General features: G+C 71.7%; 48 protein-coding genes and 1 tRNA gene (2 of these 49 running past the window's edge). 17 read left to right on the forward strand and 32 right to left on the reverse strand.

Annotated elements, in window-relative coordinates; translation table 11 throughout:
• From ACFVS9_RS01030 to ACFVS9_RS01040, 3 genes are all read left to right on the forward strand, one after another.
• Positions 1–550: the 3' portion of a GH1 family beta-glucosidase gene (locus tag ACFVS9_RS01030; RefSeq protein WP_383114546.1), read on the forward strand. It extends 908 nt beyond the left edge of the window; the window shows 550 of its 1,458 coding nt (coding positions 909–1,458); its start codon lies off the left edge, out of view; the stop codon is at positions 548–550.
• Positions 551–801: 251 nt separating this feature from the next.
• A complete protein-coding gene (locus ACFVS9_RS01035; protein WP_383114545.1) occupies positions 802–1,848 on the forward strand; it encodes a LacI family DNA-binding transcriptional regulator in 1,047 nt (348 codons plus the stop codon).
• A gap of 190 nt (positions 1,849–2,038) precedes the next feature.
• Complete coding sequence (locus tag ACFVS9_RS01040) at positions 2,039–4,039, forward strand: TerD family protein (protein WP_389929275.1); 2,001 nt, start codon at positions 2,039–2,041, stop codon at positions 4,037–4,039.
• Positions 4,040–4,539: 500 nt separating this feature from the next.
• Here ACFVS9_RS01040 and ACFVS9_RS01045 read toward each other — a convergent pair.
• The 3 genes from ACFVS9_RS01045 to ACFVS9_RS01055 all read right to left on the reverse strand — a co-directional run bounded on the left by ACFVS9_RS01045 (position 4,540) and on the right by ACFVS9_RS01055 (position 6,587).
• Positions 4,540–4,612, reverse strand: a tRNA-His gene (locus ACFVS9_RS01045).
• 126 nt (positions 4,613–4,738) lie between these two features.
• Positions 4,739–5,344: an oligoribonuclease gene (orn, locus tag ACFVS9_RS01050; RefSeq protein ID WP_383114543.1), complete on the reverse strand. Its 606-nt coding sequence runs from the start codon at positions 5,342–5,344 to the stop codon at positions 4,739–4,741.
• 10 nt (positions 5,345–5,354) lie between these two features.
• Positions 5,355–6,587, reverse strand: coding sequence for a helix-turn-helix domain-containing protein (locus tag ACFVS9_RS01055; RefSeq protein ID WP_389929277.1), 1,233 nt, complete (start codon positions 6,585–6,587; stop codon positions 5,355–5,357).
• Positions 6,588–7,419: 832 nt separating this feature from the next.
• Between ACFVS9_RS01055 and ACFVS9_RS01060 the strand changes: the two genes are divergently transcribed.
• Entirely contained in the window at positions 7,420–7,941 is a 522-nt protein-coding gene (locus tag ACFVS9_RS01060) for a universal stress protein (RefSeq protein WP_383114559.1), read from the forward strand.
• A 96-nt stretch (positions 7,942–8,037) separates the two neighbouring features.
• Here the strand turns inward: ACFVS9_RS01060 and glmS are convergent, their stop codons facing one another.
• The 12 genes from glmS to ACFVS9_RS01120 form a co-directional block, all read right to left on the reverse strand.
• Complete coding sequence (gene glmS / locus ACFVS9_RS01065) at positions 8,038–9,867, reverse strand: glutamine--fructose-6-phosphate transaminase (isomerizing) (RefSeq protein ID WP_383114541.1); 1,830 nt, start codon at positions 9,865–9,867, stop codon at positions 8,038–8,040.
• Between the two features lie 55 nt (positions 9,868–9,922).
• A complete protein-coding gene (locus ACFVS9_RS01070) occupies positions 9,923–10,198 on the reverse strand; it encodes a hypothetical protein (protein WP_383114540.1) in 276 nt (91 codons plus the stop codon).
• 146 nt (positions 10,199–10,344) lie between these two features.
• Positions 10,345–12,129, reverse strand: a complete 1,785-nt coding sequence (locus ACFVS9_RS01075; RefSeq protein ID WP_389929280.1) for an IucA/IucC family protein — start codon at positions 12,127–12,129, stop codon at positions 10,345–10,347.
• Positions 12,126–12,701: a GNAT family N-acetyltransferase gene (locus ACFVS9_RS01080; RefSeq protein WP_389929282.1), complete on the reverse strand. Its 576-nt coding sequence runs from the start codon at positions 12,699–12,701 to the stop codon at positions 12,126–12,128. The genes ACFVS9_RS01075 and ACFVS9_RS01080 overlap by 4 nt, the downstream gene beginning before the upstream one ends.
• Entirely contained in the window at positions 12,698–13,981 is a 1,284-nt protein-coding gene (locus ACFVS9_RS01085; RefSeq protein WP_383114537.1) for a lysine N(6)-hydroxylase/L-ornithine N(5)-oxygenase family protein, read from the reverse strand. Before ACFVS9_RS01085 ends, ACFVS9_RS01080 begins: the two co-directional genes overlap by 4 nt.
• A complete protein-coding gene (locus tag ACFVS9_RS01090; RefSeq protein WP_389929284.1) occupies positions 13,965–15,413 on the reverse strand; it encodes a pyridoxal phosphate-dependent decarboxylase family protein in 1,449 nt (482 codons plus the stop codon). Before ACFVS9_RS01090 ends, ACFVS9_RS01085 begins: the two co-directional genes overlap by 17 nt.
• 160 nt (positions 15,414–15,573) lie before the next feature.
• Positions 15,574–15,870, reverse strand: coding sequence for an SIP domain-containing protein (locus ACFVS9_RS01095; RefSeq protein ID WP_389929285.1), 297 nt, complete (start codon positions 15,868–15,870; stop codon positions 15,574–15,576).
• Positions 15,871–15,904: 34 nt separating this feature from the next.
• Positions 15,905–16,930, reverse strand: coding sequence for an ABC transporter substrate-binding protein (locus ACFVS9_RS01100; RefSeq protein ID WP_389929287.1), 1,026 nt, complete (start codon positions 16,928–16,930; stop codon positions 15,905–15,907).
• Positions 16,931–17,175: 245 nt separating this feature from the next.
• Positions 17,176–18,342: an acyl-CoA dehydrogenase family protein gene (locus ACFVS9_RS01105; protein WP_389929289.1), complete on the reverse strand. Its 1,167-nt coding sequence runs from the start codon at positions 18,340–18,342 to the stop codon at positions 17,176–17,178.
• Positions 18,343–18,349: 7 nt separating this feature from the next.
• Complete coding sequence (locus tag ACFVS9_RS01110) at positions 18,350–19,300, reverse strand: hydroxymethylglutaryl-CoA lyase (RefSeq protein WP_389929291.1); 951 nt, start codon at positions 19,298–19,300, stop codon at positions 18,350–18,352.
• Positions 19,297–21,345, reverse strand: coding sequence for a biotin carboxylase N-terminal domain-containing protein (locus ACFVS9_RS01115; RefSeq protein ID WP_383114531.1), 2,049 nt, complete (start codon positions 21,343–21,345; stop codon positions 19,297–19,299). The genes ACFVS9_RS01110 and ACFVS9_RS01115 overlap by 4 nt, the downstream gene beginning before the upstream one ends.
• Positions 21,346–21,358: 13 nt before the next feature.
• Positions 21,359–22,975 (reverse strand): carboxyl transferase domain-containing protein, encoded by a 1,617-nt coding sequence (locus ACFVS9_RS01120; protein WP_383114530.1) that lies wholly within the window; start codon positions 22,973–22,975, stop codon positions 21,359–21,361.
• Between the two features lie 99 nt (positions 22,976–23,074).
• On the opposite strand from ACFVS9_RS01120, the gene ACFVS9_RS01125 reads away from it, so the two are divergent.
• Together ACFVS9_RS01125 and ACFVS9_RS01130 are read left to right on the forward strand one after the other, a co-directional pair.
• Positions 23,075–23,692, forward strand: a complete 618-nt coding sequence (locus ACFVS9_RS01125) for a TetR/AcrR family transcriptional regulator (RefSeq protein WP_383114529.1) — start codon at positions 23,075–23,077, stop codon at positions 23,690–23,692.
• Between the two features lie 132 nt (positions 23,693–23,824).
• Positions 23,825–24,622, forward strand: a complete 798-nt coding sequence (locus ACFVS9_RS01130) for a phosphatase (protein WP_383114528.1) — start codon at positions 23,825–23,827, stop codon at positions 24,620–24,622.
• A 142-nt stretch (positions 24,623–24,764) separates the two neighbouring features.
• Here ACFVS9_RS01130 and ACFVS9_RS01135 read toward each other — a convergent pair whose 3' ends face one another.
• From ACFVS9_RS01135 to ACFVS9_RS01145, 3 genes are all read right to left on the reverse strand, one after another.
• Positions 24,765–25,733: a helix-turn-helix domain-containing protein gene (locus ACFVS9_RS01135; protein ID WP_383114527.1), complete on the reverse strand. Its 969-nt coding sequence runs from the start codon at positions 25,731–25,733 to the stop codon at positions 24,765–24,767.
• A 555-nt stretch (positions 25,734–26,288) separates the two neighbouring features.
• Complete coding sequence (locus tag ACFVS9_RS01140; RefSeq protein WP_383114526.1) at positions 26,289–27,164, reverse strand: acyl-CoA thioesterase; 876 nt, start codon at positions 27,162–27,164, stop codon at positions 26,289–26,291.
• A 22-nt stretch (positions 27,165–27,186) separates the two neighbouring features.
• A complete protein-coding gene (locus ACFVS9_RS01145; protein ID WP_383114525.1) occupies positions 27,187–28,344 on the reverse strand; it encodes an acyl-CoA dehydrogenase family protein in 1,158 nt (385 codons plus the stop codon).
• A 282-nt stretch (positions 28,345–28,626) separates the two neighbouring features.
• Between ACFVS9_RS01145 and ACFVS9_RS01150 the strand changes: the two genes are divergently transcribed.
• Both ACFVS9_RS01150 and ACFVS9_RS01155 read left to right on the forward strand, forming a co-directional pair.
• Positions 28,627–29,067, forward strand: a complete 441-nt coding sequence (locus tag ACFVS9_RS01150; protein WP_383114524.1) for an Asp23/Gls24 family envelope stress response protein — start codon at positions 28,627–28,629, stop codon at positions 29,065–29,067.
• Positions 29,068–29,165: 98 nt separating this feature from the next.
• The gene (locus tag ACFVS9_RS01155) at positions 29,166–29,507 is read left to right on the forward strand and encodes a DUF5713 family protein (protein WP_389929296.1); all 342 of its coding nucleotides are present in this window, start codon (positions 29,166–29,168) and stop codon (positions 29,505–29,507) included.
• An 88-nt stretch (positions 29,508–29,595) separates the two neighbouring features.
• Here the strand turns inward: ACFVS9_RS01155 and ACFVS9_RS01160 are convergent, their stop codons facing one another.
• From ACFVS9_RS01160 to ACFVS9_RS01195, 8 genes are all read right to left on the reverse strand, one after another.
• The gene (locus tag ACFVS9_RS01160) at positions 29,596–31,944 is read right to left on the reverse strand and encodes a glycoside hydrolase family 3 N-terminal domain-containing protein (protein ID WP_389929298.1); all 2,349 of its coding nucleotides are present in this window, start codon (positions 31,942–31,944) and stop codon (positions 29,596–29,598) included.
• A 39-nt stretch (positions 31,945–31,983) separates the two neighbouring features.
• Positions 31,984–33,918, reverse strand: a complete 1,935-nt coding sequence (locus ACFVS9_RS01165; protein ID WP_383114521.1) for a cellulase family glycosylhydrolase — start codon at positions 33,916–33,918, stop codon at positions 31,984–31,986.
• 52 nt (positions 33,919–33,970) lie between these two features.
• On the reverse strand, positions 33,971–35,023 hold the full coding sequence (locus ACFVS9_RS01170) for a LacI family DNA-binding transcriptional regulator (protein WP_389929300.1): 1,053 nt from the start codon (positions 35,021–35,023) through the stop codon (positions 33,971–33,973).
• Entirely contained in the window at positions 35,020–35,847 is an 828-nt protein-coding gene (locus ACFVS9_RS01175; protein WP_389929302.1) for a carbohydrate ABC transporter permease, read from the reverse strand. Before ACFVS9_RS01175 ends, ACFVS9_RS01170 begins: the two co-directional genes overlap by 4 nt.
• Positions 35,848–35,860: 13 nt before the next feature.
• Positions 35,861–36,802 (reverse strand): carbohydrate ABC transporter permease, encoded by a 942-nt coding sequence (locus tag ACFVS9_RS01180; RefSeq protein ID WP_383114518.1) that lies wholly within the window; start codon positions 36,800–36,802, stop codon positions 35,861–35,863.
• A gap of 31 nt (positions 36,803–36,833) precedes the next feature.
• Positions 36,834–38,126 carry an ABC transporter substrate-binding protein gene (locus ACFVS9_RS01185; protein ID WP_389929304.1) on the reverse strand — a complete coding sequence of 431 codons (1,293 nt, stop codon included), beginning with the start codon at positions 38,124–38,126 and terminating at the stop codon, positions 36,834–36,836.
• Positions 38,127–38,498: 372 nt separating this feature from the next.
• A complete protein-coding gene (locus ACFVS9_RS01190; RefSeq protein WP_383114516.1) occupies positions 38,499–38,720 on the reverse strand; it encodes a DUF397 domain-containing protein in 222 nt (73 codons plus the stop codon).
• Positions 38,713–39,507, reverse strand: a complete 795-nt coding sequence (locus ACFVS9_RS01195) for a helix-turn-helix domain-containing protein (protein WP_383114515.1) — start codon at positions 39,505–39,507, stop codon at positions 38,713–38,715. Before ACFVS9_RS01195 ends, ACFVS9_RS01190 begins: the two co-directional genes overlap by 8 nt.
• A 99-nt stretch (positions 39,508–39,606) precedes the next feature.
• Here ACFVS9_RS01195 and ACFVS9_RS01200 point away from each other — a divergent pair, with 99 nt between their 5' ends.
• Together ACFVS9_RS01200 and ACFVS9_RS01205 are read left to right on the forward strand one after the other, a co-directional pair.
• Positions 39,607–39,864 (forward strand): hypothetical protein, encoded by a 258-nt coding sequence (locus ACFVS9_RS01200; protein WP_389929306.1) that lies wholly within the window; start codon positions 39,607–39,609, stop codon positions 39,862–39,864.
• A complete protein-coding gene (locus ACFVS9_RS01205; protein ID WP_389929308.1) occupies positions 39,861–40,169 on the forward strand; it encodes a hypothetical protein in 309 nt (102 codons plus the stop codon). Before ACFVS9_RS01200 ends, ACFVS9_RS01205 begins: the two co-directional genes overlap by 4 nt.
• Before the next feature lie 14 nt (positions 40,170–40,183).
• Here the strand turns inward: ACFVS9_RS01205 and ACFVS9_RS01210 are convergent, their stop codons facing one another.
• Positions 40,184–40,594 carry a RidA family protein gene (locus ACFVS9_RS01210; protein WP_389929310.1) on the reverse strand — a complete coding sequence of 137 codons (411 nt, stop codon included), beginning with the start codon at positions 40,592–40,594 and terminating at the stop codon, positions 40,184–40,186.
• Positions 40,595–40,840: 246 nt separating this feature from the next.
• Between ACFVS9_RS01210 and ACFVS9_RS01215 the strand changes: the two genes are divergently transcribed.
• Both ACFVS9_RS01215 and ACFVS9_RS01220 read left to right on the forward strand, forming a co-directional pair.
• A complete protein-coding gene (locus ACFVS9_RS01215) occupies positions 40,841–42,094 on the forward strand; it encodes an ATP-binding protein (RefSeq protein ID WP_389929312.1) in 1,254 nt (417 codons plus the stop codon).
• Positions 42,091–43,215 (forward strand): tetratricopeptide repeat protein, encoded by a 1,125-nt coding sequence (locus ACFVS9_RS01220; protein WP_383114510.1) that lies wholly within the window; start codon positions 42,091–42,093, stop codon positions 43,213–43,215. Before ACFVS9_RS01215 ends, ACFVS9_RS01220 begins: the two co-directional genes overlap by 4 nt.
• A gap of 224 nt (positions 43,216–43,439) precedes the next feature.
• Here the strand turns inward: ACFVS9_RS01220 and ACFVS9_RS01225 are convergent, their stop codons facing one another.
• The 5 genes from ACFVS9_RS01225 to ACFVS9_RS01245 all read right to left on the reverse strand — a co-directional run bounded on the left by ACFVS9_RS01225 (position 43,440) and on the right by ACFVS9_RS01245 (position 49,919).
• A complete protein-coding gene (locus ACFVS9_RS01225; protein ID WP_389929314.1) occupies positions 43,440–44,357 on the reverse strand; it encodes a hypothetical protein in 918 nt (305 codons plus the stop codon).
• 428 nt (positions 44,358–44,785) lie between these two features.
• Entirely contained in the window at positions 44,786–45,646 is an 861-nt protein-coding gene (locus tag ACFVS9_RS01230; protein ID WP_389929316.1) for an immunity 49 family protein, read from the reverse strand.
• A gap of 521 nt (positions 45,647–46,167) precedes the next feature.
• Positions 46,168–47,208: a hypothetical protein gene (locus tag ACFVS9_RS01235; RefSeq protein ID WP_389929318.1), complete on the reverse strand. Its 1,041-nt coding sequence runs from the start codon at positions 47,206–47,208 to the stop codon at positions 46,168–46,170.
• A gap of 157 nt (positions 47,209–47,365) precedes the next feature.
• Positions 47,366–48,133 carry a hypothetical protein gene (locus ACFVS9_RS01240; RefSeq protein WP_389929320.1) on the reverse strand — a complete coding sequence of 256 codons (768 nt, stop codon included), beginning with the start codon at positions 48,131–48,133 and terminating at the stop codon, positions 47,366–47,368.
• A gap of 301 nt (positions 48,134–48,434) precedes the next feature.
• Positions 48,435–49,919: a PucR family transcriptional regulator ligand-binding domain-containing protein gene (locus tag ACFVS9_RS01245; protein ID WP_389929322.1), complete on the reverse strand. Its 1,485-nt coding sequence runs from the start codon at positions 49,917–49,919 to the stop codon at positions 48,435–48,437.
• A gap of 357 nt (positions 49,920–50,276) precedes the next feature.
• Here ACFVS9_RS01245 and ACFVS9_RS01250 point away from each other — a divergent pair, with 357 nt between their 5' ends.
• From ACFVS9_RS01250 to ACFVS9_RS01270, 5 genes are all read left to right on the forward strand, one after another.
• Complete coding sequence (locus ACFVS9_RS01250) at positions 50,277–51,746, forward strand: sodium:solute symporter (protein ID WP_383114505.1); 1,470 nt, start codon at positions 50,277–50,279, stop codon at positions 51,744–51,746.
• Positions 51,747–51,928: 182 nt separating this feature from the next.
• Complete coding sequence (speB, locus tag ACFVS9_RS01255) at positions 51,929–52,897, forward strand: agmatinase (protein ID WP_389929324.1); 969 nt, start codon at positions 51,929–51,931, stop codon at positions 52,895–52,897.
• Positions 52,894–54,576: a thiamine pyrophosphate-binding protein gene (locus ACFVS9_RS01260; RefSeq protein ID WP_383114503.1), complete on the forward strand. Its 1,683-nt coding sequence runs from the start codon at positions 52,894–52,896 to the stop codon at positions 54,574–54,576. Before speB ends, ACFVS9_RS01260 begins: the two co-directional genes overlap by 4 nt.
• Before the next feature lie 322 nt (positions 54,577–54,898).
• Positions 54,899–55,750, forward strand: a complete 852-nt coding sequence (locus ACFVS9_RS01265; RefSeq protein WP_389929326.1) for a serine hydrolase — start codon at positions 54,899–54,901, stop codon at positions 55,748–55,750.
• 128 nt (positions 55,751–55,878) lie between these two features.
• Positions 55,879–57,377, forward strand: partial view of an ABC transporter ATP-binding protein gene (locus tag ACFVS9_RS01270; protein ID WP_389929328.1) — the 5' portion only. Its footprint extends 2,227 nt past the window's final position; 1,499 of the gene's 3,726 nt are visible here — the first part of the coding sequence; it begins with the start codon at positions 55,879–55,881; its stop codon lies beyond the right edge, outside the window.

Consider the following 57,377-nt stretch of genomic DNA (forward strand, 5'->3'; position numbering starts at 1 on the left):
CGCCCTCGGCATCAACTACTACACCCCGACGCTGGTCTCCAGCCCGGCGGAAGGGGCCGTCTACGCGCGCAGCGACGCCCACGGCGCCAGCGACCACTCGCCGTGGCCCGGCTCCGAGCACGTCGCCTTCCACCTCCCCGAGGGGAAGGAACGCACCGCGATGGACTGGTCGATCGACCCCGACGGGCTCTACAACCTCCTCATGGACACCCACCGGGACCACCCCGGCCTCCCGCTCATGGTCACCGAGAACGGCGCGGCCTTCGACGACTACGTCTCGCCCGAGGGCAAGGTGGAGGACCCCGAGCGCGTCGCCTACCTCCACGGCCACCTCGACGCCGTCCAGCGCGCCGTGGCCGACGGCGCGGACGTCCGCGGCTACTTCCTCTGGTCGCTGATGGACAACTTCGAGTGGGCGTACGGCTATTCGAAGCGCTTCGGCGCGGTGTACGTCGACTACGCCTCCCAGCGCCGCATCCCCAAGGCGAGCGCCCACTGGTACTCCGACGTGATCCGCCGCCACGCCCTGCCCCCGGTCGGCACCGTCTGACACCGGCCAGGACGGACAGCGGGACCCGGCGCACCGCCGGGTCCCGCTTCCGTGTGTCCGGCCCCCGCCGCGACCCCGCCCACCGGCCCGCCTTACGTGTTCGTCATCCGGACCCCGTACGCTTGGGAGCGCTCCCAAGAGTTGTGGCGCCGTAAAGGACCGCTGGGTCCGCACGAGTGTCAAGGGATCGGACGGCGGGACTTGGTTTGGCCAACCCGCTGTGAGAAATTGACCGCGAACGGGAGGCAGCCATGGCGGCAGCGCGAGTACGGAGTGGCGGGCGGCCCACGCTCGAAGAGGTAGCGGCCCGGGCCGGAGTGGGGCGGGGCACGGCCTCGCGCGTCATCAACGGCTCGCCGCGGGTCAGCGCGCAGACCAGGGAGGCCGTCGAGGCGGCCGTCGCCGAGCTGGGATACGTGCCCAACCGCGCGGCCCGGGCGCTCGCGGGCAACCGCACCGACGCCATCGCCCTCGTCGTGCCCGAGTCCGAGACCCGGTTCTTCGCCGAGCCGTACTTCTCCGACATCGTGCGCGGTGTCGGGGCGGCCCTCGCCGACACCGAGATGCAGCTGCTGCTGACCCTGGCGGGTAACGACCGGGAGCGCCGCCGGCTGGCCCAGTACCTGACCGCGCACCGCGTGGACGGGGTGCTCCTGGTCTCGGTCCACGCCGACGACCCGCTGCCGGACCTCCTCGAACAGCTCGGCATGCCCGCCGTGATCAGCGGCCGCAGGCACGCGGCGGAGACGCTGCCCTCCGTCGACTCCGACAACTTCGAGGGTGCCCGCGCGGCCGTCGACCACTTCATATCGCGAGGCCGCCGCTCCATCGCGACGATCACCGGCCGCCTCGACGTCTACGGCGCCCAGCGCCGCCTCGACGGCTACCGCAAGGCCATCGCGGCCGCCGGCCTCGACCCCGACGAACGGCTCATCGCACCCGCCGACTTCAGCGAGGAGGGCGGTGCCCGCGCGATGCGCGAGCTGCTGGAGCGCCGTCCCGACGTGGACGCCGTCTTCGCCGCGTCCGACGTGATGGCGGCCGGCGCCCGCCAGGTCCTGCGCGAGTCCGGCCGCCGCATCCCGGACGACGTGGCCCTGATCGGCTTCGACGACTCCGCGGTGGCGCGGCACATGGACCCGCCCCTGACGAGCGTGCGCCAGCCGATCGAGGAGATGGGCCGCACCATGACCCGTGTCCTGATCCAGGAGATCGCGAACCGTTCGGCGGGCGACACCACGCGGGAGCGCCCCAGGATCGTGCTGCCCACCGAACTGGTGGTGCGGGAGTCGTCCTGAGAGATCCGGACGCGTCCGGATTTCACGCGTCGAGCAAAGGCTTTCACAACTCCTCCACGATTGGAGCCGGCGGCGGTTACAGTTCCCCCGAGTACGACGCACGCGTGATGTGCCTCACAGCCACGCCTGCGTCACGCGACGAGCTGCCGTGGCCGTGATCTGGCCCGGCAGCGTTTTTTCCGGGGGCCGCATGCAGAAGATGACCAAGGGCGCCAACGTCGGGCTGGCCGCGCTCAGCGAGAACGTCAGCTCGGTGGTGATGAGCCTGGGCTGGAGCAGTCCGACCGGGGAGGGTGACGCGGACGTCTCGGTGCTCCTGCTCGACGAGAACGGCAAGGTGGGCTCCGACGCCGACTTCTGCTTCTACAACAACCCGATCGCGGGCGACGGCAGCGTGCAGCTGCTCGGGAAGACACCGACCGCCGACGGCGACGAGGACCGCATCAGCTTCGACCTGGACGCCGTGCCGGCGCGGGTCCAGCAGATCATCGTCGCGGCGAGCCGGTACGGAGGGGCCCGGTTCGGGGAGCTGGACGACCTCCACCTGACGCTCGCCGACAGTTCGGGCGACAGCCTCGTCCAGTTCTCCGTCGAGGACGCCGGCGCGGTGAGCGCCTTCATCTTCGGGGAGCTCTACCGGCGCGGTGGCGCGTGGAAGTTCCGGGCCGTCGGACAGGGGTACGAGTCCGGACTGGCGGGCCTGGCGACGGACTTCGGGGTCGACATCGACGACGACGCCGAGGACGAGGACGCGGCGGGGGACCCGGAGACCGGGGCCGGGGCGCCGGGGGCGGCGGAGCCGTCCGCGACTCCCGGGACGATCCCGGCCCCACGGTCGCCGCAGCCCGTGCGGGCAGCGCCCGCCGGGGCGGGGGAGCGGCCCGTGGAGGAGGGGCCACCGCGCAGCCGGCCCCGTACGGCCAGGAAGAAGGTCACTCTTCCCAGGACCGTGAAGAAGGCCCTTGCCGAGAACGACTCCTGGCGGACCGCCAGGCTGTTCCCGCTCTCCGCGCTCAGGAACGACCGCGAGCGGGAGACGCGGGCCACCTCGGTGCTGCTGTCCGTGATGGCCCAGGTGCCGGAGTTCGGCCGGCGGCTCACCGCCGGGTTCGGCGCGCCCGCGGGCCGGATGGAGACGTTCACCGAGGTGTCCCTGCCGCACGGCGAGTCCCCCCGGCGCCCCGACGGCGTCATCAGGGTCGAGCGGGCGGGCAAGCTGTGGACCGCGCTGGTCGAGACGAAGACGAACGGCAACGCGCTCCGGCAGGAGCAGGTGCAGGCCTACATGGGCATCGCCGCCCGGCGCGGTTACGAGGCCGTCATCACCCTGTCCAACGACGTCGCGCTCGAAGGCAGTCCCCTCGTCGACGTCAGGATCGACGGCCGCCGCAAGCACAAGGTCGCGCTCTGGCACCTGTCCTGGGCCGAAGTCGCCCACCAGGCCCAGATGCTGATCCGGCACGAGGGGGTGGGCACGGCCGCGCACGCGTGGCTGCTCCAGGAGCTGCTGTACTACCTCCAGCACGAGCACTCGGGCTGTCACGGCTTCCAGAACATGGGCTCGGCGTGGGTGCCGGTGCGGAAGGGGATCGACGACGAAACCCTCTGCCAGGGCGATCCGCGGGCCATGGAGGTCATCGAGAACTGGGAACGGCTGGTCCGCCAGGTCTGCCTGCGGCTCGGCGGCGAGCTGGGCCGCAAGGTGCTCCCCGTCCAGCGCGCCAGGAGGGGGTCCGACCCCCGGGCCCGCCGTGCCGACCTCGCCGACCAGCTCTGCTCCGACGGCAGGCTGCACGCGGAACTCCGCATCGAGGGCACCCCGGGAATCCTGGCGATGACCGCGGACCTGCGGACGGGCAGACTCCGCACCTCGATCGAGGTCCCCACGCCCGAGCAGGGCTACCCGCTCAGCAGGGCGAAGCGGCTCATCCGCCGGCTGGAGACCGCCCCCGCGGATCTGCACATCGAGACCCTGGTCGACGGGGACGGCGCCGGCCCCCGGGGAACACTGGAACGCCTGCGCCCCGAGCCCGCGGACCTGCTCCCCAAGGACGGCGCGGAGATGGTGGGCTTCCGGCTCTCCCTGTTCAAGAGCATGGGCAACGGCCGCGGCAGCGCCGAGTCGGGGTTCATCCGCAGCGTCGACGACGCCGTGGACCGCTTCCACGCCGGTGTGATCGCGCAGCTGTAGGCCGGGGGCCCGCCCGGTGAGGGGGCGGCCCTGCCGCGTCGGGGGAATGCGCGGCAGGGCCGTCAGGTCGCCTGCCCGGCGCGGGCCGCCCCATGCCGCGTGAACCGCTCTGTGGCACGGCTCACGCGAGGCGCCGGACGGACCGCACCCGGGGGCCCGGCCCGCCGCCGCGCCGCCGGTGCGCCCCGCCTCCGTGCCGGCCGCGTCCCCGGCGGGCAGCGGGCCTCGCACGGGCACCGCGCGGCGGGCCCGATGACCGCGCCCGGGCCCCGGAGCCACCCCCCGCGGGCCGCGCCACCGATCGCGTACGCGTGGAACGGGACCCCGCCCGCTGCCGCACCGCGGGGGAGGCCGGGGCGCGCTCCCAGGAGCGCCGCCCGGGACCGCACCGAACGAGCGCCCGGCACTCCTCGGCCCTGTTCCCGCCGGGTTCCCGGGGTACGGGACGGGACACGACGAAGGCCCGACCTGTTCTCACAGGTCGGGCCTTCATCACTGAGGGTGAGTAACGGGACTTGAACCCGCGACATCCTGGACCACAACCAGGTGCTCTGCCAGCTGAGCTATACCCACCATGTCGCCCGGTCGTTTTCCTGACCGGCCGAGAAAAAGTGTACAGGGTCCGAGCGGGTGCTCGCGCCAGAGTTGTCCGGGCCCGGTGCACGGGCCCCGGAGGGCCCGTGACCAGCGGTGGTACGTCTACTGTCCGGCGGCCGGCGCGTGACGTGCCGCGATCTCCTTGGCACGGGCCGAGTCCGGACCGGGCTGCGGCACGAAGACCGCGTCCCGGTAGTACCGCAGCTCCGTGATGGAGTCGCGGATGTCGGCCAGCGCACGGTGGTTGCCGTTCTTGTCCGGACTGTTGAAGTACGCCCTCGGGTACCAGCGGCGCGCCAGCTCCTTGACCGAGGACACATCGACGATCCGGTAGTGGAGGTAGCCCTCCAGCGACGGCATGTCCCGCGCCAGGAAGCCCCGGTCCGTGCCGACCGAGTTCCCGCAGAGCGGGGCCTTGCCCGGCTCCTTCACGTGCTCGCGGATGTACGCCAGGACGCGCTCCTCCGCGTCGGCCAGGGTCGTGCCCCCGGCCAGCTCGTCGAGGAGGCCCGAGGCGGTGTGCATCTGCCGCACCACCTCGGGCATCGTCTCCAGGGCCGCGTCCGGAGGGCGGATCACGATGTCCACCCCTTCACCGAGCACGTTCAGTTCCGAGTCGGTGACCAGTGCGGCCACCTCGATGAGTGCGTCGTCCGTCAGCGAGAGCCCGGTCATCTCGCAGTCGATCCACACCATGCGGTCGTTCATGGACTCCACCCTACGGGGCGCTGCGCTGCCCCGGCAGGGTCGGGCGGCCGGGAACATACGCGTCCCCGCCCGGTCCGATCCGGTCCGCCGCCGCGCCCGGAGCGGCCCCGGCGGTGACCGGGGACGGGCCGGGTGCGGACGCCGGCGCGGGCCGCCGGCTCGACGCCGTGCCCTGGACGGGCACCGACGTCTCGATCGCCGGGGCGACGCTCTCCAGCCCCCCGCCCTGCGGACGGCGGGCCCGGTAGGCGGCCCGGTACGCGGCGGGCGAGGACCCCAGCTGGCGGCGGAAGTGCCCGCGCAGCGCCACCGGCGAGCGGAAGCCGCAGCGGCCCGCGACCTCGTCCACCGAGTAGTCGGAGGTCTCCAGCAGCCGCTGCGCCTGGAGGACGCGCTGGGTGATGAGCCACTGGAGCGGTGCGCTGCCCGTCAGCGAACGGAACCTGCGGTCGAAGGTCCGCCTGCTCATGTAGGCGCGCGCCGCCAGCGTCTCCACGTCGAACTGCTCGTGGAGGTGCTCCAGCGCCCAGGCCACGACCTCGGCGAGCGGGTCGGAGCCGATCTCCTCAGGTAAAGACCTGTCGAGGTAGCGCTCCTGGCCGCCACTGCGCCGCGGCGGCACGACGAGCCGGCGGGCCAGGGCCCCGGCCGCCTCGGTGCCGTGGTCGGTACGGACTATGTGGAGGCACAGATCGATTCCGGCCGCAGTCCCGGCCGAGGTGAGCACGTCGCCGTCGTCGACGAACAGCTCACGCGGATCGACGTGCACCGACGGATAGCGCTTGGCCAGCGTCGGTGCGTACATCCAGTGGGTGGTGGCCGGGCGGCCGTCCAGCAGGCCGGCCGCGGCGAGGACGAAGGCCCCCGTGCAGAGGCCGACGATGCGGGCACCCTCCTCGTGGGCGCGGCGCAGCGCGTCCAGTGCCTCTGCGGGCGGCGGGGAGGTGATGGACCGCCAGGCGGGCACCACGACGGTGCCGGCCCTGCTGATCGCCTCCAGGCCGTACGGCGCGCTGAGTTCGAGTCCGCCGGTGGTGCGCAGCGGTCCTTCCTCGCCCCCGCAGACCAGCAGGCGGTAGCGCGGAACGCCCGCGTCCTGCCGGTCGATTCCGAAAACTGAGAGCGGAATGGAGCTCTCGAAGATAGGGCCGCCACTGAACAGCAGTACGGCTACGACTTCCCTGCGTCGCCGTCCGCTCAGCTTCCGTGCGGCCTCCGTCGCGGTGGCGGAGTCCTGGCTCATGACGCTAAGCCCCCCTCGGTGTTCGCGTCTTTCTGGTCCCTACGGGCCTGTCGCTCCTGCACGTTTCCCCTCGGTCTGCACGCGTCCCCAGTCCTCGACACTCAAGATCGAATCTACTGCGTCCCGTGGTCCCGACGTGACACGTTCCCCCACCGGCACTATGTCGACAAGGCAACTTGGCGCGAAGCGTTCGATCACGAAGGGTTTCACTCGCGAGCCCCTCAGGGAAGGGCGCGTCGCGATCATGGCCCGTCCCCATAGGGTCAAAGCGTACCGCGCGGTCTATTCCTGCCTGGTGGCACGTGGGTTGGGCGGCTATGAGACCAAGTGAAGAGGGGGGAGGTGAAGTTGGCTGAAAACCGATGGTTGCGTGCGCGTATTCCAGTCATGCGACCGGCGTACGCCCCCTGGCCTCAGAAGCCTCGACGCGCCTCAGAGGCCTCTCGGGGCCCTCTCGGCTCCCGAGATGAACGATGCGCGGTTGCGCGATGGCGTGGCGTGACGGTCCGGTCCGCGGCGGCGGGTGGCGGATCCGGCCGTCCCGCCCGGCCCGCCGCGGAGGCCGGCCGGAGGGGTGACCGGAACCCTTCGGAGGGTCCACGAGCTGGATGTACGACGCAACCGGCATTGCCATACCGGGGCGTTCTCCGGCATGCTCCCTCCAACGCCGCATGCGCTGTGCGAGGGCTGGGCAGTGGAGGAGTGGCGCCGTACCCTTGGGGGTAGGGGCTTGGGAAGATGTTTCCCGGACACAGCTTCACCGCATGCAGGTACACCTGGTACACCTCCAAACCGCTCCCTCCTCATGAGGACTCTCTTCGCCGAGACACCGATGGCCGGTCACGAAATCCCTGAACCCGCAGACCGCAAGCAGGTAGCCGACCCCGGGTCGGAACCGCAGACGGTCGGAGAGTCGCGCCCTTCCTGCGATCCCGCCTTCCGGCATGGTGTCGTGGTCGGCTTCGACGGCTCCATGTCCAGCGAGCGTGCCCTCGCGTACGCCATCGGAATGGCGAGCAGGCACAGCTCCGGACTGATCATCGTCCATGTGGCCAACCGCCTCCCGACCACGGTGTGGGCGGGCTGCGAGCCGCCCGTCTTCGTGGACGTGCCCGACCACCGGACCGAGGTCCTCGGCCTGGAGCTGGCGTGCGCGGACTATCTCACCGAAGTGCCCTGGGTGCTCGTCGAGCGGGGCGGCGACATCTGCCACGAGCTGGAGGAGGTCGGCCGGGAGTACTCGGCCGACGCGATCGTCGTCGGCTCGACGCACGGCATCGTGGGCCGGATCTTCGGATCCGTGGCCGGCCGGCTCGCGCGCCGCGCCCAGCGCCCGGTCATCGTGATCCCCTGAGACGCCCCCGGCGAGTTCTCCCACCCTGCGCGGAAAGGCCCCTGACGTCCCGTCAGGGGCCTTCGTGCGCCGCTCCCCGGTGGGGCGGGGCGGTGACTACTCGACGGTGACCGACTTCGCCAGGTTGCGCGGCTTGTCGATGTCGCGGCCCATGGCCAGCGCCGTGTGGTAGGCGAGGAGCTGGAGCGGGATGCCCATCAGGATCGGGTCCAGCTCGTTCTCGTTCTTCGGGACGACGATGGTGTGGTCGGCCTTCTCCTGCTCGCGGTGGGCGACCGCCAGGATGCGTCCGCTGCGGGCCTTGATCTCCTCCAGCGCCGCGCGGTTCTTCTCCAGCAGGTCGTCGTCCGGGACGATCGCGACCGTGGGCAGCGCGGGCTCGATGAGCGCGAGCGGGCCGTGCTTCAGCTCGGAGGCGGGGTAGGCCTCCGCGTGGATGTAGGAGATCTCCTTGAGCTTCAGGGAGGCCTCCAGCGCGACGGGGTACCCCCGCACGCGGCCGATGAACATCATCGACTGGGCGCCCGCGTACTCCTCGGCGAGCTTCTTGATCTCGTCCTCCGACTCGAGGATGCGGCCGATCTGCTCGGGCAGCTTGCGCAGGCCCTCGATGATCCGCTTGCCGTCGGAGACGGACAGGTCGCGGATGCGGCCCAGGTGCAGCGCGAGCAGCGCGAAGGCGACGACCGTGTTGGTGAAGCACTTGGTGGAGACGACGCAGACCTCGGGGCCGGCGTGGACGTACATCCCGCCGTCCGCCTCGCGGGCGATGGCCGAGCCGACGACGTTCACGACGCCCAGGACGCGGGCGCCCTTGCGCTTGAGCTCCTGGACGGCGGCGAGCACGTCGTAGGTCTCACCGGACTGGGAGACGGCGACGTACAGCGTGTCGGGGTCCACGACCGGGTTGCGGTAGCGGAACTCGGACGCGGGCTCCGCGTCGGCGGGGATGCGGGCCAGCTCCTCGATGAGCCCGGCGCCGATCATGCCCGCGTGGTACGAGGTGCCGCAGCCCAGGATCTTGATCCGGCGGACCCCGCGGGCCTCGCGGGCGTCCAGGTTCAGGCCGCCCAGGTGCACGGTGGAGAAGCGGTCGTCGATGCGGCCGCGCAGCACGCGGTCCACGGCGTCGGCCTGCTCGGAGATCTCCTTGTGCATGTAGGTGTCGTGGCCGCCCATGTCGTAGGACTCGGCCTCCCACTCCACCGTGGTGGGCGTGGACGTCGTGGTCGAGCCCTCGGTGGTGTACGTGCGGAAGTCGTCGGCCTTCAGGGTGGCCATCTCGCCGTCGTCGAGGGTGACGATCTGACGGGTGTGCGCGACCAGGGCGGCCACGTCGGAGGCGACGAACATCTCCTTCTCGCCGATGCCGAGCACCACGGGGGAGCCGTTGCGGGCGACGACGATGCGGTCGTTGAAGTCGGCGTGCAGGACGGCGATGCCGTACGTGCCCTCGACGGACTTCAGCGCCTCGCGGACCTTCTCCTCCAGGGTGGAGGCCTGGGCCCGGGCGATGAGGTGGACCAGCACCTCGGTGTCGGTCTCGGAGAGGAAGACGACCCCGTCGGCGACGAGCTTCGCGCGGATCTCGGAGGCGTTGTCGATGATGCCGTTGTGGACGACGGCGACCTTGCTCTCGGCGTCCAGGTGCGGGTGCGCGTTCTCGTCGCTCGGGGCGCCGTGGGTGGCCCAGCGGGTGTGCGCGATGCCGGTGGTGCCGGCGAACCGCTTCGGGACACGGGCCTCCAGCTCGCGGACGCGGCCCTTGGCCTTGACCATCTTCAGGGCGCCGGGCCTGCCCGCCGGTGCCTTGCCGGTGATGACGATGCCCGCGGAGTCGTACCCCCGGTACTCCAGCCGCTGCAGGCCCTCCAGCAGCAGCGGGGCGACGTCACGCTTCCCGATGTAACCGACGATTCCGCACATGGACTCTCTGCCCCTCCATCGACGTACACAATTGCGGTGCCCGGCCGCGTCCCGCTCAGCCGTAGACGATGCGGCGCAGCTGGCGGAGCGAGAGCTCCTGCGGCGCCACCGCGCGGTGCGGCAGCTCGGCCGCGATCCGTTCGAAGATCTCCGTGTTCACCAGACCGCCGGCCTGCAGTTCGCGGTGGCGGCGGCGGACGAACGCCTCGGTCGTCTCGTCGAAGTACGCCAGCACGTCGAGGATCACCCTGGCGGCCTCGCCGCGCTGGAGCGCGGTGGAGCGTACGAGGTGGTCGATCAGGTCGTCATGCGTCTGGCGGCGTTCGAGCACTCGTCGATATTGCGCGGATCGGAGTCGCTACGCAAGAAATCTGCCCGAAATCGGGCAGAAATCTCACCTAGAGGGGTCTGTATGCCAGAAATGTGCCTTAGGTTCTCATCCGGCCCCGCCCGGAAGGGCGGGGCCGGACGCCGGCCTCAGTACCCGGCGATGGGGTTCCGCAGCGTGCCGGTCAGCTGGAGCGCGCCCGCCGGGTCCTCCAGGTCGACCATCTGCCGGTTGTTCCGCAGTTGCAGCCGGTTCAGGCAGGACAGCGCGAACTCCTCCGTGAACATGTCGTACCGCTCGAACTTCTCCGCGAGGTACGGCACCGAGTCCTGGTAGCCCCTCACGCACGCGGCGACCGTCCGCCAGAAGGTCTCCTCGTCCACGGCCCCCTCCGTGGCCAGACCGGCCCCCAGGAAGCGGAGGAAGCAGTCGAAGACGTCGGTGAGCACCGACAGCAGCTTCATGTCCTCGGGGACGTCGGCGCGGATCCGCTCGACCTGGGGCGGCAGCACCGCGTCCGGGTCCATGACCGCGATCTCCTCGGCGATGTCCTTGAAGACCGTCCGGCGCACGACGCCGTCCCCGACGACCAGGATCACGTTCTCCCCGTGCGGCATGAACACCAGGTCGTACGCGTAGAAGCTGTGCAGCACCGGCACCAGGTACGCGTCCAGGTAGCGCCGCAGCCAGTCGGCCGGGTCCAGCCCCGACTCGGCGATCAGCGCGCCCGCCACCGTGCGGCCCGCGCCGTCGGTGTGGAGCAGCGAGGCCATGGTGGCGAGCCGCTCGCCGTCGGCCAGGGCGGGGACCGGGCTCTCCCGCCAGAGCGCGGCCAGCATCTTCCGGTAGGGGGAGCCCTTGGCGGTCGCCGCCTCGTAGGCCCGGTGGTGGTATCCGACCGCGGCCCGTTCCCGGATGACCGAGAACCCGGTGCCCGCCAGCAGTCCGTCGCGCTCGATCAGGGCGGCCAGCCAGTCGTTGATCGCGGGGGTCGCCTCCATGTACGCGGCCGAGAGCCCCCGCGTGAAGCCCATGTTCAGCACGGACAGCGCCGTCTTGACGTAGTGCTTCTCCGGGTGGCCGGTGTTGAAGAAGGTCCGGATCGACTGCTGCGCGAGATAGGTGTCGTCGCCCTCGCCCAGGCAGACCAGGTGCCGCCGCGCCACCTCGCCGGCGAAGGTGACGGCGAGCTTGTTCCACCACTGCCAGGGGTGGACCGGGATCAGCAGGTAGTCGTCCAGGTCGAGCCCCAGGTCCTTCATCGTCGCGGCGAACCCGGCGAGGGTGTCCTCGCCGAGTTCCCCGGTGACGAGGGTGGGGTAGTCCAGCCCGGCACCCGCCGTGAAGGTGGCGCGATCGCGCCGGGCCGCCAGCCAGACCAGCCGGATTCCGGTCGCGGCCTCGGGCGCGTAGGCACGGTATTCGCCCGCTCCGAAGCCGAGCCGCCCGTTGTTGGCGACAAAGCAGGGGTGACCCTCGGTCACTCCGGTCTCGATCGCCTGGAAACCGGCCACGGCGAGCTGGGCCGAGGTGGTCGGTTCCTTGGTCAGTTTGTACGCGGTTCCGGCCAGGGTGGAGGAGATCTCCTCCAGGTACAGGGGAAGCACCTCCGCCGACAGGCCCAGGGTCGAACGGAGCTCGATGAAGAACTCCAGCCCGTCCAGAGGGAGTTCGGTGCCGTGCCGGTGGCGGGTGAGGGAAGCGGCGTCCACCTGCCAGTGGTCCAGCGCGAAGCGGCGGGCGGCGAAGCGGTACTCGACCGCCCCGTCGTCGCCCAGGACGCGGTAGCGGCCGTCGCCGAGCGGGGTGGGGGTCAGCAGCCGTTCGTGGGAGAACTCGGCGAGCGCCTTGCGGATCAGCAGCCGCTCCGCGGCGGCCCAGTGCCCGGGGGTCAGGTGGTCCACGGCGGCTGCGGTGGCGTGGTGCGTGGTCATCGGTCGGCTCCCGTGGTCGCGGCCTCGAACTGCTCGCGGGTGCAGGCGCTGAGCAGGGCTTGTTTCTCCGGCTTGGTGATCTCCCCGATCACCTCGAAACCGACGGACTCGTTCAGCGTGTGCACGGCGAAGTGGGCGACGTCGGGTTCGACGACGACCCTGCGCACCCGCGGATCGGCGAACAGCTCCGTCATGACGGCGTCGAGCACCGCGCGGGTGAAGCCGTGCACGGGGATCTCGGGCGGGGCGACCAGGAAGTGCATCCCGATGTCGCCGGGCTCCGCCTCGTACAGCCCCTTGAGCTCGACCTCGGTGGGGTCGTAGCGCTCCATCAGGAAGGCGGGGCGCTCCTCGTGCAGACCGATGAAGGCGTCGTGGTGCGGGTGGGCGGCTATCGCCATGTACTCCCGCTCGACGTCCTCCAGCCGGGCGTCGCCCATCATCCAGTAGGCGGACCTGGGGTGGGTGACCCACGCGTGGACCAGTTCGGCGTCCGACCTGCGGCCCTTCCGGCCTGGGGTGGGGTCCATGGGGCGCAGGGAGAAGCCCCCGGGCGGTTTCGTGCGGGTCATGCCGCGAACTCCTGGAAGGTGACGGACTTCTCGACGGGGTAGTACGCGCGGCCGAGCAGCTCGGCGATGATGTACGCGTTGCGGTAGGCGCCCATGCCCAGGTCGGGCGAGGTGACGGAGTGGGTGTGCACCCCGGCGTTCTGGAGGAATATCCCGCGCCCCGTGGTGTCGATGCTGTAGTTGCGGGCCACGTCGAAACGGCCCCGGGAGTCGAACCTGATCCGGTCGGTCACCGGCTCCAGGAAGGCCGGCGCGGCATAGCGGTAGCCGGTCGCGAGGATCAGGCCCTCGCTGTCCAGCTCGTAGTCCCGGCCCTGCTCCTCCTGGCGCAGACCGAGCGTGTACGTGCCGGTCGACTCCTCGTAACGCGCGCTCGTCAGCGCGGAGTTGGTGAGCAGCCGGGTGGGGACGGGGCCCGGCAGGCTCTTCCGGTAGAGCAGGTCGAAGATCGAGTCGACCAGCGCGCCGTCGATGCCCTTGAAGAGGCCCTTCTGCGCGGACTCCAGCCGGTAGCGGGTGTCCTCGGGCAGGGCGTGGAAGTAGTCCACGTAGTCCGGCGAGGTCATTTCGAGCGTGAGCTTGGTGTACTCCAGCGGGAAGAAGCGCGGGGACCGCGTCACCCAGTTCAGCCGGTAGCCGTGCGCGTCGATCCCGGAGAGCAGGTCGTGGTAGATCTCCGCCGCGCTCTGCCCGCTGCCCACCAGGGTGATGGACTTCTTGGCCTGTAGCGCCGCCCTCCCGCGCAGGTAACGGGAGTTGTGCAGGAAGTCGCCGCCCAGGCCCCGGCAGGCCTCCGGGATGTGCGGCGGGGTGCCGGTGCCCAGCACGAGGTGACGGGCACGGAACGTGCTGCCGGCGGTGCGGACGGTGTACAGGCCGTCACCCTCGTCGTACGTAACCGACTGTACGGTTTGGTTGAAACGGATACAGCCCAATTGCGCCGCGGCCCACCGGCAGTAGTCGTCGTACTCGGTGCGCAGCGGGTAGAAGTTCTCCCGGATGTAGAACGGGTAGAGCCTGCCCCTCGCCTTCAGGTAGTTCAGGAAGGAGTACGGGGAGGTGGGGTCGGCCATCGTCACCAGGTCGGACATGAACGGCGTCTGGAGATGGGCCCCTTCGAGGAACATCCCCGAGTGCCACTCGAAGTCCGGCTTGGACTCCAGGAACACCCCGTTCAGCTCCTCGACCGGCTCGGTCAGACAGGCCAGTCCGAGGTTGAACGGGCCGAGCCCGATCCCGACGAAGTCGTACGGGGCGGGGGACTCAGGAAGCGCGGTCAAGGGACCCTCCCAGGTACTGCTCGGCGTGGCCGGCGATCAGATCGAGGACGGCGGTGATGTCGGCCGCGGTCGTCCCGGGGTTCAGCAGGGTGAACTTCAGGTACTGGCTGCCGCCGACCTCCGTGCCGGCGACCACGGCCTCCCCGGAGGCGAAGAGGGCCTTGCGGGCGTACAGGTTGGCCCGGTCGAGGTCGGCGGGGGTCCTGGCGTCCCCGGGCACGTAGCGGAACACCAGGGTGGACAGCACCGGCTCCACGACGACGTCGAAGCGAGGGTCGGCGGCCAGCAGCCGCCAGCCCTCGGCGGCCAGGTCGCACACCTCGTCGAACAGCTCGCCCACGCCGTCCGCGCCCATGGTGCGCAGTGTCATCCAGAGCTTGAGCGCGTCGAACCTGCGGGTGGTCTGGAGGGACTTGTCCACCTGGTTGGGGATGCGCTCCTCGACGGCGCGCTCCGGATTGAGGTACTCCGCGTGGTACGTCGCGTGCCGCAGCGTGGACCGGTCCCGGACCAGCAGGGCCGATGAACTCACGGGCTGGAAGAAGGACTTGTGGTAGTCCACGGTGACCGAGTCGGCCCGTTCGATGCCGTCGACGAGGCCGCGGCGGGTGGGGGAGGCGAGCAGTCCGCAGCCGTAGGCGGCGTCGACGTGCATCCAGGTGGCGTACCGCTCGCAGAGGGCGGCGATCTCGGGCAGCGGGTCGATGGAGCCGAAGTCCGTGGTGCCCGCCGTGGCGACGACCGCCATCGGTACGGTGCCCTCGGCCTCGCAGCGTCCGAGGGCCGCCGCGAGCGCGGCCGGCCGCATGCGCTTCTCGCGGTCGACGGGGACGGACACGACGGAGTCAGGGCCCAGGCCGAGCAGCCCGGCGGACTTCCGGACGCTGAAGTGGCTGCACTCGGAGGTGAGGATCCGCAGCCGGGTGAACCGTTCCGGGCGGACCTTGGCCTCCTCGCGGGCCAGCAGCAGTGCCTGGAGGTTGGACTGGGTGCCGCCGCTGGTGAAGACGCCGTCGGCGGCGGGGCCGAGTCCCGCGCGGGCCGCCGTCCAGTCGATCAGCCGGCGCTCGATCAGCGTGCCGCCCGCGCTCTGGTCCCAGGTGTCCAGGGAGGAGTTGACGGCGGAGAGCACGGCCTCCCCGACCACCGCGGGGATGACCACGGGGCAGTTGAGGTGGGCGAGGTAGCGGGGGTGGTGGAAGTACACGGCGTCGCGGAGGTAGACCTCGTCGAGCTCGTCCAGCGCGGCGGCCGTGTCGCCGAGCGGCCGGTCGAGGTCGACGGCGTCGATGACGGGGGAGAGCCCGTCGGCGTCCGTTCCGCTGAACGGCTTCCGGGTGGAGGCGAGTCTGGCCGCGACCTGTTCGACTCCCGCGGTGACCGCGCGGCGGTAGTCCTCCGCCGTCGTGTGGTTGAGCAGGTGGGAACGCATGAGGGGGGCCTCCCGGGTGGGGATGTCGTCGCGGCCCTCCGTGCAGGGAGAAGGGGGCGAGGGCCGGACGTTTAAGTTAGGTAAGCCTAACCTAACAAAAGGTGGGCCGTTCGCCCCCGTGGGGAACCGTCACAGGAACCCCGCGCGGCGCACCGTCGCGCTACGCGGCCGTCCTCGCCGCCTCCTCCCTCGGCTGTTCCTCGCTCGGCCCGCGCCGCCGGTAGCCGGCGAAGGTGACCCGCCCGCGGTCGATCAGCCTTTTCCGGACGAAGTGGCGGCGCGGCGCCCTGACTTCGGACGACTCGCCGGCGATCCGGACGTACGGGGCGCCCTCGGGCAGCTCGGCGGCGCGTACGGCGTCCACGGCGGAGGGTGCCCCCTCGGCCCGTACGGGCCAGGTCGGTCGCGCGTCCGCCTCGGTGCGGATCGCCGGCCGGTCCTGGGGGGCGTCCGGCACCGGCCCGTGGGGCGTCCGGCACCGGGCCCGGGGGTCAGCCGGTCTTCCTGGCCTTCTCGATCGCCTCGGCGAGGGCGTCGAGGACGGGCGCGCACTTGTCGTAGGAGTAGACGGGCTCCGTCGTGCGCGGGATGACCTGGCCGGCCTGCACGGCGGGCAGTCCGGCCCAGGTGGGCTTCGAGGTCAGGGCGTCGGGCTGGAGGGCCGAGGAGCGGTTGTCCATCATGATGATGTCGGCGTCGTACGTGTCGACGTTCTCCCAGCTCAGCTCCTCGAAGAAGCCGGCGGAGTTGACCTTCGGCTCGACGAACCGCACGCCGAGCTCCTGGAAGTACAGGGTGTCGGCGGACATCTTGGCGAGCGAGACGTAGAACAGGTCCTGGCTGGCCGAGCCGATCAGGACCCGGATGTCCGGCTTGGACCTGGCGGCGGCGCGCAGCCGCGCCGCGGCCTTCTCGAAGGCGGCCTTGGCGTCGGTGACCTTCTTCGCCCCGACGTCGGCGCCGAGGGACGCGGCGAGGTCCTCGTGGCGCTGGATCGCCTTCGGGACCGTGGTCTGCGCCGCCCACAGGGCGACGCTCGGGGCCAGCGCGAGGATCTTGTCCTTGGACTGGTCCGGCACGTACCAGAGCGCGTCCTTCTCCCACATGGCGGTGACGAGGAGGTCGGGCGCGAGAGCGGCGTACTTCTCGACGTTGAACTCGCCCCAGACGTTGCCGAGCACCTCGACCGTGCCGACGTCGAGGTCGCCGGCCTGTACGTCGGCCTTGCCGTCGGACGTCCTCGTGGGGCCGAAGACGCCCTTCACCTCGACGCCGTAGTCGTGGAGGGCGGCGGCGACGCCGACGAACGCGACGATGCTCTTCGGTGTGGAGGGGGCCTCGGCCGTCCGGCCGCGGTCGTCCTCGAAGGACCAGGGGCCGGACTTCCCCGCGCCCGGAGCGGAGGCGGAACCCTTCTCGTCGCCGCCGCACGCCGCGAGGGCCGCACCCAGACCGAGGGCGCCACCCGCGGCCAGCAGGCCGCGGCGGGAGAGTGAACTGGTCCGGAGGTTGGGCATGTCTGTCTGCTTTCGTACGCGCCCCGAGGCGCCCGCTGACGATTCGAAGGAAGGGTAGCCTAACCTCACATGTCGCGAGCGGAGAAGGCGAAGAGAGCGGAGAGAGCCGGAGGGGAGCGGCCCCTCCGTCGCCGGCGCACGGCGAAAGCCGCCTTCCCGTCGCCGGGAAGACGGCTTTCCACAGGCCGCCCCGGGGCGGGCCGGTGTGCGCGCGGACCGGCGCACCCGACCCCCGTGCCGGTCCGTCAGGCGGTCATGCCCAGCTCCCGGGCGATCAGCATCCGCTGCACCTCGCTCGTCCCCTCGCCGATCTCCAGGATCTTGGAGTCGCGCCACATGCGGGCCACCGGGTACTCGTTCATGAAGCCGTAGCCGCCGTGGATCTGCGTCGCGTCGCGGGCGTTGTCCACCGCCACCGTCGAGGAGTACAGCTTCGCGATGGCCGCCTCCTTCTTGAACGGCTCACCCGCCACGAGCCGTGAGGCCGCGTCGCGCCAGCCGATCCGGGCCATGTGCGCGCGCGTCTCCATGTCCGCGATCTTGAACTGGATGGCCTGGTTGGCACCGATCGGCTTCCCGAAGGCGTGCCGCTCCCTCGCGTACTTCAGGGACTCGTCGACACAGCCCTGCGCCAGGCCGGTGGAGAGCGCCGAGATGGCGATCCGGCCCTCGTCCAGGATCCGCAGGAACTGCGCGTACCCGCGGCCCTCCTCCCCCAGCAGGTTGGCCGCCGGGACGCGGACGTCGGAGAAGGACAGCTCACGGGTGTCCGACGCGTTCCACCCGACCTTGGAGTACGGGGCGGCCACCGTGAAGCCGGGGGTGCCGGACGGGACGATGATCGCGGAGATGAGCGGGGCGCCGTTCTCCTTGCGGCCGGTGACCGCCGTCACCGTGACCAGCTCCGTGATGTCCGTACCGGAGTTGGTGATGAAGCACTTGGAGCCGTTGATCACCCACTCGCCCGCCGCCTCGTCCAGCACGGCCGTCGTCCGCGTGCCGCCCGCGTCCGAGCCGCCGTCCGGCTCCGTCAGCCCGAACGCGCCGAGCGCCTCGCCCGCGCAGAGCTTCGGCAGCCACCGGCGCTTCTGCTCCTCGGTCCCGAAGCGGTGGACCGGCATGGCGCCGAGCGAGACCCCGGCCTCCAGCGTGATCGCCACGGACGAGTCGACCCGGGCCAGCTCCTCCAGGGCGATCCCGAGGGCGAGGTAGTCGCCGCCCATGCCGCCGTACTCCTCGGGGAACGGCAGGCCGAACAGGCCCATCCGCCCCATCTCCCGCACGATCTCGTAGGGGAACTCGTGGCGCTCGTAGAAGTCACCGATCTTCGGGGCGATCACATCGTGTGCGAACTCCTCGACGGTGCGGCGCAGTTCCTCGTGTTCGGCGGTCAGCCGATGGTCAAGGGACATGGGTGCTTCACTCCTTGTGGGACAGCGCGCGGACGGTACGGGACGGGCTCGGGCGGCCCAGCTGTTCGGCCATCCACACGCTTGTGGCGGTGAGCGCGCCGAGATCGACCCCGGTGTGCACACCGAGGCCGTCGAGCATCCACACGAGGTCCTCGGTGGCGAGGTTTCCGGTGGCGCTCTTCGCGTAGGGACAGCCGCCGAGGCCGCCCGCCGAGGCGTCCACCGTCGTCACCCCGTGCTGGAGCGCGGCCAGGGTGTTGGAGAGCGCCTGCCCGTACGTGTCGTGGAAGTGCACCCCGATCGTGCCGGTGGGCACACCCGCCTCGTTCAGCCGGGACAGCAGCTCCCGCACATGACCCGGCGTGGCGACGCCGATCGTGTCACCGAGCGAGAGCTCGTCGCAGCCGAGGTCCCTCAGCGCCTTCGCGACCCGGACGACCTGCGCGACGGGCACGGCGCCCTCCCACGGGTCGCCGAAGCACATCGACAGATAGCCGCGCACATGGACCCCGGCGCCCTTGGCCCTGGCCACGACCGGCTCGAACATCGCGAGCGACCCGTCCACCGTGCGGTTGAGGTTGCGGGCGGCGAACGTCTCGGTCGCCGAGCCGAACACGGCGATCCGGCGGGCACCGAGGGCGAGCGCCCGGTCCAGGCCCCGCTCGTTCGGCACGAGGACGGGGAGCGCCACGTCCCCGACGTCGGCGATCTCGCCGAGCATCGGGAACAGCTCCTCGGCGTCGGCCAGTTGGGGCACCCACTTCGGGTGCACGAAGCTGGTCGCCTCGATCGTGGAGAGCCCCGCCTCCGCGAGCCGGCGGACGAACTCCGCCTTCACCCCGGTCGGCACGACGGACTTCTCGTTCTGCAGCCCGTCACGGGCACCGACCTCGTGGACGCGGACCCGCTCCGGGAGCCCCTGCGCGGGCACCGTCATGGGCAGTGCGGCGGCGGTCATGATTCCTCCCTCGGGGCCACCACGGCCAGGATCTGGTCCATGGCGACCGTGGCACCGGGGGTGACGTCCAGCTCGGTCACCGTCCCGGCGTGCGGGGCGGAGATGACGTGCTCCATCTTCATCGCCTCCACGACCAGCAGGCTCTGGCCCGCCACGACGTCGTCCCCGACCGCCACCTTCACCACCGTCACCGTGCCGGGCATCGGTGCGGCCAGCGTGTCCGCGCCCGCACGGCCCGCGCCGACGAGCGACGCCTCGACCGGGTCGTGGTCCTGGACGTGCCAGGTGTCGCCGTCCCGCCCGAGCCAGACCCCGTCCGGTGCCGGGGCCCGGCTGAACGTGTGGGTCAGACCGTCGACCTCGACGACGACACGCCGCCCCGCCACCTCGACGAGCCGGGACCGCTCCGCGCCGGGCAGCGGCGGTACCGGGCCGCACGGGTCCGCCGTCCCCTCCCGGTCACCGGCGTGACCGAACGTCAGGGCCGCCGAGCCGTCCGCGCCCGCGCGCAGGCCCACCCGCACCGGCTCGTGGCCCGGCACGCGGAAGTGGTGGAAGGTCTCCGCCGGAGTGCCGCCCAGCCGCCAGCCGCTGGGCACCGAGAACGGGTCGACCCAGCCGGCGGCGGGCTCGGCGGGCTCCTGCCGCAGCAGCGCCGCCACCGCGTACACCTCCTCCGGCACCCCGTCGGGCACCAGACCGTCCGCCTCCCGCTCCACGAGGCCGGTGTCCAGCTCACCCGCGGCCACCGCCGGATGGGCCAGCAGCCGCCGCAGGAAGCCGACGTTCGTCGGTACGCCCAGCACCACCGTGTCCGCCAGCGCGGCCCGGAGCCGGCGCAGCGCCGTCGGCCGGTCGGGTCCGTACGCGATGACCTTCGACAGCATCGGGTCGTAGGTGCTCCCGACCGCCACGCCCTCGCTGAGCCCCGAGTCCGTCCGCAGCCCGCCGCCCTGCGGCTCGTGCAGGGCCAGCACCGTGCCGCCGGACGGCAGGAAGCCACGGGCCGGGTCCTCCGCGCAGACCCGGGCCTCGACGGCGTGCCCGGTGAGGGTGACGCCGGCCTGCCCGTACGGCAGCGGTTCGCCGGAGGCGACCCGCAGCTGCCACTCGACCAGGTCCAGGCCGGTGATCAGCTCGGTGACCGGGTGCTCGACCTGGAGGCGGGTGTTCATCTCCATGAAGTAGTACGAGGACGGGTCGCCGCCCGGGACGATGAACTCGACCGTCCCCGCGCCGACGTACCCGCAGGACCGGGCCGCCTGCGCGGCCGCCTCGCCCATGGCCGCGCGGGTCCGCTCGTCGAGCAGGACCGAGGGCGCCTCCTCGATGATCTTCTGGTGGCGGCGCTGGAGCGAGCACTCGCGCTCGCCGAGATGCACCACGTTGCCGTGCGTGTCGGCCAGGACCTGGATCTCGATGTGGCGCGGCCGGTCGATCCACCGCTCCACCAGGAGCGTGTCGTCGCCGAAGGAGGCGCGCGCCCCGCGCCGTGCCGCCGCGATCTCGTCGGCCAGCAGCGCCTCCTCGTGGACCAGCCGCATGCCCTTGCCGCCGCCGCCCGCCGACGGCTTCAGCAGGACGGGCATGCCGATCTCCCGTGCGGCCGCCTCCAGTCGGGCGTCGGTGAGCCCGCTCCCCGAGGAGCCGGGCACCACCGGGACGCCCGCCGCCGCGACGGTCTCCTTGGCGCGGATCTTGTCGCCCATCAGCGAGATCGCCGGAGCGGGCGGGCCGATGAAGACCAGTCCCGCCTCCGCGCAGGCCCGGGCGAAGCCCGCGTTCTCGGCGAGGAAGCCGTAGCCCGGGTGGACGGCCTCGGCGCCCGTGCGGCGGGCGGCGTCCAGCAGCCGCTCCACCGACAGATAGCTCTCGGCGGCGGCGGCGGGCCCGATCCGCACCGCCGTGTCCGCCTCCCGGACGTGCCGGGCGTCCGCGTCGGCGTCGCTGAAGACGGCGACCGACCGCACACCGAGCTCGCGCAGGGTCCGGATGACCCGGACCGCGATCTCGCCACGGTTGGCGACCAGAACAGTGCTGAACATGGAAGTCCTCACATCACATCCGGAAGACGCCGAAACTGGGCTCGCCCAGCGGGGCGTTGGCACACGCGGTCAGGGCGAGCCCCAGCACCTGGCGGGTCTCCGCCGGGTCGATCACACCGTCGTCCCAGAGCCGGGCGGTGGCGTAGTAGGCGTTGCCCTGCTGTTCGTACTGGGCGCGCACCGGATCCTTGAAGGCCTCCTCCTCCTCGGCCGGCCACTCCTCGCCGCGGCCCTCGATCTGGTCCCGCTTGACCGTGGCCAGCACGGAGGCGGCCTGCTCGCCGCCCATGACCGAGATCTTGGCGTTGGGCCACATCCACAGGAACCGCGGCCCGTACGCCCGGCCGCACATGGAGTAGTTCCCGGCGCCGTACGAGCCGCCGACGACGACCGTCAGCTTCGGCACCCGCGTGCAGGCCACCGCCGTCACCATCTTGGCGCCGTGCTTGGCGATGCCACCGGCCTCGTAGTCCCGGCCGACCATGAAGCCGGAGATGTTCTGGAGGAACAGCAGCGGGATCCCGCGCTGGTCGCACAGCTCGATGAAGTGGGCGCCCTTCTGGGCGGACTCCGCGAACAGGATGCCGTTGTTGGCGACGATGCCGACCGGGTGGCCGTGGATCCGCGCGAAGCCGGTGACCAGCGTCTGGCCGTACTCCGCCTTGAACTCGGCGAAGCGCGAGCCGTCCACCACCCGGGCGATGACCTCCCGCACGTCGTAGGGCGTACGCGGGTCCACGGGCACCGCCCCGTAGAGGCCCGCCGGGTCCGCCTTCGGTTCCTCGGCGGGCTCCACGGACCAGGGGAGCGGGGCGCGGTCCGGGAGGGTCGCGACGATGTTCCGCACGATGCGCAGGGCGTGCGCGTCGTCCTCGGCCAGATGGTCGGTGACCCCGGAGACACGGGAGTGCACCTCCCCGCCGCCCAGCTCCTCGGCCGTCACGACCTCACCGGTGGCCGCCTTCACGAGCGGCGGGCCGCCCAGGAAGATCGTGCCCTGGTTCCGGACGATGACGGCCTCGTCGCTCATCGCCGGGACGTACGCCCCGCCCGCCGTGCAGGAGCCGAGCACCGCCGCGATCTGCGGGATGCCCGCGCCCGACATCCGGGCCTGGTTGTAGAAGATCCGCCCGAAGTGGTCCCGGTCGGGGAAGACCTCGTCCTGCATCGGGAGGAAGGCGCCCCCCGAGTCCACCAGGTAGAGGCACGGCAGCCGGTTCTCCAGGGCCACCTCCTGGGCGCGCAGGTGCTTCTTCACCGTCATCGGGTAGTACGTGCCGCCCTTGACGGTCGCGTCGTTGGCGACGATCACGCACTCCCGGCCGCTGACCCGCCCGATCCCGGCGATCACCCCGGCCGCCGGCGCCGCGCCCCCGTAGAGCCCCTCGGCCGCCAGCGGCGCCAGCTCCAGGAAGGGCGAGCCGGGATCGAGCAGCGTGTCCACCCGCTCGCGGGGCAGCAGCTTTCCGCGCGCCACATGCCGGGCGCGGGCCTTCTCACCCCCGCCGAGCCGTGCCGTGGCGAGCCGCGTGCGCAGCTCCTCGGCGAGCGCGTGATGCGCCGCCTCGTTGGCCTGCCAGGCCGCCGAGGCGGGATCGGCCGCGCTCGCCAGGACCGGTGCCTGCTGCATCCTGTCGAGCCCCCTTGCCCGTACCGCTGTGGTTAATGAGCGTTAACGCGTTGCGTTCAGGTTAACGAGCGCTAACCCGCCTGTCTAGAATGAATCCTCATGAGCACCCATGCCGCCGCCCGTGTCGCGGCTCCCACCCGCCGCGAGCAGATCCTGAGGGAGGCCGCCCGCCTCTTCGCCGAGCGCGGCTTCCACGGTGTCGGGGTCGACGAGATAGGGGCCGCGGTCGGTATCAGCGGCCCCGGCCTCTACCGCCACTTCCCCGGCAAGGACGCGATGCTCGCCGAACTGCTGGTGGGCATCAGCGAGCGCCTGCTGGCCGGCGGCAGGCTGCGCGTCACCGAGGACGGCCCTGCCGCCCGGGGCGGCTCCCCGGAGGCGCTCCTGGACGCCCTCATCGAGGGCCACATCGACTTCGCCCTCGACGACCGCCCGCTGATCACCCTCCACGACCGCGAGCTGGACCGCCTGCGCGACACCGATCGCAAGCGTGTTCGACAGCTTCAGCGGCAGTACGTCGAGGTGTGGGTCGAGGTCGTCCGCGCCCTCTACCCCGCCCTCGCGGAGAACGAGGCCCGGGTCACCGTCCACGCCGTGTTCGGCCTGCTGAACTCCACCCCCCACCTGACCCGCCCCGAGGCCCTCCCGGACCGCGCGGCCACCGCCGCCCTGCTGCACCGGCTGGCCCGGGGTGCCTTCGCGGCGGCGGCCTCGTAGCGGCGGCGCCCGCACGGGCCGGGGGAGACCGGGCGCCGGCGGCTCCCGCTCCGGGCGCCCCGCCGCACCGCGCCGGGTTCCGCCGTCCGGGACACCGGGCACACCCGGCGTACCCGACGGCACAATGGGTGCATGCCGATACCCAGCCGCGCCGCCCTTGTCGAGCACCTCGTCCGCACCCGTATCGCGGGCGACGTCGCCACCCCCCGCGACAACAACCTCTCCCACTACCGCCAGCTCGCCAACGGCAACCGCCACTTCTGGCTCGGGCTGGAGCTCGGCGACCGCTGGACCGACGAGCAGGACGTCCTGGCCGTGATGGCCGAGAGATGCGGGGTCGACGACGACCCCGAGCACCGGCAGGGGCAGGACACCATCGACCCGGAGCTGACGGTCGACGCCCTCGACCGGATGGCGGCCCGGCTGCGCAAGGCCGCGGACGGCAAGGAGCGCGTCCTGCTCGCGACGGGGCACCCCGGCGGGCTGCTCGACGTGCACCGGCAGACCGCGAACGCCCTGCGGGACGCCGGATGCGAGATCGTACGGATCCCCGGCGGTCTGATGGCCGACGAGGGCATGGTCTTCCAGTTCGCCGACGTCGCCGTCCTGGAACGCGGCGCGACCCTGTGGCACACCCACTCGCCGGTCCCGATGGCGGCCATCCTCGACGGCCTGGAGCGCGAGGGCAGGCCGCGGCCCGACCTCGTCGTCGCCGACCACGGCTGGGCCGGATGCGCGGGCCAGCGCGGGATCGACTCCATCGGCTACGCCGACTGCAACGACCCCGCCCTGTTCCTCGGCGAGGCCGAGGGCACCCTCCAGGTCACCGTGCCGCTCGACGACCACGTCACCGACCCGCGCTACTACGACCCCATGACCGACTACCTGCTGGACGCGGCCGGGCTGCTCCCCTCCGACGACCGGGCCTGACGCGGGGCCGGCTCCCCCGGGTGCCCGACCGGTTCCGGCGGGCCGGACACCGTGGAGCCGGGTCCGCGCCCGCCGGGGTGGGCGACGAGCGGGACCCGGGAGCCGGCCCCCGCGCCGCCGGGACCTCACCGTCGCCGCCGCCTCACGCCGAGGGGCGGGGCCGGTTCGCTTCGCGCCAGGCCCGGGGCGAGACGCCGTAGGCCTGTTTGAACACCTTGCTGAAATGGGTCGCGTCCACGAAGCCCCAGCTCCGTCCGACCGCCGCGATGGTGCGGGCCCGGCCTTCGGGGCCCGCCAGCTCCCGCTTGCACTCCGCGAGGCGGTGCGAGCGGATCCAGTCCCGCAGGGCGATGCCCGACCGGGCCAGCACCGTGTAGAGGTGACGGACCGAGATGTCGTGCGCGGCGGCGATCCGTGCGGCGGACAGGTCGCTGTCGGCCAGGTGCGCGCGCATGTACCGGGTGATCCGCAGGCTCAGCGTCGCTTCCAGCGGCGCCCTGGCCAGGTCCTGGCGCCCGAGCCGGGACGCCACGACCGCCCGGACGAGTTCGATGCTGGGTTCCGCGACCGCGTCCGCGTGCGGAGCGCTGCGCAGCCCCTCGCTGGCGGCCAGCTGGGAGAAGTACGTGGAGGCGAGGGCCGCCAGCGGGTCGCCGGAGCCGAAGGCGACCGCGGTGGCCTCCCGGAGCGCCCGCTCGGGCAGCGCGAGCGCCGCGCGGGGAAACCGGATGAAGTGATGGTCCACGCCCTCGGCGAAGAGGAGCGTGTAGGGGGTGACCGTGTCGTAGAGGGCGAAGTCCCCCGGCCGCAAGAGGGCCTGACGGCCGTTCTGCGCCACCAGACTGGTGCCCGTCACCTGCAACCCCAGGAAGACGGCCGGTTCCTCGTCCTCCCGTGCCAGGCGCGGCGTCCGCCGGACGGTCACCGAGGTCGCCCGCGCCGAGCAGATCCCCAGCGGCCCCACGGTGTCCAGCCCGATGTGGACCGCGAGGTCCTCGGGCGGCAGGTGGTGGTCGATGTCGATCCGCACGAGGGATTCCCACACCGCGAGCCGGATCACCTCTTCACGGTCCCGCGCCGGTATGTCGGTGGTGTCCAGGACCTGGCTCACCGGAACGGCCTTCGCCCGCGCGGGCCGCGAGGACCGTCGGTTCCGTACGACCCGCCGGTTCCGCACGGCCTGGCCGCTCCGCACGGTCCGTCGGTTCCGAACGACCCGTCAGTTCCGCTGGGTCCGGCGGTTCCGCACGGTCCGTCAGGAAAAGCCTGGGCCCGTTCCCTCATGATCCACCCCTAGACGCGCATGCCGCGAGCAGCAGGATGGCAGGGTTCCGCTACCCCGCGCAACGCCGTGGAGGCATGCCTCGTCCCGGAGCGCCGCCCTCGGGCCGGGCGCGCGCCGACGGCGCCCGGTGAAGTGATCGCCCCGGCCCCGCACCGCTGACAAAGCTTCGTGCACGACGGACACAGCGCACCCCTCCCGCCCGGCCTAAGGTCGGTCGAGCACACCGGGGCCGGACCGGGGACGGTACGGCCGCGGTGGTCGTGGCTGCCCTCGGCGGAGGGCGGGCACGGCTCACGGTGCGGCTCCGCTCCACCGTTCACGGGGGTGTGGAGCGGAGCCGCACCGGGCACCCGGGGCCGGGTGCCGTGCGAGCCGGCCGTCTCAGCCCCTCGGGACGCGGACCAGGCCCTCCTGGATGACCGTGATGGCCAGCTTCCCGTCCGCCGTCCAGATCCTGGCCTGGCCGAGCCCGCGCCCGCCGGAGGCGGACGGCGACTCCTGGTCGTACAGCAGCCACTCGTCGGCCCGGAAGGGCCGGTGGAACCACATCGCGTGGTCCAGGCTGGCGCCCACCACGTCGCCCACCGACCAGCCGCCGCGCCCGTGGGCGAGCAGCACGGAGTCGAGCAGGGTCATGTCGGAGACGTAGGTCGCCAGGCAGACGTGCAGCAGCGGATCGTCGGCCAGCTTGCCGTGCGTCCGGAACCAGACCTGGGAGCGCGGCTCGCGCGGTTCACCGGCGGTGGCGAACGGCGGGGCGCCGGCGTACCGCAGGTCCACCGCGGCCCGGGCCTCCAGCAGCCGGTCCACCATGCGCGGGTCGGTGAAGCGGTCCGCGTACCGGGGCAGCATCTCCGCCGCCGTGGGCAGGGTCTCCGGGTCCGGGGCGGCGGGCATGACCGCCTGGTGGTCCAGGCCCTCCTCGTGGACCTGGAAGGACGCCGAGAGGTGGAAGACCGGCTTGCCGTGCTGCACGGCGACGACCCGGCGGGTCGTGAAGGACCGCCCGTCGCGGATCCGGTCCACGCTGTAGACGATCGGCGCCCCCGGGTCGCCGGGGCGCAGGAAGTACGCGTGCAGGGAGTGGGCGCCCCGGTCCCCGGGGACCGTGCGCCCGGCGGCGACCAGGGCCTGCGCCGCGACCTGGCCGCCGAAGACGCGGGGCACGACCGCCGAACGGCTCGTGCCCCGGAAGATGTCCTGCTCGATCCGCTCGAGGTCGAGCAGATCGAGCAGGGAGTCGAGTGCCTCGCTCATGGGAGGAGGGACGCAGCCGCTCTCAGAGACCCATGGACTTGGCGATGATCGACTTCATGACCTCGCTGGTGCCGCCGTAGATGCGGTTGACCCGGTTGTCCGTGTACAGGCGGGCGATCGGGTACTCGTTCATGAAGCCGTAGCCGCCGTGCAGCTGGAGGCAGCGGTCGATCACGCGGTGCGCGACCTCGGTGCAGAACAGCTTCGCCGAGGCGGCCTCGGCGGGCGTGAGCTCACCGGCGTCCAGGGCCTCGATCGCCCGGTCGCAGACGGCCTCGGCCGCGTCGACCTCGGCCTTGCAGGCGGCCAGCTCGAACTTCGTGTTCTGGAACGAGGCGACGGTCTTGCCGAAGACGGTGCGGTCCTGCGTGTACTGCTGGGCGAACCGCACTGCGGCGGCGGCCTGCGCGTACGCGCCGACGGCGATGCCCAGCCGCTCCTGCGGGAGGTTCTGGCCGAGGTAGGAGAAGCCCTTGTTCTCCTCGCCCAGCAGGTCCTCGACGGGCACCTTGACGTCCACGAAGGCCAGTTCGGCGGTGTCGGAGACCTTCAGGCCCAGCTTGTCCAGCTTGCGGCCGACCGAGTAGCCCTCGGACTTGGTGTCGACCACCAGGAGGGAGATGCCGTGGCGGCGGTCGTCGGCCTTGGGGGCCTCGGTGCGGGCGCAGACGATCACCTTGTCGGCGTGCACCCCACCGGTGATGAAGGTCTTGGCGCCGTTGAGGACGTAGTGGGTGCCGTCCTCGGAGAGCTTGGCGGTCGTCTTCATGCCCGCCAGGTCGGAACCGGTGCCCGGCTCGGTCATGGCTATCGCGTACATGGACCTCCCGGAGACGAAGTCCGGCAGCCAGCGCTTCTTCTGCTCCTCGGTGGCGTACGCCTTGAGGTAGGGCAGGCAGAGCAGGACGTGCACACCGGAGCCGCCGAAGGAGATGCCCGCGCGGGCGGTCTCCTCGTAGAGGACCGCCTCGAACTTGAAGGACTCCTCGCCCGCGCCGCCGTACTCCTCGGGCACCTCGATGCCGAAGATGCCCAGCTCCGCGAGCTTGTAGTAGAAGTCGCGGGGCGCCTGGCCGGCCGCGAACCACTCGTCGTAGACGGGAACGACCTCGGCCTCGATGAAGGCGCGGATGGTCTCCCGGAACGCCTCGTGGTCCTCGTTGTAAACCGTACGGCGCACGGGTGCCTCCTGGTGTCAGCTTCGGCTTCGGTCGCAGTGGCTAAGCGCTTGCTCAGTCCTGGTCAAAAGTTACCCGGGGGTCACGGTGGCTGTCCAGGGTGATGCTGAGCACGCCCGGGCCCGTGGGAGGGCCGGGGGCGGCCGCGCGCGGTCACGGAACGTGGCGGCCGCGGACACTGTGTGGGTCTCGATGGCGGGGGGCGGCAGGCAGGCGCACAGTGAAATGAGGAGCCGGCGAGGACGCCAGCAGCCTCGCCGCATCGAATCCTCTGTGAGGCAGTCATGGCTGATGTGGAAAACCTGGGCGGGAGTTCGGGTGACAAGACGCGCGGTACGACGACCATCGCCGACGGCGTCGTGGCCACCATCGCCGGAATCGCCATCCGTGAGACCGAGGGCGTGTACTCGGTGGGCCGGGGCGCGTCGAAGGCGATAGGCGCCGTGGCGGGACGCATGGGAGGGTCCTCCGGCGGCGGACGCGGCGTGAAGGTGGAGGTGGGGGAGAAGCAGGCCGCCATCGACGTCGACATCGAGGTCGAGTACGGCATCCCGATCCACGAGCTCGCCGACCAGGTCAGGTCCCGCGCGGCGGACGCCGTGGAGACGATGACGGGCCTGGAGGTCGTCGAGATCAACATCAACGTCTTCGACGTCCACATGCCGGGTGACGACGACGACAGCGACGAGGAGGACCGCGGCCGGTCGTCCGCGCGCGTGCAGTGACCCCCCGGCCCGGCCGCCCGTCGCGGAGGACCCCGCACTGTCGGTGGTGTGGTGCACCATCGGTGGGACGGGGCCGACGAGCCGGGCGGGGGACGGGCATGGGCATCAGCAACAGACGTATGGCGGAGTACGGGTTCCTGCGGGGGCTCTACGAGGACGCGTACTTCCCGGACCGCGTCGTCGACCGGGGCAGGGCCGTCCTGGTGCGGCTCTGCGAGCGCATCGAGGCGGAGCGGCCGGCCGGCCTCGCCGCGCTGTACGTGCTCACACACGCGGCCACCGAGGAGTTCAACGCCCTGGAAGCCGAGTTCGAGGCGGCCGGAAGCGAGATCGAGACGGTCGCCCGCGAGGAGATCGGCGAGGACTTCCGGGCGGTCGCCATGGCGTACGGCTTCACCGGGGCGGATCCGGAGGAGCTCATGGCGACCCGGGAGTGGTGAGGGCGTGACGGCCCCGGTGGCGGGGGTGGAGCCGCCCGGGCCCGCGCGTGCGGTGTCCGCCGGTCCGTCGCCCCTCCGGGCGTCCGTGTCACCGCCGGTCGGCGCTCCGCGGGCCGGGCGGTGACGTCACCGTGAGCCGGGCCTCCTGGGTGCGGTGCGACGAAGGACCGGTCCCGATCGCGAACTCGCCCGGTTCCACGGCCCATTCCCCTTCCTGGGTGAACGAGGCCAGGGTGCGCGCGTCCACCGGGAGGACCACCTCGGTGCTCTCGCCGGGCGCCAGTTCCACCCGGGCGAAGCCGCGCAGCTCGCGCACCCGTGGCCACGAGGTCCCGCCGGCGACCCTGCGTACGTAGAGCTGGACGGTCTCGCGCGCCGTCCGGCCGCCCGTGTTGACCAGGCGGACGGTGCAGCTCGCGGGCGGCACCGCAGCGGCCGGGCCGAAGTGGTCCGCCGGGACAGACGGCACGGACAGCCGGGGCGCCTCGTACGCCACCGTCGTGTAGGCCAGTCCGTGCCCGAACGGGTGGCGGGCGGTGGCGGGCTGGTCGACGTAGCCCCGGTAGCCGTGGTCCTTCCCGTTGTAGAAGACGGGCAGCTGGGCCGCCGAGCGGGGCACGGAGACGGGCAGCCGCCCCTGGGGTTCGGCCGCCCCGAACAGCACGTCCGCCACGGCCCTCCCTCCCCAGGGGCCCGGGTACCAGGCGCTCAGCACCGCCGCCGCCCGCCCCGTGAGGTCCGCCAGGGCGTGCGGCCGGCCCTGGACCAGTACCACGACCACCGGGGTGCCGGTCGCGGTCACGGCGTCCAGCAGGGCCGACTGCCCCTCGGGCAGGCTGAGTTCGGCCAGGTCGACGCCTTCGCCGCACGTCATCTCCGCCGGATTGCCGGAGGCGACGACGGCCGCCCCGTTGGCGTCGAAGCGCGTGTCCGGCTCGCGTGCGCTCGATCCGCCGAGGACCAGCACCGCCACATCGGCGGCCGCCGCGAGAGCCACCGCCGCGGGCAGGTCCGCCACATCGCCGCCGACGAGGCCGCAGCCCCGGGCGTGGGACACCTCGGTGCCCTCCGGCGCGGCGGCCCGGATGCCGGCGAGCACGCTGCCGCCGGTGCCCGGCCGCTGCGGCGCGGTGTAGTCGCCGATCTGCCGCGGCACGGAATCGGCGTTCGGCCCGATGACCGCGACGGTCCCCGTCCGGCGGCCCGTGAGCGGCAGCGTCGCCCCGTCGTGTTCGAGCAGGGTGACGGACGCGCGGGCGAGGCGCTCGCTCACCCGCTCCATGCGCGCGGTATCCGGCTCCGGGACCCTCCCGGTGGTGTACGGGCGCTCGAAGAGGCCGAGGCGGAACTTCAGCGCGAGGACCCGCCCCGCCGCCCGGTCGAGCACGGTCTCCTCGACCAGCCCCCGCCGGACCGCCTCCGCCAGGCGCGGGTAGCAGTCGTCCCACAGGCTCAGGTCGGTCCCGGCGCCCAGCGCCAGCGCACCGGCCGCCACCGGGTCACCCGTCATCCGCACCAGGCGGTCGACCGCCAGCCCGTCGGCCATCACCAGCCCCTCGAAACCCCACCGCTCCCGCAGGATCCCGGTCAGCAGCCCCCGGTTGGCCGCGCACGGGACGCCGTCGAACTCGTTGTACGCGGCCATGAGGCCGGCGGCCCCGGCCCGAACGCCCGCGAGCGCCGCCACGAGGTGGATCTCGTGGAGTTCCCTCGCACCCAGCTCGGTGGCCGCGCTGTTGCGGCCTCCCACCGTCGCCCCCTGCCCCGCGAAGTGCTTGAGGACGACCGCCGCGCGGTCCGGCCCGATACGGTCCCCGGGCGGCCCCTGCACCCCGCGCACCAGCGCCTCGGTGAACCGCGCCGAAAGATACGGGTCCTCGCCGAAGCACTCCTCCGCGCGGCCCCAGCGCGGATCCCGCACCAGATCGAGCGCCGAGACCAGCGCGACATGGCCGCCACGGGCCCGGAGCTGGGCGGCCCCGAGGGCGGCCGCCTCCTCGTACAGCTCCGGATCCCACGTGGCGCCGACCGCCAGGTTGACCGGCAGCAGGGTCCCGTCCAGCGCCTGCAGGCCGTGCGGCATCTCCTCGACCAGCAGGACGGGGACACCGAGCCGGGTGTTCTCCACGACGTACCGCTGCACGGCGTCGGAGACCCGCGCCCCGTCCGCGGCGCCGATCCCCGTCTCCGCCGTCACCCCCGACCACGGGTCGGCGCGCTGGAGTCCGTACAGCGCGCCCATCCCGTCACCGGCCGCCACCTCCGCCCGGAACGCGTCCGTCAGCCGGTGCCCCGACGGGGTGCGCTCGTACGCGTCCCAGCCGTACATCCGCTGGTTGACCTGGCCCACCTTCTCGGTGAGCGTCATCCGCGACAGCAGATCGCCCACCCGGTCGGCGACGGGCATCTCCGGGTCGCGGAAGAGGGGTTCGGACATGGGTGGCTCACCTCATGGGGGTCGGTCGGGGCGGGAGGGTCAGCGCAGTTCGAGCACGCGCACCCCGTACGGGGCCAGCGTCACGTCCCGCACCGGGTCCCCGCCGGTCAGCTCGCGCAGCTCGCCGTCCGCCGACGGGCGCACGGTCAGCTCCTCGCCGGACTGGCTCACCAGCCACAGGAAGCGCGTCCCGTCCTCGCGGACCAGCGTGTCGGCACTGACGTACGGGGTGTCGACCGTCACGGGCCGTGCGGCACCTGCGAGTTCGGCCAGGGCCGCGTACAGCCGGTGCGTCTGCTCGGGGTTGGCCCGTGCGGTGCGCGCCGCCATGTGCTCCAGCGGGTACGTGGCCAGGACCGTGCGGCCCGCGCCCGTCTCGTACCGCAGGAGCGCCGGACGGCCGTGCGCGTCGGTGGCGACGACCCGCGCCCCGTCCGGGACGACGGGCAGATAGGCGCGGCTGTCCTCGTTGCCCGCGACGGGGAAGGTGAGCACCTCGCCCGCGGCTATCGAGCCGAAGTCCTCGGCGAACGTCATCTCCAGGACGTCGTCCTCGATCGGCTCCGCGACCCCGTAGGACAGCTGGAGCTCCACCCCGAACAGCCCGTCGAGGTCGTGGAACCACGGGCCACGCGTCGTCGGGTACTCACCCGAGCAGAACGACAGGTAGACCGTGGCCCCCTCCCTGGCCCGGCGTTCCAGCGCCCGCCGGGTGCGGGTGGTCAGCTGCCGTGTCGAGGGCAGCAGGTACAGCGAGGCGTCGTCCGGCAGACCGTCCGCCTCGCGGGCGAACGCCACCGGCAGGTCGGCACCGCGCGCCGCCACATAGCCCTGGTGCAGCGAGGTGAAGATCAGCGGGCGGTCGGCGGGCCGGCTGTAGGGGTAGCCGCGCTCCAGGAAGGCGGGCACGACCAGGGCCGCGTCCGCGTCGGTGCGGCGGCAGCGCGGGAAGTCGACCTGCTCCAGGACCTTCGCGAAGGCCGCCAGTTCACGCAGCGGCTCCTTGGGGCGGCCGGCGTGGTCGGTGATGCCGAAGTGCATCTCGAAGGGGTGGTGGTCGTACGGCGACTGCTCCCACAGGCCGTCGTAGTCCGTGTTGTTCCACGCCATCCAGCCCGTCGCCCCGCCGAGCAGCGAGTTGTGCAGGGTCTGCCGGTAGAAGATCCCGGCGTTCGCGGCCGAGACGGTGTCGGTGGAGAGCCCGAACTCCTCCAGCACCACCGGCTGCCCGGTGACGGCCGCCAGTTCGCACTCGAAGGCGGCCCGGTAGTGCTGGCGGGGCCGGTCCGTGTCGGAGCGGTAGACGTGCGGCCCGACGAAGTCGACGTACTCCGCGGTCTCCCGCAGCGAGAAGCCGTTGTCGCGCCCGGTCACCTCGATGCCCCACGCGCCGTCCCCCAGCGACACCGGCTGGGTGCCGCCCGCGGCGCGCACCGCGTCGCACATGAACTGCGCCCAGGCGGTGACGACGTCGCTGGAGGGCGGGTCCACCTGGTAGATCCGGCCGTAACCGGGCATCTCGTTGGTGATCAGCCAGCCGGTGACCGCCGGGTGGTCCTTGAAGCGCCGGGTCATCTGCGAGACGAACCACGCCTGCCGGCCCACGAGCCACACGTCCTCGTACAGGTCCCGGTCACCGCGCCAGGCCGGGTCCCAGTTCTCGCCCGACATGTGGCCGACGATGAAGGTGGGGACCGTGCCCATGCCCAGCTCGTGGTGGGCGTCGAGGAAGTCCCGGAAGCGGTCGCAGAGTTCCTCGTCGACGCGGCCGGGCTCCGGGTGGAAGTCCGGCCAGTAGAAGAAGGACCGCGTCATGTTCAGACCGTGCTCCCGGAGCACGGCCAGCTCCTCGCGCACCGTCCCCGGCTCGTAGTTCCGCCACATCAGCGGACCACCGGTGCGGGACCAGAAGTTGGCGCCGAGCCACGGGAGGACGGCGGAGTCGTGGGTGAGCTGGGCGCTGTGGCGTCGCATGGTTCTACAGGTCCTCTTCGGTGTGCGGGGGGTGCGGAGGCGGTGCGGCGGATCAGACCGGGGACGGCACGGGACCGGTCGACTCCCGTACGACCAGACGCGGGCGGCCGTCGAGGACGGGCGGGGGCACGTCCTCGCCGAAGCCGGCCAGGAGGGTGCGGGCGGCGGCCGCACCGACGCGCTGCACCTGCTGGTCGACGGTGGTGAGCCGGGGATGGACCCAGCGGCCGAGGGAGAGGTTGTCGTAACCGACCACCGACAGGTCGTCCGGCACGCGGAGCCCGGCGCGCTGCGCCGTGCCGATGCCGCAGACGGCCATGGAGTCGTTGGGGAACACGAGGGCCGTCGGCCGGCCGGGCAGGGAGAGCAGTTCCTCGGTGACGTCCACGGCCGCCTGTTCGGTGAAGTCGCTGTGCCGTACGGCGACGGGGCTCAGCCCCGCCCCGGCCAGCGCCTCCTCGAACGCGGCCAGGCGCAGCCGGGTGTGCAGCAGTTCGGCCGGACCGGCGACGTACGCGACGCGCCGGTGGCCGAGCTCCAGCAGATGGGCGACCGCCTCCCGGACGCCCGCGCCCTGCTGCCCGAGCCCCACCCGGGGCACCGGCGAGGCGGCGTCGGGGGCGCCCAGCAGGACGGCGGGCAGCCCGAGTCCGCGCAGCAGGTCCGGGCGCGGATCGTCGGCGCGGGCGTCGGTCAGCACGGCCCCGTCTATGCGCCCCTCGGCGACGAGGCGTTCGTACAGCGCGTTCTCCTGCTCCATGCCGGCGACCAGGTGGAGCAGCAGACCGTAGCCGCGCGGCGCGAGTTCGCCCTCCAGACCGGTGATCAGCTCACTGAAGTGCGGGTCGGAGCCGAGCACGTCGGTGGGGCGCCGGACGACGAGCGCGATCGTGCGGGTACGGGCCCGGCGCAGCGCGGTCGCGGAGGCGCTGGGGGACCAGCCGAGCTCCGTGGCCGCGTCCAGGACCCGTCGGCGGGTGGCCTCCGAGATCCGGCCGGTGCCGTTGACGGCCTGGGAGACCGCCGCGGTGGACACCCCCGCCGCGGCGGCCACGGCCTTGATCGTGGGGCGTACGGCGGTACGACCCTCCAGACGCTTGTTCACATCTTCACCGCCCCGCTCACGAGAGCCTGCTGCATCCGCTTCTGGAGCACGGTGTAGACCACCCAGACCGGGATCAGGGTCAGGACCGTGCCCGCCGTAAGGATGCCGTAGTCCGTCCCCGTCAGGGACTTGAGCGTGGGGAGGGCGACCTGCACCGTCCGCAGGTCCGGGTCGGGGCCGATGATGACGAGCGAGTAGAGGTACTCGTTCCAGAAGGTCAGGAAGTTCAGCAGCAGGATGGTCGCGATCCCCGGCATGCACATCGGTGTGTAGACGTGCCGCAGGACGGCGAAGGTGGACGCGCCGTCCATGCGCGCCGCCTCCTCCATCTCGCGCGGGATGGTCCGCATGAACTGCACCAGGATCACGACGGACAGCGGCATCGCCGTCGCGGGGAGGAACAGCACCATGAACGCGCGGGTGTGGAACAGCCCGGTGGCGGCGGCGAGCAGGAACGTGGGGAAGAGCGCGGCGAACGTCGGGACCAGGAAGCCCAGCGAGAACACCCGCTCCACGAAGGCCCCGAGGCGCCCCTCCGTACGGGCGATGGCGAACGCCGCCGGTATCGCGAGCGCCAGGGTGAGGACCAGCGCCAGCGCGGTCACGAGCATCGAGTTGAGGACGGCCGGCCCGAGGTGCGCGGAGGAGAACGACTCGGTGAAGTTGGCCGTGGAGAACGAGGTCGGCAGGGAGAAGGGGCTCCCGAATATCTGGTCGTTGGTCTTGAACGCCGAGACCAGCAGGTAGTAGAGGGGGACGAGCAGCAGCACCATGTACAGCCAGGCGAAGATGTGCGCCGGCAGCCAGGACCTTCCGAATTTCATGGGACCGCTCCGATCAGTAGTTCTGGCGGAAGACGCGACGGATGGTCAGCAGCCCTGCCAGGCCGACCAGGAAGAGGACCACGCCGACGGTCTGGCTGTAGCCGAGGTCGGCCGCGATGAACGCCTTCTGGTAGACGAGGAAGGACAACGTTGTCGACGAGCTTCCCGGGCCGCCCTGGGTGAGCAGCAGCACGTTCTGCGCCGAACCGAAGAGCGTCCAGAGGAACTGGAGCATCGTCACGACGCCCACGAAGTCGCGGATGACGGGGAAGTGGATGCGCCACATGGCACGCCAGTGCCCCGCGCCGTCCAGCTGCGCCGCCTCACCGATCTCGTCCGGGACGCTGCCGAGCCGGGCCGCGAACAGCACCGCGGTGAACCCGATGCCGCTCCACACGTCTAGGAGGATGAGGGAGCCGAGCGCGGTCGAGGGCGAGGCGAGCCAGGCGTCGGTCAGGGAGCCCAGGCCGGCCTTGTCCAGGGCGCCGTTGAGGAGCCCGTCCGGGGAGAGGACCGCGTAGAACACCATCGCCTTGGCGGGGGTGGAGATCAGCCCGGGGATGAAGAGCAGATACCGCAGGACGCGGTGCCCCGGGGGCTTCTGGGCGACGTAGTACCCGAGCATGTACGCCCCGATGATCATCAGCGGCAGCGCCACGACGAGCTGTACCGCGGTGTTGCGCACCGCGTCCCAGAAGACCGGGTCGTCCCACACCGCGCGGACGTTGGCGGTGCCCGCGAAGGAGACCGGCTGGAGCATGCCCGGCCAGTGCAGGGCGGCGATCACGAAGATGGCGACCAGCGGGCCGACCATGAAGACCAGGTACCAGACCAGCGCGGGCACGGCGAGGATGACCCCGCCCTGCGTACGGCGCTTCGTGGTGGAGCCGGACGGCGGGGGAGTGACCGGTCCGCGGACCGAGGCGCCGCCCGGGGCGGACGAGAGCATCGTCATGGGAGGACTCGCAGAGGCTCGGGCGCGCGGATCATGCCGTGCGGTAGGCGGATTCCAGGGCGGAGCGCACGGAGGCCGCGCTCGTCCCCCGGGTGAAGGCGGTGCTGGTCGCGGTGATCAGCGGCTGGGTGGCGGTCGGCGGGACGTACAGGTCGGGCAGGAGCGCCTGCCCGACCCGGTCGCCGAGCCGCTGGGCCTCGGCCACCAGCGGGAAGTCCGTGCTGACCGTGTCGGTCACGAGCGCCATGTCCCGGCCGCTCTCGGTGATGAAGCGGGACACGACGTCGGGCCGGTACATGAAGCGGAGGAACTTCTCGACCGAGGACAGCTTCTTGACGCCGTTGGGGCTGATCCAGAAGCCGATGAGGGTATACGAGCGCAGGATGGTCGGCTTCTCGTGGGCGGCACCCGGTGCGAGCGGCCAGCCGCCGATCTCGGTGTGCCCGGCCGCCTTGGCCGGGACCTTGGCCAGGGCGGAGGACATCGCGGACTGGATGGCCGCGGCCTCCGTGTTGTACTGCGTGGTCATCGTGTCCGAGGTCAGCCCCTGCGCCTTGTCGGCGAAGACACCGGCGTCCCGGAGCGACACGAAGTAGTCGATACCCGCACGTGCGCCCCGGCTGCCGCTGAAGTCCCCGGTCGTGTAGACCTGCCGGGCCTCCTCGGGGGTGAGGAAGGTCTGGATGATCTGGGCGAGCAGCTTCTGCCCGGTCCAGTCGTTGCCGCCGACGGTGACGGGCGCGATGCCCTTCGCCCGCAGCTTGCGTGCGGCGCCGACGAGCTGGTCCCCGGTGGTGGGCACGGAACCGACACCGGCCCGGTCCAGCAGGTGGGTGTTGAAGGCGACGGGCCAGTTGGTGGCGAAGTAGGGGAAGGCGCGGAGCCTGCCCTTGTCGTCGGTCCACTCGGTGAGAGCGGCGGGCAGGACGCGGTCGCGCAGTCCCCAGTCGTCGAGGTAGCCCTTGACGTCGACGGTGGCGCCGACATCGGTCCAGGCGAGCGTCTTGTCGTACAGGTTGACCATGACCACGTCCGGCTCCTTACGGGCCAGCCGGGAGGTCTCGTACACCTGGGGGAGGTCGTCGCCGTTGACGAGGTTCTTGACCCGGAGCCCCGGGTTCTCCTTCTCGAAGTCCTTCACGGCGGCGGTGTAGGTGGGGGAGCCCGGCGCGGTGGTTCCGAGCTGGGTGTGGACGAGCAGCGTGCCGGGGTCGGAATCGGCCGAGGCGAGCGTGGAGCAGCCGGACAGGGCGGGCAGCGCGGTAGCGGCGGCGAGGCCGGAACCAGCGGCAAGGAAACCGCGCCGACTCAGGGGTGAGCGCACAGCGGGATGTCTCCAACCAGGACGTTAACCGGAGTGGTTAATCGATGTACCAGCGGGTTGCGAGAAACTTAGGTGCGGGGGAGGGAATGGTCAACCCCTGGTTGCGCATGCTGGAAAGCCGGACATTTGGGGCGACCTGAGGGGGGCGCGTCGCGCGGCGCGAGGGCCGTGTGTCCGGGGGTGTCCGCCCCTCGGGTGAAGGCGCGGGACGGTGGGGGCGGCCGCGCTCGGGGGCCGGGCCCGCGCCGGCCGGCCGGCTGGCCGGCGGCCGGCGGTCCGTGGTGATCTGCCGGTCGTCGGCGTCTGTGGGGTACGTCCTCGGCGCGGAGTCGCCGCTCCGGGTGGGGCGGAGGGGTGCGGGTGTCCGGATGCTCAGGCGGAGAAGTGCCCGGACCTGACTGCGGAGACGAAGGCGGACCAGCCGGTGGCCGCAACGATCAGGGTCGGGCCGTGGGGAACCTTGGAGTCGCGGACGGGGACGCCGGAGGGGTGGCCGTCCAGGATCTCTATGCAGCTTCCGCCCTGGTTGTCGCTGTAGGAGGACTTGCGCCAGCCGGTCGGAGCAGAAGCGGTCGAGATGGTGCGCTCAGTCATGGTGTCCGTATTCCTTCGCTGTCGCCCGCATCAGGGCGAGGGACTCTTCCAGTGGCAGTGCGTCGCTCAGCGCAAGATCGTAGGCACCCCGCAGCCGTTCGACCAGCGCAGGAGTGTCGTGCACCTTTCCGGTGTTCACGCCCTCGGTATACGCGACCGTGGGTTGGTCCTCGAACCACATCAGCGTCATCATGCCCTGCATGATCGGGTGGGCGCCGAGAGTGAAGGGCAACACGTGCGTTCGTACCCGTTCCGTCTCGGTCACACGCACGATGTGCATGATCTGTCCCGCCATGACCTCGCGGCCGCCGACGGGTCGGCGCAGAACCGCCTCGTCGAGGAGCGCCCACACCACGGGCGTTGTCGGTTGGGAAAGGAGCTGGGAGCGTGCCAGCCGTGTGACGACGAGCCTGTCACACTCCTCCTCACTCCAAGGGGGGAACGCGGTGCGCATCAGGGCGCGGATGTAGCGTTCGGTCTGAAGGATGCCTGGCACAAGTGTGCTGGCGAACTCCCGGATAACGGTGGCCTGTTGTTCGAGTACGCGCGCTGACGCGAAGTGGTCGGCTACCGCCGCGTCTTCCTCCGGCAGGAAGCTGCTCAGCACGTTCCCCGTGTTCAGAGCCTTGTCCAGCCGTCGCGCGTCCTCCTTCGACGGGATGCGGCGTCCCGCCTCGATGTGCGCGATGTGCGAACGGGTCATGACCGCCGCGTCGGCCAACTCCTGTTGGGTCAACCCTGCGGCCAGGCGTTGTTCCTTGAACCAGTCCCCATAGCTGTTGCTCAACGTCGACTCCCGTGTGACGAATGATCTGTCACCAACCAACCCCTGGCGAGCCTAGCCCCACCCGTCCCACTCTGTGAGTGGATCGCTACACAGCGACAGATGGCCAGGTGGCGGCCCCAGGGCGGGCCCATGGTCATCGCCCTTCCACGCAACGGAGTTGACGACGTGCTGCACTGCATCATCCGCACCCTGGAGGCGCTGCTGCGTCTCCTTCGGCCGGTCCCGGAGGCATTCCGCGTACCCCCTCCGCCCGAGGGTGTGACGACCGGGCCGCCGTCGGAGCGCCCGCTGTGGCTCGCGATGTACGGAATCGACGTCAGGCCCTGCCCGGGGTGCGGCCTCGGGCGGATCGTGTGACCGGGCGGATTCCCGGCACGGCGCGCCTGCTGCCGTGGGCCGGCCCGGAGGGCAAGCCCTGCTACGTCCTGGGCGACGGTACGGGGCACGTCTCCCGCGTGGCCGACGACATCGAGAGCGTCCAGCTCGGCATGGCCGCCGAACTGCTGCACCACGCGGCCGACATGCTCGACGACCGCCCGGTGACCGTGATGCAACTCCGTTACGTGGTGGCCCGCATGGCCGAATCGCTGCGCGACGTGCACCGGATCGCGGAGAGCCGGGGTGAACGTCTCGCGGCTCTGAGCGCCGGCACCGGGGGCTGAGCGGGTGACGGCTCTCAGGCGTCGAGCACCGCTGCGACCGCTTCGATCTCCACGAGCTGGTCGTGGTACCCGAGGACCGTGACGCCCAGCAGTGTGCTCGGGGCGTCGTGGTCGCCGAAGCCCTCCCGGACCACGCCCCAGGCGGTCACCAGGTCCTCCTGCCGTGAGGACGCGACGAGCACCCGCGTGCTGATGACGTCCTCCAGCGACGCGCCCGCGTCGGCGAGGGCGGTGCGCATGTTCTCGAATGCCTTCGCCGCCTGGCCCGCGTAGTCGCCCACCGCCGTCGTCGAACCGTCCTCGTCCAGCGGGCACGAACCCGCGAGGAAGATCAGCCGGGCGTCGGCGGGGGCGGTGGCGGCGTAGGCGTACTCGGCCACGTCGGAGAGGGTGGTGGAGCGGATGAGCGTGACGGCGCGGGGCATAGGTTTCCCGACCTTCGAGGAGGGAGCGAGGGCGCTCCATCCTCACAGGGCGCGGCCGTCACCGCCTCATTTTTTACGCCCCGGGGCCAGGGGGCGCGGCCTCTTCAGGGGGCGGTCAGGTGCTACGACCTGCGCCGGCCGCTCAAGGCGCACGCGGTCGGAACCTTCCGTCCGCGACGTCCCCATGGGACTGCCGGCCGTCGAACGTCCCCTGAGATGTCGTACGGCGACGTTAGTCTGAGGATCATGCCGGACGACTCCCCTCTCATACGGAGCCTGCGCGCCGCGGTTTCCGCCGTACCCGCCGATGTGCCCCTGCGGCTGCACCTGGCCCAGCTCCTGTTGGAGGAGGGACGGTCCGATGACGCCGTCGCCGAGGCGGCCGCGGCTCTCCAGCACGCACCGGGCGACGCCCAGGCCCGAGCTCTGATGATCCGGGCGATGGGCGCAGCGCCCCCCTCGCCCGAGCGGCCCCCGGAGTCCGGACAACCACCGTCCCCGCGCGGCGGGTTCGACTGGAAGGCCGCCGCAGAACAGGTCGGGGACGCCGTGCCGCCGCGGTTCGCCGGGACGCCTGCCCGCGCGGACGGGCAGGACGACTCCGCGGATGCCGACGCGTGGGAGGTGGAGGACCCCGGCACCGTGCGACTGGCCGATGTCGGCGGCATGCAGGAGGTGAAGGACCGTCTGGAGGCCGCCTTCCTCGCCCCTCTGCGCAACCCCGAGCTGCGCAAGCTGTACGGCAAGAGCCTTCGTGGCGGGCTGCTCCTGTACGGGCCGCCCGGCTGCGGCAAGACGTTCGTGGCGCGGGCAGTGGCCGGTGAGCTGGGCGCCGCCTTCCTCTCCGTGTCGGTGAACGACGTCCTCGACATGTGGATCGGCAACTCCGAACGCAACATGCACGAGATCTTCGAGACCGCCCGCCGTCAGGCACCCTGCGTGGTCTTCCTGGACGAGCTGGACGCGCTCGGCGCCAAGCGCAGCCGCACCGCGCACAGCGGCATGCGCAACACGGTCAACCAACTGCTCAGCGAGTTGGACGGCATCGATTCGGCAGCGAACGAAGGCGTGTTCGTGCTGGCCGCCACCAATGTGCCCTGGGACGTGGACAACGCCCTGCGCCGCCCCGGACGCCTGGACCGGACGATCCTCGTCCTGCCGCCCGACCGAACCGCCCGCGAGGCGATCCTCCGCCACCACCTGCGGGAGAGGCCCATCGAGAACGTCGACCTGGGCAAGCTGGCCAGGATCACCGACGGCCTGTCCGGTGCGGACCTGGCCCATCTCTGCGAGGCGGCGGCCGAGCGGGCACTGCTGGACTCGGTGCGCACCGGCAACGTACGCATGATCGGCATGAAGGACCTGCTCGCCGCGGCCGAAGACGTGGTTCCGTCCGCGGAACCGTGGTTCGCCTCCGCACGCAACGTGGCGATGTTCGCCAACGAGGGCGGGATGTACGACGACCTGGTGGCCTACCTGAAGAAGAGGCGCAAACTGTGACCGCGACCCTGCACCCCGCCGTGGAGCGGGCCGACCTGCTCATCGACCTGAAGCGGTACGAAGAGGCCAGGGAGCTGCTGGCCCGTAGGCTCGCGGAGGACCCCGAGGACATCCGGGCCTGGGTCAAGCTGGCCTCCAGCCATCTCGGGGACGAGAAGGACGGCGCGAAGGCGCTGGAAGCCACCGAGCGGGCACTGGCCCTGAACGCCGAGGACATCGGGGCCCTCACGATGCACGCCCACGCCCTGCGGGCGTCCGGCCGCTTCCCGGAGACCGAGGGCGTGCTGCGCGACGTGATCCGGCTGGCCCCCGACCACTGGCACGGCTACGCGCTGCTCGCCAACTGGCTCTGGCGCATCGAGCTGGTCCGCTCCGGACAGGCGAACGGCGGCCAGGCGCGGCGCGAGGACGTGGCGGCCGCCCTGAGTGAGTCGGACGCACTCGTCCGGGAGGCGGTTCGGCTGGGCCCCGAGGAGGTGTACCCCTACGAAGTGGCGTTGCTGATCGCCGACATGCTGGGCGACCGGGCCGCGGCGGACCAGTGGGAGCTGGCCATCCTCCGGATCGACCCGCAGCACGAGGACGCCCTGACCCGGCAGGCGAAGAAGGCGGCGGCGGCCCCCGGCGTCATGGCGAAGGAGGCCGCCACCCTCTACGCCGACGCGCTGGCCTCCGCCCCCGGCTCGGAGCTGATGCAGCGCGGTCTGGACGACGCGTCCTACCGCCTGCTGCGCGGCGTGCGCTGGCTGGCTCTGCTCTGCCTGGTCTTCGCAGCCGTGGGTATCGACCTGTTCGCGACGGAGGGAGAGACCCAGCGGGAGCTGCCGCTCGTGCTCGGCCAGCGGCTGTGGGACCTCGTCCCCATGGCCGTCGTCTGGGTCCTGGGCGCACTGCTGCGCTACCGCCGTCTGCGCGCCGGTGTCCAGATCAACCTGCGCTCGATCATCCGGCGCCGCACGTGGCCCCGCATCGTCCTGGGCCAGGCGGCGTGGGCCATGCTCTGCGCGCTGTTGATCACCCAGATACCTTGGACGGAGCGCACGGTTCCGCTCGTTCTGTTCTGGGCCGGCCTGGTGCCGACGGTGGCGACGATGTGGTTCGACCGGAGGAAGACCGGCTGAGCCGGACGGCAGCCCGAGGGGCCCCGGTGACCGCACGGCTTCGCCACCACGCGGCCCCCGGATGCCCGAAGGGCTGTGCGGCGTACACCGCATCGCGGCCGACCGGGGCGAGTGTGTGCGTGCTGCGTCGCGGAGGGCCGGGGCGAGTGTGTGCGTGCTGCGTCGCGGAGGGCCGGCCCCGGTCGTCGAGAAGCCGCGGACTTTGACGTGCAGTCCGGGTTCGTTCAACTGTCCCGTCGGCCTGCCCGCCTGGTGAAGCGCCGTAGCCCCCTTCGGGTGGGCGAGAGGGGTGTGTCCTCGGGGGCGACCTGACCCTGAGCCGCCGGCAGGGCCGGTGCGGGTGCGAGGGCCGGGGCCTGGACTTCCGCGTACTGACTGCCCCGTTCCATCCGGCTTCGGACGGCCTGGGCCATGGCGTGGTGGGACGGTTCCCGCAGCAGGCCCTCCGCGGACAACTTCTCCCACATGTGCCGCAGTTCCTGCCCCCGGGTCGTCACCAGTGTCTCGTCCTGGAGCCGTTGCCAGGCCGCGGTGGCACGGGCCACCTCGGGCAAGGCCCGGTGCAGATCACTGCCGCAGCGGATGCGGGCGACCGTCAGCGCTAGGCCGGTGGAGGTCGTGTAGTCGCCGCGGCGGTAGGCGATGTACGCCTCGATGGCCCTGGCCTCCAGCGACAGCTCGTCCTCCGCGCCCCGGCGCAGTGTCAGGTGTTCCCGCAGTGCGCCGGCGAGGACGAACGCGGCGTGCAGTTCCCCCCGTTGCGCGTGCTGGGTGATCCGCTCCACCCGCGCGAGCGGGGGAAACGCCTTCTCCTCGGCGGCGGTTCGCTCGCGCCCGGGCGGCAGGTCCTCCTCCTCGCCGATGGTCCGGCTGGAGCCGTCGGGATACACCCGGAGCCGCGCCACCTGCCGCACGCTGCGGTCGATGACGGTCGCCGCCACCGGAGTCCCCAGGGTGCGGGCGAACATGGCTATGGCGTCGAGGATCGTCTCGTTGGGCGGGCGTGTGCCGCCCATGTCCAGCAGGTGGCCGTTGACCACCGTCGATCCGTCCTCGGCCACGTAGGCGTCGAGACGGATCAGCGGTGGTGCGCTGAGGACGGGGAGGTTTCCCGTCTCGCGGGGTGTCAGTGAGTGCGGCATCCGCTCAGACTCCGGGTCGGGCCACACCGAGGACGGGCATGGAGGCGGCCGGTGCAGTCGCGCGTCCGGGTTGTGGAACGTGGACCATCTGCTCGCCTCCGAGGTACATGCCCACGTGCGTGGCGTTCAGTCTAGTAGATGATCAGGTCGTCGGGCCGGGCGGATGCCGGGGCGATCCGGGCACATCGCGCAGCACGCGTCCGGCCGGTCGCCCCTGCCCTCAGAGACGTCCGGCTCGGGTCGACGAAGCGGCTCACGTTGTCTGCCACGGGCAGGGCTTTTGCGGCGAGGGCGCCCTGTCGCCGACGGTGACCGCGCCACCGAGGTAGGCGCGACCAAGCCCCGCGCGGCGGTCCCTGCCGTGGGCCTCTCTGTGGGAAAGGTGCAGTGAGGGACGATCGAGTCCGCTGTGTTGCTCCTGCGGAGGACTACGCCTCGAACTCGCCACGCCAGGCGAAGTCCAGCAGGGCGTCCGGCAGGTAGCCGGAGTCGACCTCGATCGGAATGCCGTCGGCCTTCGCAAGGCACGCCACCGCCAGCGGAGCGATGGCCACCACCCCTTCGATGTTCTGGGTGCGGTCTTCGTCGGCTGTCCAGTACTCCTTGTGCCAGCGCAGAGCGTCGTTCAGGGCCTGATTGAAGCCTTCCGTATCGTTGCGCAGGTAGCGATAGAACATCATGATCGGGGGGTACTTCAGCTTGCCCATGGTCTCGGCGTCGAGGATGCGAGCTCCCTCGGGAGCACTCAAGTCCACGGCCCGCACCAAGTGCTGGCTGACGTCGTCACGCCGCAGCCAGAAGCTCTGGAGGGTTGCCACCCAGGAGTAGACGTACTCGTCAAGCTCGCCACCGCAGTCGCGCAGCAACGACATGGGCACCCGCGCCAGCATGTCGAGGCGGGCTGTTTCCCGGCAGATCAGGGCCAGGCAGAAGGCGTTGATCCACGTCCCCGCATTGAGGTAAAGCTGCGGACCAGTGGCGGCGAGCTGTCGATCCTCCTGGCCGATTTTACAGGTGACCGTCTCCTGGTCGGTGTACGCGGCTGCGAAGACCGCCGAGTGCACCTGCATGGTCAACAGCCAGGACTCCCAGGTCTCAACCTTCACCGCATCCGGGTCCCCGACGCAGCGGGTGCGCGCCACGTTCAAGGATGTCGTCAGCGCCGCGCTCCTGGTGCCGTGCGAGCTCGCGATGGTCTGCAACGAAGTGGCCAGAGACCTCTCCATGACGGGAACGACAGCCTCCATCGCGGCCGTCGGATAGCTCTGTCGGGACACGCTCGTGACCACTGATCTCCTCTGTCGAATTCAGATCTTGAAGTACTCGAGAACCGCGCCGGCGTACGAGCCCTTGCCCTCGACGACCTTTCGTTGTCGAGTGCCGGCCTGAGTTCGGCCACCAGCTCGGCATTGGTCCAGACCTTCCCTGTTTCGTCGATCACCGAGAGCGCCGGGCGTGCTTCCATTTCGGCGAGGATTGTCTCCAGGTAGTGTCTGGTGCCCTGCTGCATCATGAGGTCTGCGGCGGCGCCCTTGCCTCTGCGCCAGATGAGACCTGAACCCGGCGCCTTCGCCTCGATGATCACGAGCTTGCCGTCCGGCCGTCGGTACAGCTGGTCGAACATGTTGGCACCGTTCGGTGTTTTTGGCAGAGGCTGCTCCACCGCACCCAGTGACCGTCCGAGCGGTAGTACAGGTCGAACCAGGACTTGTCAGGATTGTTCGCACGTCGAACGAATTCATCCTGTTTGACTTTGATCTCCTCGGCGGTCAGCTGTCGGTCGCCTGGGGAGTGGGTCGGCTGCGCCGCATCATCCGCGCCGTGAGCCGCGCCGTCCAGGCCGCCTGCACCCGGTTCTGTGGGGGTGTGTACCGCCACCCCCGGTCGGTGGCTCATTGCGGCCACCGACGTCGGGGCCGTCCATGTGGGTGCCTGCGCCGGCAGGGCCGCCGCCACGGCCTGTAGCCGAGGGCCCGTCGGTGCGGTCGCTGCCGCGGGGGGTGTTGTCCAGGTGGTTCGTGGGCGTGTTGTCCGGGATTCGGCCGCCGGGGGTGTGGCCGGCTGGCACATATGCGGGCGCATCGTCACCAACCCGGCCAAAATCTCTCAGGTTGTCACCAAGGCGTATGCCGTCACCGATATTGCTCCCGCCACGCGCCCCCGCCCCGACCGGCACCGGCTGCGGTGCCGGGGTTTCTACGCGGGCGTGGTCCGGGGTGTCCGCGTCGAAGTCGGCTTTGCCGGCTTCCTTGCTGACTTCGTCGCTGCGTTGGAGGAGGTTGCCGCCTTCGTCGTAGAGGTTGCCTTCGAGGTCCCAATAGGCGGCGCGGGGGGCGGAGGGGGATTTGACCGTGCCTTCTTCGGTCAGGGCGGCCAGTTCGTCGGGGAGCTTGACCGTGCCCTTCGGAAGGGCGATCACTCCCTCGGGGAGTTCGACCGTGCCGTCCGCGAGCCGGACAGCGCCCTCCGGTATCGCCGCGCGCGCGGGGAGGTCGAGCGTGCCGTCGGGCAGGCGTACTGCCCCTTCGGGGAGGGTGAAGACGTTGTCCGGGAGTGGGGGTATCTCCACGGCGCCCAGGCCCTTGAGACCGGCCATCGCGTCGCCGATCTTCGTCAGGCCGAAGCCCGCGCCCTTGAAGACGTACGTCATCGGGTCCACGAAGCGGCCGACCTTGCCTGCCACGGACAGTGCCTTGGCGGCCAAAGCGGCTTTGCCGCCGCCGGCGACCGCGCCGCCGGTGCCGCCGGTGAAGACGGTGGTGACGACGTTGAAGGTGACCGCGCCAGCTGCCCGGGAGGGGTTGTCGCCCCACTCGTCCCAGGCCACCAGGGCTTTGCCTGTCTCCTTCACCGCAGTGCGGGACTCGCGGAGCCAGGTCGGCAGGTCCTCGTCCTTCGCCGTCCATTACGACGGGAGTAGCCCGCCGGATCGAACCGTGTGTGGCTCCTCGCCCCGCTTGAGCGGTGGGGAGAGGTCCGGAGTCATCATCTCAGCGGTGGCTGTGGACTTACGGAGAGCCGGTGAGCTTGGCCGTCAGAGATTCGATGAACGCGGCAGCCTCGATTTCGGTGATCCGGACATGGTCGATGTCGTTATGCCCGAGGTTGTAGAGCCGCAGGTATTCGGTCGGCTCCCAGCGGAGATTGCGGGTGAAGGCCTCGTCGTACATCCGATCACCATCGACTCGTCGCCGGACGATCCCGCGCGGGCTGTGCCGGGGGTACCCGTCGCTGATTTTCGCGTAGTACGTCATCTCCCCCTCAGCGTCCAGCGCGTCGAGGGTGGCGGGGGCGAGCGTGAGGAAGGGGCTGGCGGAGGCATTGCTCTCCACATCTCGCAACGGGATCATCACGCCGTTGAGGTCAAGGTACTCCTCAAGGTAGTAGCCGCCGCCGCGCTCGTACATGACCAGCAGCGGCTCGTACGGATTCGGCAGATTCGTCAGTAGGTCGCTGCGGGCTTCCTGCAGGGCCGCCCAGCGGACGGCACCGCGGCAGGTGGTCCTGAGAGAGGCGGGGGCGAGCTCCTCCAGGAGTCCCTCCAGCTCGTCGACAACGTCGGGCGGCGTCGTGATCCCGGCGTCAACGTGCTCGGCGATGTCGAAGAACGGCCACGAAGGCTCTGCGTCGTAGGCCTTGGCCCACAGAGCCGCCCGGCGCAGGTACTCACGCATGAGGAGCGCGCGCGAATGGGGATGGCCGAAGGCCGCTGAGTCGTCAGCCCAGTTGATGGCCTGCAGTCGGCCCAACACGATACGCGAAGGCTTGTCGGTCACTTCAGTTTCAGCCCCTTGGCTCGCAGCTCATGGAAAACCTCCTTCACGAAGTCATCGAGATTCGATAAATCGGCAGCAAGTTTTGTTTTTGGCGTCATGGAGGTACGGCAGGCCGGCCCTTATAAGTTGGCTCTCCACGTACTCATGCGTCATGAGGTTCCTGAATTCCTTGACCTGCGCCTTGTTCAGGGTGCCCTTGCGTGCACCGTCCCACAGGTCTGCGATGGGTCGTTCGTCGCGTCAGTCGGTCGCCCTGAAACATAGGGCACGTGTCAGCGAGGAGCACCTCGCAGGGGCGGATTCAGGACCTGTGGGCCCGCAGTGCGAACCAGAGTTCCGTCCGTACGTCCATGTCGTCCAGGTCCGTGTCCAGCAGTGCCGCGCACCGGGCGATGCGCTGGCGGACCGTGTTGCGGTGCACCTTGAGCGCCACCGCCGTGCGGTCCCAGCTTCCGTGCAGGCTCAGCCAGCAGCGCAGGGTCTCGGCCAGGGGCTCGGTGAGGGGGGCCAGCAGGGCGCGGGCGTGGGCCTCGGCGCGGTCGGGCGGGACCAGGGCGGCCAGGCCTCCGGCGCCCGGACGGTGGGTGCTGAGCGGGACGCGGGTCGCCTCCGCGTGGCCCAGGGCCCGGGACGCCTGGGTGTCGGCGTCGGGCAGGGCGGACACCGGGGCGGGTCCGGAGACGCCGAGGGTCCAGCCGGGCTGCGGGGCCACCGCCTCGTGGCGGCCGGGGAGCAGGATCCGTACCGTGTCGCGGTCCACGTCCGACAGGGCCGAGCCCAGCGCCCGGCCGAGGGTCCCGGCGTTCAGCGGGTCGGCCGGGGTGCCGTCGGCGCGGCGGGCGTGGACCACCGTCCAGGCGTCACCGTCGCCCAGCAGCGGGGCCACGTCCTCGGGACCCGCGCCCAGCAGGAGCCGTACGAGCGCGGCCGAGCGGCCCGCCACGTCGGCACCCTGGTGCGGGGCCGTGAGCAGGGAGAGCAGCACGACGGCGATCCCCGCGACGGTGTGGTCCCCGAAGTCCCGGCGCGGTGTCGCCAGAGCGAGGGCCAGCCCCTGACCGCCGCCGAGCGCGTACGCGAACAGATGGGTTCCGTCCCGGGTGTCGGTCGCCGACGAAGGGCTCGGCTTCCGTGCCGGGGAGGGGCCGGCGCCACCGGAAGGCGCGGCGGGCGCTACCAGCCGGGCCAGGCGGGCCAGCGCCGTCCGCACCTCCGGTGCCGGGTGCCCGCCCGCCGCGTGCAGCACCCCGCCGTCGGCCGTGAGGAGTGCGACCCGGCCCTCCAGCTGCACGGCGAGCTGCCGCAGCACGGCGGGGACCGGGTCGGGGCGGGCCGCGGCCGTCGCCAGCGCCTGCTGGGCCCGGGCCACCCGGCGCAGCTCACGGTGCCTGGCCTCCGCCATGAGCCGCCACACCGCTCTGGCGACCGCCGTGAACCGGGTCTCCGGAGGGACTTCCAGGAGGGGCAGGCCGTGCCGGTCGCACGCCTCCACCAGGGCCGCCGGAACCGTGTCGTACACCGGGGTCACCCCGAAGCCGAGCGCCGACGCCCCCGCCTGGACGAGCCGGCCGACGTAGGTGTCCGCGTCCGCCAGCTGCACCCCGGCGGTCAGCAGCAGCTCGCCGCCCAGCAGGTACGGATACGGGTCGGCCATCTCCGAGGTGTGCACCCACAGCAGGTCCGCCCGGCCCGGACCGGCGATCCTGCGCAGCCTCAGTTCCTCCCGTGCCAGCAGCTCGGCCAGGGGGATGGGAGGGGTGGGAGGCACGGCGGGGGAGTCCGGCATGGATGATCCATCTGTTCAGCGGGTCGAGGATGGAGGAAACGTACACTTCAGCGTCGGCTTCCGGCCACCTACCGTCTTCATCACCACACCCGACCCCTGGAGGGCGTCGGGTGACCTCCGAACGGGCGGGCGACCGCCCCGGCACGCGTGTTCCCGCGCCGCCGTCCCCGCCGCATCGCCCGGACGTCCCCGTGGCCCCGCTGCGGGGGTGTGCGGACGCCGTGGAGCGGACGCGGCGGACCGGCTCCGGAACGGGCACCGGTTCGGGCCCGGACCGGACGTGCGGGATCGCGACCGTCTTCCGGGCCGGAGGTCACCCGGCGGGCCCCTGAGCGGAAACGAGACGGAGGAAGGCCCATGGCTGTCGACTACGCGGTGATCGTGGTCTATCTGGCCGGCATGCTCGCCATGGGCTGGTGGGGCATGCGCCGCGCCAGGTCCAAGAGCGAGTTCCTGGTCGCCGGACGGCGGCTCGGCCCCTGGATGTACTCCGGCACCATGGCCGCGATCGTCCTCGGCGGCGCGTCGACGATCGGCGGCGTGGGCCTCGGCTACCAGTACGGGCTCTCCGGTGCCTGGATGGTCTTCACCATCGGCCTCGGTCTGCTCGCCCTGTCCGTCTTCTTCTCCGCCCGCATCGCCCGGCTGAAGGTCTACACCGTCTCCGAGATGCTCGACCTGCGCTACGGCGGGCGGGCCGGGCTCATCTCCGGTGTCGTCATGTGGGCGTACACGCTGATGCTCGCGGTCACCTCGACCATCGCCTACGCCACCATCTTCGACGTCCTGTTCGACGTGAACCGGACCGTCGCGATCATCCTGGGCGGCACCATCGTCGTCGCGTACTCGACGCTCGGCGGCATGTGGTCGATCACGGTCACCGACATGGTGCAGTTCGTCGTCAAGACGATCGGTGTGCTGCTCCTGCTCCTGCCCATCGCCGTCGTCAAGGCCGGCGGCTTCAGCGAGATGAAGGCGAAGCTGCCCACGGAGTACTTCGACCCGCTGGGCATAGGAGGCGAGACGATCTTCACGTACGTCCTGATCTACACCTTCGGCATGCTGATCGGCCAGGACATCTGGCAGCGCGTGTTCACCGCCCGCAGTGACAGCACGGCACGTTGGGGCGGCACCGTCGCCGGTACGTACTGTCTGCTGTACGCGATAGCCGGCGCCGTCATCGGCACCGCGGCCAAGGTGATGTACCCGACGCTGCCCAGCGCCGACGCGGCCTTCGCGACGATCGTCAAGGACGAACTGCCGGTCGGTGTACGCGGACTGGTGCTCGCCGCCGCTCTCGCCGCGGTGATGTCCACCTCCTCCGGCGCGCTGATCGCCTGCGCCACCGTGGCCAACAACGACATCTGGTCGCGGCTGCGGGGCGTGGTCGTCAGGGACGGCGGCGAGGAGCGCGACGAGGTGAAGGGCAACCGGGCCTTCATCCTCATCATGGGCGTCGCCGTCATCGCGATCGCTATCGCGCTCAACAACGTCGTCGAGGCGCTGACCGTCGCCTACAACCTGCTGGTCGGCGGGCTGCTGGTGCCGATCCTCGGCGGTCTGCTCTGGCGCCGGGGAACGGCGGCCGGAGCGCTGGCCGCCGTGGCCGTCGGCGGCGCGTCGGTGATCGGGCTGATGGCGGGCTTCGGGATCCTCGCCAACGAGCCGGTCTACTACGGGCTCCTCGCCTCGCTCGCGGTGTACGTCGTCGTCTCGCTGGCGACGAAGCCCACCGACGCGGCCGTACTGGCCGCCTGGCGCGAGCGGCTCGCCGGACGCGGGGCCGACGATCCGGCCACCCCGGACCCGGACCCGGTCGCGGCCTGATCCGCTGCCCCGGCCCGGTGGGTGGTCCCCACCCGTCCGGACCACCCACCGGGCCACGCTCCAGCCCCCCCAACCGGGCCACGCTCCAGCCACCCACCGGACCACGGTCCGGCCCCTGACAGACTGAATACCGTATGAACGCCCACAAGGCGTGCACGGCTGAACGAAAGGCACCCGCACCCATGAGCAGCAACGAAGCGCCGCGCGGCCCCGTCGACTCCTCCCGCGTCCCGCGGTACGCCGGACCCGCGACGTTCGCCCGGCTGCCACGGCTCGACGAGGTCGGCACCGCCGACGTCGCCGTCGTCGGGGTGCCCTTCGACACCGGCGTCTCCTACCGTCCCGGTGCCCGCTTCGGCGGCAACGCGATCCGGGAGGCCTCCCGCCTCCTGCGCCCCTACAACCCGGCCCAGGACGCCTCGCCCTTCGCCCTCGCCCAGGTCGCCGACGCCGGAGACATCGCCGCGAACCCCTTCGACATCGGCGAGGCCGTCGAGACCATCGAAGCCGCCGCCGACGATCTGCTCTCCACCGGCGCCCGGCTGATGACCCTCGGCGGCGACCACACCATCGCGCTGCCCCTGCTGCGCTCCGTCGCCAAGAAGCACGGCCCCGTCGCCCTGCTCCACTTCGACGCCCACCTGGACACCTGGGACACCTACTTCGGCGCCGAGTACACCCACGGCACCCCGTTCCGCCGCGCCGTCGAGGAGGGCATCCTCGACACGGAGGCGCTGTCCCACGTCGGCACCCGCGGCCCGCTGTACGGCAAGCAGGACCTCACCGACGACGCCAAGATGGGCTTCGGCATCGTCACCTCCGCCGACGTCATGCGGCGCGGCGTCGACGAGATCACCGACCAGCTGCGGCAGCGCATCGGCGACCGGCCGCTCTACATCTCCATCGACATCGACGTGCTCGACCCGGCCCACGCCCCCGGCACCGGCACCCCCGAGGCGGGTGGCCTCACCTCGCGCGAGCTCCTGGAGATCGTGCGCGGGCTCTCCTCCTGCCACCTCGTCTCGGCCGACCTCGTCGAGGTGGCCCCGGCGTACGATCACGCGGAGATCACCTCCGTCGCCGCCTCCCACACGGCGTACGAGCTGACGACGATCATGTCCCGCCAGATCGCGGAGGGCCGCACCAAGTGAGCCACGACCACGACGACCGGCCGCAGCTCACCGCCGCGCAGGCCGAGGCGGTGCTCAACCCGCCGCCCGGCCGCAACGGCGGCGACCTGGTCGTCGAGACCCTCCAGGGCCTCGGCGCCACCACCGTGTTCGGGCTGCCCGGCCAGCACGCCCTCGGCATGTTCGACGCGCTGCGCCGCTCCTCCCTCTCGTACGTCGGGCTGCGCGTCGAGAACAACGCGGGCTTCGCCGCCGACGCCTACGGCCGGATCACCGGAGAGGTGGCGCCCCTGCTCCTCTCCACCGGCCCCGGCGCCCTCACCTCCCTGGCCGCCCTCCAGGAGGCCGCCGCCGCGTCGGCGCCCGTCCTGGCGATCTCCAGCCAGATCCCCACCGCCGGGCTCGGCGGCGGGCGCCACGGCTACCTGCACGAACTCCGCGACCAGAAGGCGTCCTTCCGCGACATCGTGAAGTCGGTGCACACCGTGCGTACGGCCTCGCAGATCCCGTCCGCGATCGCTGCCGCCTGGGAGTCCGCGCTGACGGCCCCGCACGGCCCGGTCTGGGTGGAGATCCCGCAGGACGTGCTGCTCGCCGAGACGGTCCTGCCCGTCGTCAGCGCGCTCGACGCCACCCCGCGCGAGCTGTACCCGCGCCCCGAACTGACCCTCGCGGCCGCCCACCTGCTGTCGAACGCCGAGCGTCCCGTGATCATCGCGGGCGGCGGAGTCGTACGCTCCGACGCGGCCGGCAAGCTCCTCGCGCTCGCCGAGAAGATCGACGCCCCCGTCGTCAGCACCTTCGGCGGCAAGGGCGCCTTCCCCTGGGAGCACCCGCTCTCGCTCCGCTCCTGGCTGGAGGACCGGCACACCACCGACTTCCTGGAGTCCGCGGACGTGCTGCTGGTCGTCGGTTCCGGGCTCGGCGAGCTCTCCTCGAACTACCACACGTTCGCCCCGCGCGGCCGGGTCGTCCAGATCGAGGCCGACGCCGGGAAGCTGGAGTCCAACCACCCCGCGCTCGGCATCCACTCCGACGCCCGTGAGGCGCTCGCCGACCTGCTGGACGCGGTGGAGCCCCGCGAGGACGCCACGGCGGCCGGACGGGTACGCGAACTCCTGGAGCGGGTCCACGACCGCATCGCGGCGCAGGACCTCACCCTGGAGCAGCGGGTACTGGCCTCGGTGCGCGAGGCCCTGCCCGACACGTCGCCCAGCTTCTGGGACATGACGATCCTGGCCTACTGGGCCTGGTCCGCCTTCGACGCCCGGCACCCGAACACCATGCACTCGGCGCAGGGCGCGGGCGGCCTGGGGTACGGCTTCCCCGCCGCGATCGGCGCCGCCGCGGCCGACCGGACCAGGCCGGTGCTCGCGGTCTCCGGCGACGGCGGCGCGATGTACTCGATCGCCGAGCTCGCCACCGCGCGGCAGTACGACCTGCCCGTCACCTGGCTGATCGTCGACGACGGGGGCTACGGCATCCTGCGGGAGTACATGACCGGCGCGTTCGGCGAGGCCACGGCGACCGAGCTGTCCCGCCCCGACTTCGTCGCCCTCGCCGAGTCGTTCGGCGTCCCCGCCGTCCGTACGAGCCCGGAGTCCCTGGCCGCCGACCTCGGCAAGGCCCTCACGTCCCCGGGCCCGTCGGTGGTCGTGCTCCCCGCGCTGCTGAAGATGTTCGAGCCGACGCACCTCTGAGCCGACATACCTCTGAGCCGACGCACCCCTGAGGCCGGTGCCGCGGCTCACCTCCGGGCCGGGGGCCTCCGCGCACCGGCCCGGCGCACTTCCGAGCCGGGGCCGCGGCTCGCCTCCGGGCCAGCCCCGGCCCCGGTTCCACCCACCCCCGAGCTATGGCGTCGGTCACTCCGCCCGGCCCCCAGGCCTTGCCCCCGGGGCCGTGGGGGAGGCGGCGTACCCGTGTGTGCCCCAGGCCATAGGTCGTTCTGTCCGTTTATGCGCATCATTCACCGGTGCCCCGCAGGGCGCGCCCACCAGATGCGACCGTGCGGAGGACGGCATGACCCACCAGCGGATGTCCCGGTACCCCCGGGCCGCGCTCTGTGCTGCCCTGATCGGCGGCGTACTCGCCCCCGCGACCGCGGCGGCGGCCCGGCCTCCCGCCGTCTCCTGCGCCTCGGGCAAGCCCGGTCTCGCCGCGAAGCTGTCCAAGGACATCACCGCCGCCCTCGAGGGGCACAGCTCCACCACCGCCCTGGCGGTCCAGGACCACCGGACCGGTACGAGCTGCACCCTGCGGCCCACCCAGCAGGTCGACTCGGCGAGCGTGGTCAAGGTGACGGTCCTCGCCGCACTGCTGTGGGACGCGCAGAAGACGAAGCGGCCGCTCACGCAGCACGAGACCGAACTCTCCACCGCCATGATCACCACGTCGGACAACGACGCGACCAGCGAACTGTGGGCCCAGCTCGGCCCCGCGAAGATCAAGGCGTTCCTCAAGGCGGCCGGGATGACCCGTACCGCACCGGGCACCAAGGGCGCGTGGGGGCTCACCCAGATCACCGCCCAGGACGAGGAGCGCCTGCTGATGCTGGTGACGGCCCGGAACAAGGTCCTCGACGACAGCTCGCGGACGTTCGTCCTGGACCGGATGCGCAAGGTCGTGCCGGACCAGCGCTGGGGCGTCCCGGCCGGTGCCCCGGGCGACGCGACGGTACAGCTCAAGAACGGCTGGCTGGAACGGTCCACCCACGGCTGGCGGGTGCACAGCGTCGGCGCCTTCAGCGGCAAGGGCCACGACTACGCGATCACCGTCCTCACCCAGGACAACAAGACGATGGACGACGGCGTCGACACGATCCAGGCCGTCTCCCGGGCCGTCCACAAGGACCTCGGTCCCACCGCCGGATAGGGGCCGGGCAGCCCGGATCCGGCTCCGGGGGCCGGTGTCGGTGGGCCCGGTTATGTTGCGGGGGGATGAAATCCGACGCTGTCCGCGTTGGACACTTCCGGCGCATCAGGGACGATCGGGAGGCACGAGTGGCGACGGCGGAGCAGGGCTGGGCCGGACGGTTGTGCGGGTACGCATGGCGCTACCGGCGCAACGTCGTGCTGGCGCTCGGGTCGTCGCTCGCCGGGATGGCCGTGCTGGCCCTCGTCCCGCTGATCACCAAGGTGATCATCGACGACGTCGTCGGCAGCCACACCCGCTCCCTCGGCGTCTGGACCGGCCTGCTCGTCGTGGCCGCCGTCCTCGTCTACGTCACCACCTTCGTCCGCCGCTACTACGGCGGACGGCTCGCGCTGGACGTCCAGCACGACCTGCGCACGGAGATGTACGACACCCTCACCGGGCTCGACGGGAAGCGGCAGGACGAGCTCTCCACCGGGCAGATCGTGGGCAGGGCCACCAGTGACCTGCAACTGATCCAGGGCCTCCTCTTCATGCTCCCGATGACCATCGGGAACATCCTGCTCTTCTTCATCTCCCTGGCGATCATGGCGTGGCTCTCGCTGCCCCTGACCCTCGTCGCCCTGGCCGTCGCCCCCGCCCTCTGGTTCATCGCCCGGCGCTCCAAGGCCCGCCTGTTCCCCGCCACCTGGTACGCCCAGAGCCAGGCCGCCGCCGTCGCCGGAGTGGTCGACGGCGCCGTCTCCGGGGTCCGGGTCGTCAAGGGGTTCGGCCAGGAGGAGCAGGAGACCGGCAAGCTCCGCGAGGTCGGCCGCAAGCTCTTCGCGGGCCGCCTGCGCACCATCCGGCTGAACTCCCGCTACACCCCGGCGCTCCAGGCCGTCCCCGCGCTCGGCCAGGTCGCGATGCTGGCCCTCGGCGGCTGGCTCGCCACCCGGGGCGAGATCACGCTCGGCACGTTCGTCGCCTTCTCCACCTACCTCGCCCAGCTCGTCGGCCCGGTCCGGATGCTCGCCATGGTCCTGACCGTCGGTCAGCAGGCCAGGGCCGGTGTGGAGCGCGTCCTGGAGCTGATCGACACCGAGCCGTCCATGACGGACGGCACCCTGACGCTCCCGGCCGACGCCCCCGCGAGCGTCGAGTTCGACGACGTCCGCTTCGGCTACGACGACGGACGCCCGGTCCTGGACGGCTTCACCCTGACCATCGAGCCGGGCGAGACGGTGGCCGTGGTCGGCGCCTCCGGCAGCGGCAAGTCCACGGTCTCGCTCCTGCTGCCCCGCTTCTACGACGTGTCGCACGGCGCCGTCCTGGTCGGCGGCCACGACGTCCGCGAGCTGACCCAGGACTCGCTGCGGGCCGCCATCGGACTCGTACCGGAGGACAGCTTCCTCTTCTCCGAATCCATCGGTGCCAACATCGCGTACGGACACCCGGACGCGACCCAGGAGGAGATCGAGCGGGCCGCACGGGCCGCCCAGGCGCACGGCTTCATCTCCGACCTGCCCCAGGGGTACGCCACCAAGGTCGGCGAGCACGGGCTCACCCTCTCCGGCGGCCAGCGCCAGCGCGTCGCGCTCGCCCGCGCCATCCTCACCGACCCGCGCCTGCTGCTCCTCGACGACGC

Source organism: Streptomyces sp. NPDC058008, assembly GCF_042886395.1.
Classification (GTDB): Bacteria; Actinomycetota; Actinomycetes; order Streptomycetales; family Streptomycetaceae; genus Streptomyces.

Excerpts from the sequence above, each read along its gene's own strand:
- ACFVS9_RS01035 (WP_383114545.1), top strand. The coding sequence starts at position 802 with ATGGCGGCAGCGCGAGTACGGAGTGGCGGGCGGCCCACGCTCGAAGAG.
- ACFVS9_RS01040 (WP_389929275.1), top strand. The coding sequence starts at position 2,039 with ATGCAGAAGATGACCAAGGGCGCCAACGTCGGGCTGGCCGCGCTCAGC.
- orn (WP_383114543.1), bottom strand. The coding sequence starts at position 5,344 with ATGAACGACCGCATGGTGTGGATCGACTGCGAGATGACCGGGCTCTCG.
- ACFVS9_RS01055 (WP_389929277.1), bottom strand. The coding sequence starts at position 6,587 with ATGAGCCAGGACTCCGCCACCGCGACGGAGGCCGCACGGAAGCTGAGC.
- ACFVS9_RS01060 (WP_383114559.1), top strand. The coding sequence starts at position 7,420 with ATGGCCGGTCACGAAATCCCTGAACCCGCAGACCGCAAGCAGGTAGCC.
- glmS (WP_383114541.1), bottom strand. The coding sequence starts at position 9,867 with ATGTGCGGAATCGTCGGTTACATCGGGAAGCGTGACGTCGCCCCGCTG.
- ACFVS9_RS01075 (WP_389929280.1), bottom strand. The coding sequence starts at position 12,129 with ATGACCACGCACCACGCCACCGCAGCCGCCGTGGACCACCTGACCCCC.
- ACFVS9_RS01080 (WP_389929282.1), bottom strand. The coding sequence starts at position 12,701 with ATGACCCGCACGAAACCGCCCGGGGGCTTCTCCCTGCGCCCCATGGAC.
- ACFVS9_RS01090 (WP_389929284.1), bottom strand. The coding sequence starts at position 15,413 with ATGCGTTCCCACCTGCTCAACCACACGACGGCGGAGGACTACCGCCGC.
- ACFVS9_RS01100 (WP_389929287.1), bottom strand. The coding sequence starts at position 16,930 with ATGCCCAACCTCCGGACCAGTTCACTCTCCCGCCGCGGCCTGCTGGCC.
- ACFVS9_RS01105 (WP_389929289.1), bottom strand. The coding sequence starts at position 18,342 with ATGTCCCTTGACCATCGGCTGACCGCCGAACACGAGGAACTGCGCCGC.
- ACFVS9_RS01110 (WP_389929291.1), bottom strand. The coding sequence starts at position 19,300 with ATGACCGCCGCCGCACTGCCCATGACGGTGCCCGCGCAGGGGCTCCCG.
- ACFVS9_RS01115 (WP_383114531.1), bottom strand. The coding sequence starts at position 21,345 with ATGTTCAGCACTGTTCTGGTCGCCAACCGTGGCGAGATCGCGGTCCGG.
- ACFVS9_RS01120 (WP_383114530.1), bottom strand. The coding sequence starts at position 22,975 with ATGCAGCAGGCACCGGTCCTGGCGAGCGCGGCCGATCCCGCCTCGGCG.
- ACFVS9_RS01125 (WP_383114529.1), top strand. The coding sequence starts at position 23,075 with ATGAGCACCCATGCCGCCGCCCGTGTCGCGGCTCCCACCCGCCGCGAG.
- ACFVS9_RS01130 (WP_383114528.1), top strand. The coding sequence starts at position 23,825 with ATGCCGATACCCAGCCGCGCCGCCCTTGTCGAGCACCTCGTCCGCACC.
- ACFVS9_RS01140 (WP_383114526.1), bottom strand. The coding sequence starts at position 27,164 with ATGAGCGAGGCACTCGACTCCCTGCTCGATCTGCTCGACCTCGAGCGG.
- ACFVS9_RS01150 (WP_383114524.1), top strand. The coding sequence starts at position 28,627 with ATGGCTGATGTGGAAAACCTGGGCGGGAGTTCGGGTGACAAGACGCGC.
- ACFVS9_RS01155 (WP_389929296.1), top strand. The coding sequence starts at position 29,166 with ATGGGCATCAGCAACAGACGTATGGCGGAGTACGGGTTCCTGCGGGGG.
- ACFVS9_RS01160 (WP_389929298.1), bottom strand. The coding sequence starts at position 31,944 with ATGTCCGAACCCCTCTTCCGCGACCCGGAGATGCCCGTCGCCGACCGG.
- ACFVS9_RS01165 (WP_383114521.1), bottom strand. The coding sequence starts at position 33,918 with ATGCGACGCCACAGCGCCCAGCTCACCCACGACTCCGCCGTCCTCCCG.
- ACFVS9_RS01175 (WP_389929302.1), bottom strand. The coding sequence starts at position 35,847 with ATGAAATTCGGAAGGTCCTGGCTGCCGGCGCACATCTTCGCCTGGCTG.
- ACFVS9_RS01180 (WP_383114518.1), bottom strand. The coding sequence starts at position 36,802 with ATGACGATGCTCTCGTCCGCCCCGGGCGGCGCCTCGGTCCGCGGACCG.
- ACFVS9_RS01190 (WP_383114516.1), bottom strand. The coding sequence starts at position 38,720 with ATGACTGAGCGCACCATCTCGACCGCTTCTGCTCCGACCGGCTGGCGC.
- ACFVS9_RS01200 (WP_389929306.1), top strand. The coding sequence starts at position 39,607 with ATGGCCAGGTGGCGGCCCCAGGGCGGGCCCATGGTCATCGCCCTTCCA.
- ACFVS9_RS01210 (WP_389929310.1), bottom strand. The coding sequence starts at position 40,594 with ATGCCCCGCGCCGTCACGCTCATCCGCTCCACCACCCTCTCCGACGTG.
- ACFVS9_RS01215 (WP_389929312.1), top strand. The coding sequence starts at position 40,841 with ATGCCGGACGACTCCCCTCTCATACGGAGCCTGCGCGCCGCGGTTTCC.
- ACFVS9_RS01225 (WP_389929314.1), bottom strand. The coding sequence starts at position 44,357 with ATGCCGCACTCACTGACACCCCGCGAGACGGGAAACCTCCCCGTCCTC.
- ACFVS9_RS01245 (WP_389929322.1), bottom strand. The coding sequence starts at position 49,919 with ATGCCGGACTCCCCCGCCGTGCCTCCCACCCCTCCCATCCCCCTGGCC.
- ACFVS9_RS01250 (WP_383114505.1), top strand. The coding sequence starts at position 50,277 with ATGGCTGTCGACTACGCGGTGATCGTGGTCTATCTGGCCGGCATGCTC.
- speB (WP_389929324.1), top strand. The coding sequence starts at position 51,929 with ATGAGCAGCAACGAAGCGCCGCGCGGCCCCGTCGACTCCTCCCGCGTC.
- ACFVS9_RS01265 (WP_389929326.1), top strand. The coding sequence starts at position 54,899 with ATGACCCACCAGCGGATGTCCCGGTACCCCCGGGCCGCGCTCTGTGCT.